The sequence below is a fragment of the Shewanella sp. WE21 genome, from assembly GCF_002966515.1.
In the GTDB taxonomy this organism is placed as follows: domain Bacteria; phylum Pseudomonadota; class Gammaproteobacteria; order Enterobacterales; family Shewanellaceae; genus Shewanella; species Shewanella oncorhynchi.
Genome location: NZ_CP023019.1, coordinates 519,043 through 576,713, shown reverse-complemented (window position 1 = coordinate 576,713; position 57,671 = coordinate 519,043). Strand labels below are relative to the sequence as shown.

Sequence of the window (57,671 nt, the reverse complement as noted above, 5' to 3'; positions counted from 1 at the left end):
TGCAGTCATAGTGTGGTTTTTTGGCTTAGAGTTTAAATGCACTCACTTGATTGCGCATGCTGTTGGCGAGTCTAGTTAAATTAACCACAGATTCACTTAATTCAGCCGCCGATGCGGTGGAATGTTCGGCAATATCGCTGATGGCAATAATACTGCGATTAATGCTTTCGGCAACGCTACTTTGTTCTTCGGCAGCGGTCGCAATATGAGTATTAAGTTCTGTGATGCTGTCTACTGAGGAGACGATTTCTTTCAATGCTTGGCCTGCTTGATTGGCTTTATCATTAGCATCATCTACTTGATTTATACCAATTTCCATAGCGTTAACTGCTTCTTTAACGCCTTGTTGTAGTGTGGCAATCATGGCCTCAATTTCTTGGGTAGACTTTTGGGTGCGCTGCGCAAGGGTCCGCACTTCATCCGCAACGACTGCAAAGCCGCGGCCTTGTTCTCCCGCACGGGCCGCTTCAATGGCGGCATTTAATGCCAATAGATTGGTTTGCTCGGCAATGCTTTTTATCACATCGAGTACACGGCCGATATTTTGGCTTTCATTAGACAGAAATCCAATGACTTGTGCCGTTTTTTGAATTTGATCAGATAATTGCGACATACTGCTAATCGATTGCATCACAATATTATTACCATTGGCTGCATAGGTATCGGCATCTTTGGCTGAATCTGCCGCCGCAGATGCGCTTTGGGCGACTTCTGCGACCGTTGCCGTCATCTCATTCATGGCCGTTGCTGTTTGCTCCGTTTCGGCTTGCTGCTGTTGCATACGTTTATTGGTTGCCTGCGTGAAGCTACTTAACTCATTTGCTGAACTATTAACGGTGTTTGCCGCTTCGGCAATCGAATGAAGAATGCCCCGCAAGTGTTCAATAACTTGGGTGAGGCTAGTGGATATTTGTCCTAGCTCATCGTGATTAAAAGTAGTGAATTTGACGGTAAGATCAGAGTCTTGATGGATCAGCTTCAGTTTACTGAGAATGTCATTAATAGGATTCATCACGCTGCGATTGACCCAGAGCCCAATCACAATACTGATAATCATGGCGGCACAGGCTAATGCTACAAAAATAGTGATTGAAGATTGGTAAATGGCATTCACACGATCTTTTTCTTCGCCTGCCACGCGAATTTGCAGTGCAATCAGTTCAGATATTTGGTTACTGATGGGGTCTATTACTTGGTAAAGCGGCAGGATATTGGCCGATAATTGGCTTGATACATCACCATTTAATCCTCTTAAGCGTGAGACCAGAGTGTCAATCTGTTGATTCGCGGGTGAGAACAGCACTTCGGCTTGTTTTACGAGTCGGGATTCTTCTGAGGTAAGTTCAGTGGCTAAGTATTTTTGCCAATGCTGGGTAATGGTAGATTTGGCACTGTCTAGCGCTTCAGCTGCTTGAGAGGCGGTGAAACCACCCGCGTTCGCCTTATTGACCGCATCGATAACATCGACCGCGTACTTATCTGCAATCACTTTTAAATCGTCTAGTGGCACAACTCTATCGCCATAGATACGTTCAACACCCGATTCAATTTTACCCATCATATTAATGGCGAGAAAACCAATCGTCATTAGCATTACAAGGGGAACCAGAATGCCGATAAACATTTTTTGTTTTATTTGTAGACCGTTCATATGGATAGCCTCAGTGAACTAAAGAGTCCTTTAGGCAGAACTCTATCTATCCCTATGATGAGTCTGTAACAATAGGTATAGCAAATCTGAGGAAAGAGGGGAGAGTTACAGAAAATTTATTTTGCTTTAGATACAAAAAAACCTCGCTTGGCGAGGTTTAAATGTTGGTACAGATGAGAGGACTTGAACCTCCACGCCCTTGCGAGCACCAGCACCTGAAGCTGGCGTGTCTACCAATTCCACCACATCTGCATGGCTATTCGATATTTCATCGAATTGACAATCTTAACACTGTGAATCTTAACTTTTGAACTGCAATTTGGTACAGGTGAGAGGACTTGAACCTCCGCGCCCTTGCGAGCACCAGCACCTGAAGCTGGCGTGTCTACCAATTCCACCACACCTGCACTGTACCTATAGCAGTTCTCTAACATAAGTCGCTATCGCAACCCATTTAAAGATGGTGCCCGAACCCGGAATCGAACCAGGGACACGAGGATTTTCAATCCTCTGCTCTACCGACTGAGCTATTCGGGCGACGGGCGCAATTTAAAGGCTTTTCGGGTTTTGAGTCAATAGATTTTTACTAAATAACGGAAAAAGTGACTCAGTTGGATAAGATTTACACGAAAGTGTCATTTGTGCTGGTATTGAGGATGTAAAAATAGCCAAACCACTATCCACACTGAGAACTTAGCGTTATCTATTTATGGCTTATCTAGGGTCACCAAGCAAAAAAATGCCCCTATTAAAGGGGCATTCTCGGTTAGTTTGATAAGATTTCATTGTTTGGGAAGTTAGCTTGCATTACCATGAGCACGTTTTGCTTCAGCTTGCTCTGACCTAATTCGCCATAAGCTTCTATCATTATCTCTAATGCCCGTTCATTTGAAGGGGTGCCAGGGTATGTTTCCATTACAGATTGTGCTCGGATTGCTGCGGCGCTCCATGCATTCATCTTGAGATAATACTCGGCAACTTGAATTGAATATTTTGCTAAGCGATTCTTCAACGCTAACATGCGTTTTTGCGCATCAGCGGCATATTTGCTGTTAGGGTAGGTTTTGATAAGACGATCAAAATCTTTGAAAGCATCTTGAGCATTTTTAGGGTCACGGTCGGTTCGGTCGATATTAAGCATGTCGTGGAACATGTAATTGTCGGCTTGCATGTTCACTAAACCGCGCATATAGAACACATAGTCTACATCTGGATGAGTTGGATTAAGACGGATAAATCTGTCTATGTTCGCAATACCAGAAGCGACATCGTCCATTTTATAGTAAGCATATATCAGGTCTAACTGGACTTGAGTTTTGTGAGGTCCGAAGGGGAAGCGTGAGTCTAACGCTTCCAAAGAACGGACAGCTTTAGAGTAATTGCCAAGCTCCATAGAGGTTCTTGCCTGAGTATAAAGTACATCAGGTGACGTTTTGGCGGCAATATCGTTATCATCAGGGCTGCTGCTACAGGCTGATAACGCTAGTGAAAATAGGACTAAGGTAACGCCTTTGGAAAATTTATACATACTTGAATTCAATTCTTTTTAAGTTGTAGTTAAGAATTTTTCCATTTCACTATAAAATAGAAAACATCCGATTGTAACAGATAGCACACATTTTTTGACCCCTAAATGGGGATACGGTTCCTATGACACAAGAGATTAATCTAAAAAGCGAGATTTCGGCAACACAAACTGGACTGAGATTAGATCAGGCCCTAGCAGAGTTGTTCCCAGATTACTCGCGCACGCGCATCAAGGAATGGATCCTATCTGATGCAGTTTATGTTGACGGCGTTGTCGTTAATAAGCCCCGAGAGAAAGTTTATGAGCTGCAACAGATACTCATAGATGCCACTCTTGAAGAAGAAGTTCACGCAGCGGCACAGGCCATTGATCTGGATATCGTCTATGAAGATGACGACATTATTGTGATCAACAAGCAAGCGGGACTCGTGGTTCACCCTGGTGCAGGCAATGCCGATGGCACTTTGATGAATGCACTATTGCACCATTGTCCCGATATTGAGCATGTACCACGTGCTGGTATTGTGCACCGTCTGGACAAGGATACTACAGGTTTAATGGTTGTAGCCAAAACCGTTGAAGCGCAAACCCATTTAGTTGCCGCCTTGCAGGCCCGTGAAATCACTCGTGAATACGAAGCGATTGTGATGGGGACTATGACAGGTGGCGGTACTGTTGATGAGCCGATTGGTCGTCATCCAACGAAACGTACTCATATGGCGGTGCATCACTCAGGTAAACCAGCTGTGACGCATTATCGTGTGGCGGAAAAATTCCGTAATCACACTCGTCTAAGATTGCGCCTTGAATCTGGTCGTACTCACCAAATTCGTGTGCACATGGAATACATAGGTCACGTATTAGTGGGCGATCCTGTGTATGGTGGTCGTCCAAAACCGCCGAAATGGGCCAGCCCAGAGTTTTTTGATATTCTGAAAAACTTCAAGCGCCAAGCTCTGCACGCTGTGCGTCTTGAATTAGCGCACCCTGTGAGTTGTGAAATCATGAGCTGGCACGCGCCAATTCCTGAAGACATGGTGATTTTGACGAAAGCACTGCGTCAAGACACCGTCGAGCATCCGATCGAGTATTTGTAAGTGTTTTATCACGATTGGCCTGTTCCCGCTAATGTTGGCATCGCTATGACAAATCGTCATGGCGGTGTGAGCGTGCATCCCTATGACAGTTTGAATCTTGGACTGCACGTCGGTGATGCGCCTGAGCTGGTGATGGCTAATCGTGAATTACTCTGCAAACAATTAGCGTTAACCGCTGAGCCTGTCTGGCTCGAGCAAGTGCATGGTACTCATGTGCTTAATTTAGACGGGCTGAGCTTAGCTCCTGCTGTGGATACACCGATTGCCGATGCCTGTTACAGCCGAACCGCGAGCCTAGTTTGCGCTATAATGACTGCCGATTGTTTACCTGTGTTGTTGTGTAATCAAGCGGGAACCGAAGTGGCTGCAGCCCATGCCGGTTGGCGTGGTTTATGTGATGGCGTGATTGAGGCCACCGCGGCGCAGTTTAGTTCACCTATGGATGAGTTGATTGCCTACCTCGGCCCGGCTATTGGTCCACAAAAATTTGAAGTCGGTGTTGAAGTACAGCAAGCCTTTTGTACTTTACATCCGCAGTCGGCAGCGTGTTTTATTCCAAGTGGTAACAAGTATCTTGCCGATATTATTGGCTTGGCTAAATTACGCTTGAGTTTACTCGGGATAAACCATATTTATAGCGCAGATATCTGCACAGTCAGCGACACGGATTACTTCTCTTATCGTCGCGATAAGGTAACGGGACGCATGGCTTCATTGATCTGGCTTAAGTCTTAAGCTAATTCCCCTACAGTTTGTATTTATTTGCGCGTTATTCGCTTGAATTTGGCTAAATAGCCCCCATCTTTTAACTAACGAAATGTAATACCAATCCTATTTAGATCTCTCCATTAGCGGTACTGATTTTAAAGCCACTAAATTGGCAAGATGTCTTGTGGATTGGCATATCTCTACTATATGAGTGTTAGGAGGCTGTATGCGACTCGATCGTATGACCAATAAATTTCAGCTTGCCATCTCTGATGCCCAGTCACTCGCACTTGGGCGTGATCATCAGTTTATTGAACCGCTGCATTTGATGATGGCATTGTTGAACCAAGATTCAGGTTCAATCCATCCCTTATTGACCCAAGCTGGCATTCGAGTGAGTGCGCTGCGATCGCTCTTGAGTCAAGAGCTGGAACGCTTACCTCAAGTTGAAGGTACTGGCGGCGATGTACAATTATCCCAAGGTTTAATCCGTTTATTAAATCTGTGCGATAAATTGGCGCAAAAGCGTAAAGATAAATATATCTCTAGCGAATTATTTGTATTAGCTGCGTTAGAAGGTGCCGATGCCCTCGCGCAAGCGTTGAAAAAAGCAGGCGCGACCAAAGAGTTGATGGAGCAAACCATTGAACAAATGCGTGGCGGCCAAAAAGTGGATGATCCGAACGCTGAAGATCAACGCCAAGCGTTGAAGAAGTTTACTATCGATCTCACCGAGCGAGCCGAACAAGGCAAGTTAGATCCTGTTATCGGCCGTGACGATGAAATTCGCCGTACGATCCAAGTGTTACAACGTCGCAGTAAAAACAACCCCGTCCTTATCGGTGAACCGGGTGTGGGTAAAACGGCGATTGTTGAAGGACTTGCCCAGCGTATCGTTAATGGTGAAGTCCCCGAAGGCATTAAAAATAAGCGTGTCTTATCCCTCGATATGGGCTCATTGATTGCGGGCGCTAAATATCGCGGTGAGTTCGAAGAACGTTTAAAAGCGGTACTTAATGAGTTGTCACAGGAAGAAGGTCAAGTGATCCTCTTCATCGACGAACTGCATACTATGGTCGGCGCCGGTAAAGGTGAAGGCGCAATGGATGCGGGGAACATGCTCAAACCTGCGTTAGCGCGTGGTGACTTGCACTGTGTGGGTGCGACCACGCTCGATGAGTATCGTCAGTATATTGAAAAAGATGCGGCGCTTGAACGACGTTTCCAAAAAGTGCTGGTGGATGAGCCAAGCGTTGAAGACACCATTGCTATTTTGCGTGGACTGAAAGAACGTTACGAGCTGCATCACCATGTGGAAATTACCGATCCGGCGATTGTGGCGGCAGCGACCATGTCGCACCGTTATGTGTCGGACCGTAAGTTACCCGATAAAGCGATCGATTTGATCGACGAAGCGGCATCGAGCATCCGTATGCAGATGGACTCAAAACCTGAGTCACTCGACAGGCTCGAACGTCGTGCTATCCAGCTCAAACTGGAGGAGCAAGCGTTAGCCAAAGAAAATGATGAGGCGAGTCGTCGCAGGCTTGACCATCTGCAAGAGGAATTACGTGACGTTGAAGCGAAAGCTTCAGAGTTGAACGAAATCTGGCGTACTGAAAAAGCCGCATTAGCGGGCACTCAGCACATAAAAGCCGATCTCGAACAGGCTCGAATGGACTTAGAAGTGGCGCGTCGTGCGGGTGATTTAACTCGGATGTCTGAGCTGCAATACGGTCGTATTCCTGAACTTGAAAAACAGCTCGATTTGGCATCGCAAGCCGAAATGCAGGACATGACGTTATTGCGTAACAAGGTTACTGAGTTCGAAATCGCCGAAGTATTGTCGAAAGCGACGGGAATACCCGTATCGAAAATGCTTGAAGGCGAGCGCGAAAAATTACTGCAAATGGAAGTGGCGCTGCATGAACGAGTGATCGGCCAAAACGAAGCCGTTGATGCGGTCGCGAATGCGATTCGTCGTAGCCGCGCGGGTCTGGCGGATCCAAATCGCCCGATTGGTTCGTTCCTGTTCTTAGGCCCAACGGGTGTAGGTAAAACTGAGCTGTGTAAATCACTGGCGAGGTTCTTATTTGATACCGAATCGGCTTTAGTGCGCATTGATATGTCTGAGTTTATGGAGAAACACTCAGTATCGCGTTTAGTGGGGGCGCCTCCAGGATACGTAGGTTATGAAGAGGGCGGTTACTTAACGGAAGCCGTTCGTCGTAAACCTTATTCGGTGATATTGCTCGACGAAGTCGAGAAAGCGCATCCCGATGTGTTTAACATTTTACTGCAAGTGCTTGATGATGGACGCTTAACCGATGGTCAAGGTCGTACTGTCGATTTTAGAAATACAGTGATCATCATGACCTCGAACTTAGGCTCCGACATTATCCAAGAAGGATTTGGTCAAGTGACCTATGCAGAGATGAAAGCGGCGGTAATGAATGTGGTCACTCACAGTTTCAGACCCGAGTTTTTAAACCGTATCGATGAATCTGTGGTGTTCCATCCATTGGATGCTGCCAATATCAAGCGTATTGCTTCGATACAAATTGCTTCCTTACGCCAACGTTTGGCTGAAAAGGACTATACATTGGAGATCACCGACGACGCATTATCACTGATTGCGGAAATTGGTTTCGATCCTGTGTATGGTGCAAGACCGTTGAAACGGGCATTGCAGCAAGAAGTCGAAAACCCGCTGGCGCAGAAATTACTGCGTGGTGACTTGTTACCGGGTAAACCGATCAAGGTCAGTTGTGCGGGTGGCGAGTTAGTGTTCGAGCAATAACCTGTGACCAGTAGCTAGTAACTTAGTGTGTTGTTTGAATGCGATACGTTAATCACAAGCTTGAAGTTGGATATGTTTAAATAGGCGAACTGAAATAAGCGTTCTTGAATGAACGAGCTTGAAATAAACTATCTTGCAATAAGAGATAGAGCTGTTTTAGTCAGTATCGCTTCCGCTTCAAGCACTAAAACGAAAGGAGCCTAGTTTTTAACTCGGCTCCTTTTTTATTGCATCAGCTTAATCGTTCTTCATTAATGTAGTGGCATAGTGAATTTGGCTACTTCTTATCACAGAAGAGTTTGATTCTTTCCTGCTGCTGGGCAATCGAGGCTTGGCGATCTTCTTCAGTCATAGCGACAGATTCACCCGAATCGGAAGTTTGGCGGATAAGCTTAGTATGCGTAGTGAGTATTTCTAAATTGTGTTTTGCACTCTCACAAATGGAGTTAGCCTGTTTGGCGTCTTTTTCTTTAATCAGCGCAGCTGACTTTTCTAATTCAGTGGCTTCAGAAGTTACTTCCGCTTTCTTTACTGGTGCGATAAAACCGACTTTCGCCTGCTCTAAATCCTCACTGTAGAGTTTTGATGTTTTGATGCTTTCTTGTTGTGGGGCTTGCTGGCTGTAATGCGTCACCCCATTTTCGTCGACCCAAGTATAGATAACGCCCGCAGAAACGGGGCCAATGAAAAGGCCGAGCCAGATCCATCGATACAGTATTGTTCTGAACATGTTCACTTTTAACATCGAAATTATCCCTAACTGGTCTCTCATCGACATGATAATAAAATATGTTATCTTGAAAGCTAACTTCTCTTCACTGAACTAGCGTAATTAGTGTATGCAAAATTCTTCGAATCAAACAGTAAAGAATAAAGGTATCTATTTACTGCCCAATCTTTTTACCACAGCAGGATTATTTTCTGGTTTCTATGCTGTGATAGCCTCCATGAACGCTAACTTCGAAGCCGCTGCGATAGCCATTTTTATTGCCATGATCTGTGATGGCCTTGATGGCCGAGTTGCAAGGCTTACCAATACACAAAGTGATTTTGGGGCCGAGTACGACAGTATGGCAGATATGGTGTCCTTTGGGATGGCGCCAGCATTACTTGCCTATAATTGGGCACTAGCCGATTTAGGTAAAATAGGCTGGCTAGCGGCATTTATTTACTGTGCTGGTGCCGCATTAAGACTCGCTCGGTTTAACACACAAGTTGGCGTTGCCGATAAGCGCTATTTTCAAGGACTCGCAAGTCCGGCCGCCGCCGCTGTTATTGCTGGCAGCATTTGGCTTGGTAATCAATACAGTCTCGATGGAAAAAATATCAGTTGGATTGCAGCCCTTGTGACTGCGGCAACCGGTTTACTGATGGTCAGCAATTTCCGCTATCACTCCTTTAAAGAAATTGACTGGCGTGGCAAGGTTAACTTTATCGTGATCTTACTGGTCGTCGGTGTATTTGTGGTGGTGTCAGTTCAACCTGCATTGATCTTATGTGTCGGTTTTTACTTATATGCGATTTCAGGCCCAATCATTACTATCAGAACGGTGAGAAAACTTAAAGTCGCTCATATTGTCGGTGATGATACGGTGACGAATGTCGAGATCAATCACTCAACCCAAGCTGCAGCACAAACACAAAGCGCTACAAATATCGAAAAAGAGAAACAAGAAGAGCATAAATCTTAGGGCTCGTGCTTTTGATCAGTGCTTATCATTAACTAGGTGCAAACAAGAGTAAGACATCACACTGGCATAACGCTTTTAGAGGTTTGCTGATAGATATTACGAAAAATAGCTATCAACTTCTGTTTATGCCCATTCAATCTATTAAAAACCCAGCAATAGGCGATTTCTTCTGCCAGACTTATCAACCCAAACAGCGATATTGCTCAGTATTGCAGTATATTTCTGCAGTTTGGTGGTTATTTATTCGCTTGGCGCAGATTGTTAAAAAAGCCCTTGCACAAACAGTTTCACTGCCTATAATGCGCATCCACTGACACGGCAGACAGCGTTTAGCAGCCTGATGTGACGGTTCATTGATGAGTTTACTGATTGATGAGCGAAAAGAAAGTTTGCAAAAACTCCTTGACGCGAAACGGGAAATGCGTAGAATACGCAGCCCTAGCCAACTGGAAGCGTTCAACGCTCAGTGTGGTACTCAAGTTCTCTTACGAATATTGAGTTGCTCTTTAACAAGATAAAACAAGAAATCTGTGTGGACACTCACAGGTGTTGAGTTAATCGAAACTGCTTAACCTTCGGGTTGGCAGTCAAAAATTTAAATCAATGTAACAATGAGTGTTCATAGTAATATGTACAGTTTGTTTCTTTTAGCGAGAAACAAAAAAATCAGAATTCATTGAGCCGCTGAAGTCGCAAGACGGAAGCAACAAAACTTTAATTGAAGAGTTTGATCATGGCTCAGATTGAACGCTGGCGGCAGGCCTAACACATGCAAGTCGAGCGGCAGCACAAGGGAGTTTACTTCTGAGGTGGCGAGCGGCGGACGGGTGAGTAATGCCTAGGGATCTGCCCAGTCGAGGGGGATAACAGTTGGAAACGACTGCTAATACCGCATACGCCCTACGGGGGAAAGGAGGGGACCTTCGGGCCTTCCGCGATTGGATGAACCTAGGTGGGATTAGCTAGTTGGTGAGGTAATGGCTCACCAAGGCGACGATCCCTAGCTGTTCTGAGAGGATGATCAGCCACACTGGGACTGAGACACGGCCCAGACTCCTACGGGAGGCAGCAGTGGGGAATATTGCACAATGGGGGAAACCCTGATGCAGCCATGCCGCGTGTGTGAAGAAGGCCTTCGGGTTGTAAAGCACTTTCAGTAGGGAGGAAAGGGTGTAACTTAATACGTTATATCTGTGACGTTACCTACAGAAGAAGGACCGGCTAACTCCGTGCCAGCAGCCGCGGTAATACGGAGGGTCCGAGCGTTAATCGGAATTACTGGGCGTAAAGCGTGCGCAGGCGGTTTGTTAAGCGAGATGTGAAAGCCCTGGGCTCAACCTAGGAATAGCATTTCGAACTGGCGAACTAGAGTCTTGTAGAGGGGGGTAGAATTCCAGGTGTAGCGGTGAAATGCGTAGAGATCTGGAGGAATACCGGTGGCGAAGGCGGCCCCCTGGACAAAGACTGACGCTCATGCACGAAAGCGTGGGGAGCAAACAGGATTAGATACCCTGGTAGTCCACGCCGTAAACGATGTCTACTCGGAGTTTGGTGTCTTGAACACTGGGCTCTCAAGCTAACGCATTAAGTAGACCGCCTGGGGAGTACGGCCGCAAGGTTAAAACTCAAATGAATTGACGGGGGCCCGCACAAGCGGTGGAGCATGTGGTTTAATTCGATGCAACGCGAAGAACCTTACCTACTCTTGACATCCACGGAATTCGCTAGAGATAGCTTAGTGCCTTCGGGAACCGTGAGACAGGTGCTGCATGGCTGTCGTCAGCTCGTGTTGTGAAATGTTGGGTTAAGTCCCGCAACGAGCGCAACCCCTATCCTTATTTGCCAGCACGTAATGGTGGGAACTCTAGGGAGACTGCCGGTGATAAACCGGAGGAAGGTGGGGACGACGTCAAGTCATCATGGCCCTTACGAGTAGGGCTACACACGTGCTACAATGGCGAGTACAGAGGGTTGCAAAGCCGCGAGGTGGAGCTAATCTCACAAAGCTCGTCGTAGTCCGGATTGGAGTCTGCAACTCGACTCCATGAAGTCGGAATCGCTAGTAATCGTGGATCAGAATGCCACGGTGAATACGTTCCCGGGCCTTGTACACACCGCCCGTCACACCATGGGAGTGGGCTGCAAAAGAAGTGGGTAGCTTAACCTTCGGGGGGGCGCTCACCACTTTGTGGTTCATGACTGGGGTGAAGTCGTAACAAGGTAGCCCTAGGGGAACCTGGGGCTGGATCACCTCCTTACCTATACGACTAACTTAATGTTTGTTGAGTGTTCACACAGATTGCTTGTTTAGCTTCTCTCAGGAGAAGTCAGAGCGAAACATCCCTCTTGCAGGTAGATGTTGTTCTTTAACAATTTGGAAAGCTGATAGTATTTAATTACATGAGTCTGTCATGTGATTAATTACAAAACGTTTAATGCGAAAGCATTGAACATGAGTTCTCAAACACTTTATTAAGTGTCTTGAATATTCAATAGTAAATTATTCTTTGCTGAATAGTTTACGTCTAAGGCGCGTCCACTTCTTTGGTCAGAAGTGAGACAAGTAAAACCAAGCTGGTCGCAATGCGGCGCAGGTGAGTGAAACTCATTTGGGTTGTATGGTTAAGCGACTAAGCGTATACGGTGGATGCCTTGGCAGTCAGAGGCGATGAAGGACGTAGTAACTTGCGAAAAGCGTTGGCGAGCTAGTAACAAGCATTTGAGCTAACGATGTCCGAATGGGGGAACCCAGCAGCATAAGCTGTTATCGCAACATGAATACATAGTGTTGCGAGGCGAACGAGGGGAACTGAAACATCTAAGTACCCTTAGGAAAAGAAATCAACCGAGATTCCCCTAGTAGCGGCGAGCGAACGGGGATTAGCCCTTAAGTCAGTGGGGTGTTAGTGGAATGCGTTGGAAAGCGCAGCGGCACAGGGTGATAGCCCCGTACATGAAAACTAACCATTGATGAAAACGAGTAAGGCGGGACACGTGACATCCTGTTTGAATATGGGGGGACCATCCTCCAAGGCTAAATACTCCTGACTGACCGATAGTGAACCAGTACCGTGAGGGAAAGGCGAAAAGAACCCCTGTGAGGGGAGTGAAATAGAACCTGAAACCGTATACGTACAAGCAGTGGGAGCGGTTCTTGAGACCGTGACTGCGTACCTTTTGTATAATGGGTCAGCGACTTACATTTTGTAGCGAGGTTAAGCGAATAGCGGAGCCGTAGGGAAACCGAGTGTTAACTGCGCGTTTAGTTGCAAGGTGTAGACCCGAAACCCGGTGATCTAGCCATGGGCAGGTTGAAGGTTGAGTAACATCAACTGGAGGACCGAACCGACTAATGTTGAAAAATTAGCGGATGACTTGTGGCTGGGGGTGAAAGGCCAATCAAACCGGGAGATATCTGGTTCTCCTCGAAAGCTATTTAGGTAGCGCCTCGAGCGAATACCATTGGGGGTAGAGCACTGTTAAGGCTAGGGGGTCATCCCGACTTACCAACCCTTTGCAAACTCCGAATACCAATGAGTACTACTCGGGAGACAGACGGCGGGTGCTAACGTCCGTCGTCAAAAGGGAAACAACCCAGACCGTCAGCTAAGGTCCCAAAGTACTAGCTAAGTGGGAAACGATGTGGGAAGGCTTAGACAGCTAGGATGTTGGCTTAGAAGCAGCCATCATTTAAAGAAAGCGTAATAGCTCACTAGTCGAGTCGGCCTGCGCGGAAGATGTAACGGGGCTAAGCTAGTCACCGAAGCTACGGGTGCACAGTTTACTGTGCGCGGTAGAGGAGCGTTCTGTAAGCCGTTGAAGGTGAAGGGGTAACCCACGCTGGAGGTATCAGAAGTGCGAATGCTGACATGAGTAACGATAAAGGGGGTGAAAAACCCCCTCGCCGAAAGACCAAGGGTTCCTGTCCAACGTTAATCGGGGCAGGGTGAGTCGACCCCTAAGGTGAGGCCGAAAGGCGTAATCGATGGGAAACAGATTAATATTTCTGTACTTCCGCTAACTGCGATGGAGAGACGGAGAAGGCTAGGCTAGCGCGGCGTTGGTAGTCCGCGTTTAAGGTGGTAGGTGGTGTTCTTAGGCAAATCCGGGGACACGTACTTTAATGTACACACTGAGAGCTGATGACGAGGTCCTAAGGGACTGAAGTAGTTGATGCCATGCTTCCAGGAAAATCTTCTAAGCTTCAGGTTAGTGGGAATCGTACCCCAAACCGACACAGGTGGTCGGGTAGAGAATACCAAGGCGCTTGAGAGAACTCGGCTGAAGGAACTAGGCAAAATGGTACCGTAACTTCGGGAGAAGGTACGCTCCTGTTGGTGATGAGACTTGCTCTCTAAGCTGACGGGAGTCGCAGATACCAGGTGGCTGCAACTGTTTATCAAAAACACAGCACTGTGCAAACTCGCAAGAGGAAGTATACGGTGTGACGCCTGCCCGGTGCCGGAAGGTTAATTGATTGGGTTATCGCAAGAGAAGCTCATGATCGAAGCCCCGGTAAACGGCGGCCGTAACTATAACGGTCCTAAGGTAGCGAAATTCCTTGTCGGGTAAGTTCCGACCTGCACGAATGGCGTAATGATGGCCACGCTGTCTCCAGCCGAGACTCAGTGAAGTTGAAATTGCGGTGAAGATGCCGTATACCCGCGGCTAGACGGAAAGACCCCGTGAACCTTTACTATAGCTTGGCACTGAACATTGAACCTACATGTGTAGGATAGGTGGGAGACTTTGAAGTTGTGACGCTAGTCATGATGGAGTCGTCCTTGAAATACCACCCTTGTAGTTTTGATGTTCTAACCTAGGTCCCTTATCGGGATTAGGGACAGTGCCTGGTGGGTAGTTTGACTGGGGCGGTCTCCTCCCAAAGAGTAACGGAGGAGCACGAAGGTTGGCTAAGTACGGTCGGACATCGTACGGTTAGTGCAATGGCATAAGCCAGCTTAACTGCGAGACATACACGTCGAGCAGGTACGAAAGTAGGTCATAGTGATCCGGTGGTTCTGAATGGAAGGGCCATCGCTCAACGGATAAAAGGTACTCCGGGGATAACAGGCTGATACCGCCCAAGAGTTCATATCGACGGCGGTGTTTGGCACCTCGATGTCGGCTCATCACATCCTGGGGCTGAAGTCGGTCCCAAGGGTATGGCTGTTCGCCATTTAAAGTGGTACGCGAGCTGGGTTCAGAACGTCGTGAGACAGTTCGGTCCCTATCTGCCGTGGGCGTTGGATGATTGAAGGGAGCTGCTCCTAGTACGAGAGGACCGGAGTGGACGAACCGCTGGTGTTCGGGTTGTCATGCCAATGGCATTGCCCGGTAGCTACGTTCGGAATCGATAACCGCTGAAAGCATCTAAGCGGGAAGCGAGCCCTAAGATGAGTCATCCCTAGGAATTTAATTCCTCTAAAGAGCCGTTCGAGACTAGGACGTTGATAGGCATGGTGTGTAAGCGTTGTGAGGCGTTGAGCTAACATGTACTAATGACTCGAGAGGCTTAACCATACAACCCAGATGGGTTTTACAAAGAAGCCTTAGACAGAATACAGATACTTGATAAAGTTTGAACTCAAACAAAGAAAATCAGCTTTCCGAATTATTATTAACGTGAGCCAGAGATGGACACGGTAATAAACAGAATTTGCTTGGTGACAATAGCCTTGTGGAACCACCTGATCCCATCCCGAACTCAGAAGTGAAACGCAAACGCGCCGATGGTAGTGTGGGGTCTCCCCATGTGAGAGTAGGTCATCGCCAAGCGCCTAATTATCTCATTGAGATGCAACGAAGCCAGCTGAATAAGCTGGCTTTTTTGCGTCTGCAATTTGTAGAAATTAGTCCGTTTTTCTTTCAGCTTGCATGTTTCTCCGCTATTTTTACTCACCAACTCACCAACTCACCAACTCACCAACTCACCAACTCACTAGCCATTTCAATTACTGAATTCTTTGTCGATCCTAGGATTTCTCATTTTGTTCTCGTCCTATTGCTTAATCCTGCGCATAACTAGACGCCTGAGGTCTACCTCAGGTAGCACTGTTACTTATCTTTTAAGATAGCTGTTCCATACACCAATCGTATTGTTAGGCACTTCTCTGTGTTGGTATCTAGGGGGCATTTAAGTTGTCAAAACCGATGATTTAATTTGCTGAATTGAACCCATTCCTCTTCTTCAAACAATGTCTTTAGAACAATATTCCTTTTTATTTTGCCACTTAGTCAGATGGTAGTAGCTTGGGTTGTTAAATTTGCATATTTTTTCACTTGGTTTATTCCTATGCTCGTTGTTTTCAATTTAGGAATCATTTTTTAGCCTAAGACATCACTTCAGCTTAAATCCAACATTATGCTTGTTTCATTATGGAATATTTAATTAATCGCTCGATTTATGAGGATTAATAACTTGTCGCCTGTAGATTTACTTAATATTGGTAAGACCAATTTACACTGATATGGTTTTTTTGTTATCAATTGGTTATGTTCGTAGCAGGTTGAGTTCAGCTGGTTTTCTTGTTGTGTGATTAGTTAGCTTTAAAATGTGATTTTTTATTCGATTTTTTCTGATTGGTGATTGCTATGTGTCTGTTTACGGAAGAACCATAGTTTGTGAGCAGTTCATTTGATGAATTTTGAACTTGTAATGCGATAGCGATGATTTTGGGGCAATCGCGCTGTTGATAGGGATCTAGAGCGTAAGGGGGAGGGGAGCTATGGAGTATGTAACGCAATCTTTATTGGATGCCGTTGGCATTATGTTTTTGGGGATGGGCTTAGTTTATTTATTTTTAAGTGTACTAATCCTTGGGATTCATTTGGTTGCGCGTTGGTGTGCAGTCGATGCTGCATCTGCACGTTTTGCTAAAAATCATGCTAAGAGTCAGCAGAGGGTAGCGCAATCTGATGCTAAACCTTTAGAGCCAAGTTTGGTCGCTGCGATTTCACTAGCGGTAAAGCAGTATCGTTCACAGATTAAGTAATGGGGAGCAGTATGACTTTTGTATCTAATTCTACGACAGCAGTGGCTAAGCCATTATTTTTAACTGATGTCGTATTGCGGGACGCACATCAATCCATTTTAGCGACGCGCTTACGCATTGATGACATGTTACCTATAGCGCCGTTACTCGATAAGATTGGTTTCTGGTCGTTGGAATCTTGGGGCGGGGCGACTTTTGATGCCTGTATTCGTTATCTTGGTGAAGATCCCTGGGACAGAATTCGTGAGTTGAAAAAGGCAATGCCTGATACGCCGCAGCAAATGTTGCTGCGTGGCCAAAACTTATTAGGTTATCGCCATTATGCCGATGATTTAGTCACGCGTTTTGTTGAGCGTGCTCATACTAATGGCGTCGATGTATTTCGTATTTTCGATGCAATGAATGATGTTCGTAATCTCGAAACTGCGGTGAAAGCGGTGCGCCAAGTTGGCGGCCATGCGCAGGGGACGATTTCGTATACCACGAGTCCAGTGCATACCATAGAGACTTGGGTGGATATGGCTAAACGTCTCGAAGATATGGGATGCGATTCTTTGTGCATCAAAGATATGGCGGGTTTACTTAAACCGATGGAAGCGTTTGAGCTCATTAGCAGACTCAAATCTCAGACGCAACTCGTGTTATCTATGCACTGCCATGCGACGACAGGGTTGAGCACTGCCACTTACCAGAAAGCCATTGAAGCGGGTATCGATGTGCTCGATACGGCAATTTCGTCGATGAGCCAAACCTATGGACATACTGCTACTGAAACCGTTATCGCTATGGTGGAAGATACTGAGCGTGCGACTGGTTACGATATGGTATTGCTTGAGGAGATTGCCGCTTATTTCCGTGAAGTACGCAAGAAGTACGCTAAGTTTGAAGGCGCGCTGAAAGGCATTGATTCGCGGATCTTACGTGCACAAGTGCCTGGTGGCATGCTGACCAATATGGAGAGCCAACTTAAGGAACAAGGCGCGGCCGATAAGATGGACTTGGTCTTGGAAGAAATTCCCCGCGTGCGTGCTGACTTAGGTTTTTTGCCCTTAGTGACACCTACATCGCAGATTGTCGGCTCGCAGGCGGTCATTAATGTGTTGATGGGTGAGCGTTATAAGTCACTGACTAAAGAGACTGAAGGCGTGCTTAAGGGCGAATATGGCACGACACCTGCGCCAGTCAATGCCGCATTGCAAGCGAGAGTCTTACAAGGAGCCGAAGCCATTACATGTCGCCCTGCTGATTTATTAACGCCAGAGCTGGCTAAATTACGGCTTGAGTTAGCTGATAAAGCACAGGAACAAGGCATTCGCCTATCTTCAGAGCATGACGATGATGTGCTGACCTATGCACTCTTCCCACAAATAGGATTGCAGTTCTTAAAGAATCGTGACGATCCGAGCGCCTTTGAGCCTAAGCCTGAGCTGACTTCGGTACTTGCTGCTTCTAATGCTGCGGATCGTGGTCCTGAAACTTACACGGTAACTGTCGAAGGGCAAGAGTACATAGTTGAAGTCGCCGTAGGCGGTGAGATCTCGCAAATCCAGCCACAGGGACAAAGTGTTCATGCTATGCAAGCTGTGACTGATAGTACAACGCCAGCAACAAGCCATGGTGAAATCAGGCTTGAAATGAGCGCGCCTTTGTCGGGCAACATCTTCAAAGTGCATGTTTCTCCAGGCGATAGAGTGTGTGAAGGCGATGTCGTGATCATCCTTGAGGCGATGAAGATGGAAACCGAAATTCGTGCACAGGGCGATGGCATTATCGCTAAGATTTGGGTGAAAGAAGGTGACTCAGTGTCTGTGGGTTCTCAATTACTGGCCTTGGCGTAGGAGTCATAATGGAAGGTTTAATGGCTTTTTGGGCCGAGACAGGTATCGCTCACTTTACTGGCGGGCAAGTGTTAATGATGGCAGTGGGCGCTTTGCTCTTGTATCTCGCCATCGTACGTGGATTTGAGCCTTTGCTATTGTTGCCCATTGGTTTTGGTGCTGTGCTGGCTAACATTCCCCATGCGGGATTTACCGAAGAAGGTGGCATGCTGTATTACGCCTATCATGTGGGGATTGAGACTGGGGTGTTCCCACTGTTGATCTTTATGGGCGTCGGCGCGCTGACCGACTTTAGTGCCTTGATCGCGAATCCTAAAACTCTGTTATTAGGGGCGGCTGCGCAGTTTGGGATTTTTGCGACACTGATTGGCGCAATCGCGCTGAACTTAGTGCCGGGCTTTGAGTTCACCATGAAGGATGCGGCGGCCATTGCGATTATTGGCGGTGCTGATGGACCGACGGCGATTTTCCTCGCCTCCAAACTGGCGCCTGAGTTATTGGGGGCGATTGCGGTCGCGGCCTATTCCTACATGGCGTTAGTCCCTATTATTCAACCGCCGATCATGCGTTTACTGACAACTCAAGCCGAGCGCGAAATTAAAATGGAGCAGCTGCGCGAAGTCAGTAAGAAGGAAAAGATCGTTTTCCCTTTGATGGTACTGGGATTAACGATTCTCTTCCTACCTGCAGCCACGCCGTTAGTGGGTATGTTTTGTCTTGGTAACTTGATGCGCGAATCGGGCGTGGTGGATAGATTATCGAAAACGGCGCAGAACGAGCTTATCAATATCGTTACGATTTTCTTAGGTCTAGCTGTCGGTTCTAAGTTATCTGCCGATCAATTCCTGCGACTGGAAACCTTAGGAATTTTGGTATTGGGAGCTTTAGCATTTGGCATTGGTACTGCTGCAGGTGTATTGATGGCAAAACTGATGTGTAAGTTGTCGGGTGGTAAGATTAATCCGTTGATTGGTGCCGCAGGGGTGTCGGCTGTACCTATGGCAGCACGAGTCGTGAACAAAGTTGGATTAGAGGCCAACCAACACAACTTCTTGTTAATGCACGCCATGGGTCCCAATGTGGCGGGAGTGCTAGGTTCTGCTGTGGCTGCGGGGATTTTACTTGCCGTGCTGGGTTGATGACAGAGTGGGTTAACTGATTGGGCTTGACTGAGTGGGTAAATTTAGCGGGTTTATCTTCGAATTTATTCTAGTCGTTAACGCTGTTTTATCACTAAGGCCAACTCAGTATTGAGTTGGCTTTTTGTTAAGTCACTAATTTAGGAAATGAATCCTTGGTATTAACCTAAGCCGTTAACCAGAGTAATGCCATAAGGATTAAAATCAGCCCGCCACCTATACCGATAATGTAGATAAAACCTCGCCGGCCTTGTTTTAGCGTGAGTTTGTTGGCTTTTAAAAATAACGCCCAAAACAAACATAGGATCAGCGGGATAAGGAAGAGTCTCGTCATTGTCTGTCCTGCTAAAGTGTGAGTTAGAGTAGTTTTAGAGTCTAACAGCTTGATCTTAGTTGAGTAACCTATTTTGCAGTTAATAGAGACTGTCGAAGTCGATTGTGGTCTCTAAAGCCAATAGATCAAAGACTGTTTGCAGGATAATAAAAGAGACCGCCGAAGCGGTCTCTTCATTTACATCATCTGCGTAATTTACCTAATGTTACTAATGGCTTAGCGCAGTAGCTTCGACCAAGTATTGTTATTGCTACGAACTCACAGGTGTAACGTCTTGATTGTCGTTCGAATAGAACTGTACTTCATCGAGTTCATTTTCGGATTTACCAATCACAACAGCAGTCATCATATCGCCAGTCACGTTAGTTGCTGTGCGGATCATATCGATAATACGGTCAATCGCGGCGATAAAGGCAATGCCTTCAAGTGGCAGACCAATCACACCTAAGGTGACAGTTAACATCACCATCGCACTTCCTGGTACGCCAGCGGTACCAACAGAAGCCACTGTCGCAGTCACGGCGATCATCACATAGTCCAGTGTGTCGAGCGGAATATTGTAAATTTGAGCGATGAAGATAGCGGCTATCGCAGGGTAAATACCCCCACAGCCGTCCATGTTCATGGTCGCACCTAATGGCATCACAAAGGCACTATAACGCTTTGATACGCCCATGGTTTCGACTGCGCGAGTACTCGCAGGTAAAGTACCAAAACTTGAGGAAGTACTAAATGCGACTAACTGCGCTGGCATAGCTTTACGGAAAAATTGCAGTGGGCTTAAACCACCAACAAACTTCACTAACCCGCCATAAACGAAGATGATGTGGATAAAGGCGGCAATGTAGATAGCCCCGATAAACTTACCTAAAGGCAGTAAGGTTGATAAACCATATTCACCTACAACCCATGCCATTAAACCAAACACACCGATAGGGGTTAGTTTTAAGACCATGCGAGTCAGTTGGAACATGACTTCTGCGCCTGCTTCTATGGTGCGTTTTAGCGGATCAGCCTTCTCGCCAACTTTGTTGATAGCGATACCCACTAACGCGGCAAACACGATAATTTGCAGTACCTTGCCTTCAGCCAGTGAGGCGAAAGGATTGACTGGGATCATGTCGAGCAGCACTTGTGCAAAACCGGGAATATTACGCTCGCGCACTTCAGTCGTTGTGAGTTGCATGGTGCCACCCATGTCGATCATTGAGCCCACAGCTAAGCCTATCAGAGAGGCGATTGTGCCTGTCAGCATGAACATACCCAAAGTTTTCAAGCTCAGGCGTTTCAGACTGGTTTGCGAGTTGAGCGATGTGATACTCACGACAATGGCACAAAATACCAAAGGCGCGACCAACATCTTAATGGCCCCAATGAACAGATCACCTAATGGTTTTAGCACTGTGGCGCTTTCACCTAAAATAACGCCAACGATCGCACCTAAGATAAAGCCTGCTAAGACTTTTTGCCAAAACGGAATGCGGCTAATGGTTTGAAGGATCATGCATATTCCAGAAAAATAAATTAAGAGTGAGCCAATAGGCCTGCGATGATAGGATTCGTATTTAACGAGTTGAGCGTGATGTTAACGCGCTCTCAGTCATGCGCATGGTTATTGCCTGCCATAGTTAACCATTGTATCGACAGAGCTAGGGTTATAACAAACCGTTTTTCTTATAACTTATTGTGATAAGTGAGTTTGTTGTAAAAAGATTAAGTGAAACATTCAATTAACCCATGGCAAACCTTATCGCATTGAATACAAAAAGAGAGATTTATCATTGAGTAAGCCATTATGACTGAGTTAGGCATTATGTTCTCCGGCGCTTTTTTAGCGGCGACTTTGTTACCGGGGGGATCTGAAGTCTTACTCGTGGCGTTATTAAACAAAACTCCAGAGGCTTGGGTTGCGCTGGTCGTGGTGGCTAGCATTGGCAACACGTTGGGCGCGATGACCAGTTTCTATTTAGGCTGCTTAGGTCGCCTCGCAAAATCACCAGAAGCGTTAGCGACAGGTAAACACGCAAAGGGGCTCGCCTTGATTGAACGCTACGGCGTGTGGGCGTTGTTACTCTCATGGGCACCGATTATCGGCGATATTCTTTGTTTATTGGCGGGTTGGTTGAGGCTACCGCTAATACCTTCTTTGGTGATGATTTTAATCGGTAAAACAATTCGTTACTTAATTGTTGCCGCTGCCGTGCTGCAATGGATGGCATGATGGCGCTAGGATGCATTTAATGGTCAAGGGCGGGGAGTGTTTTTCCGTTTAGACTGAATTTACTGTATAGATAGGAACTTAGTGTCAATTTTGCGAGTCATAAATCCCAATGCTTAATCATTTAAGCGCACTATGACTAAACGCAGCACTATGATTATGAAGCTGTATTTTTGGCCCATTGATGTATGAGGGGAATGTTTTGAAGAAATGGATATTAGCGGTTGCAATTTCTGCCGCACTTGCGGGTTGTGCATCTGAAACGACTACGGTGAACTTGCCCGCAGGCGTTAAACTTATCGAAAATGTGCAATTGGCCGATTCGCAAGTAGGGATCCCCTACAAAAAGTACCAATTAGCCAATGGGTTAACGGTTATTTTACATCAAGATGATTCCGATCCCTTAGTGCATGTCGACGTCACTTATCATGTGGGCTCTGCCCGTGAATTAGCTGGGCGTTCGGGATTTGCGCATTTATTTGAACACATGATGTTCCAAGGCTCGCAGCATGTTGCCGATGAACAGCATTTTGAAGTGGTTACTGAAGCCGGTGGTACCCTAAATGGCACGACCAATACCGACAGAACCAATTACTTTGAGACAGTACCCAACAATCAATTAGAAAAAATGTTGTGGCTTGAGTCGGACCGTATGGGCTTTTTGTTGCCCGCACTCACTAGTGAAAAATTCGAAGTGCAGCGCGAAACCGTCAAAAACGAGCGTGCACAACGTATCGATAATCAGCCCTATGGCCGCATGAGTGAGCGTTTTAGCCAAGCTATGTATCCTGTCGGTCATCCTTATTTTTGGCCTGTAATTGGCTGGCCGGACGATCTTAATCGCGCCACGGTTGACGATGTTAAACACTTTTTCCAACGTTGGTATGGCCCTAACAATGCGACCTTGACCATAGGTGGCGATTTCGATGAAATGCAAACCTTAGCCTGGGTCAATAAATATTTTGGTGAAATCCCCCGCGGCCCTGAAGTCTCGTTAGAGCAAAAGGCGCTGGTTAACTTAGACAAGACGCGTTACATCTCCATGGAAGATCAAGTGCACTTGCCTTTGATCCGTATTGGTTTTCCAACCGTATACGCTAGACATTCAGATGAGGCCGCGCTCGATCTGTTAGCCAATATTTTAGGTGGTGGTAAAACATCCTTATTATATAAAAACTTGGTTAAGGACGGTTATGCCGTGCAGGCTAATGTGAGTCATCCTTGTCAAGAGCTTGCGTGTCAGATGTCGATTTATGCTTTAGCCAATCCTGAAAAGGGCGGCAAACTGGCGGATCTGGAGCAACGTGTCCTCGACTCGATTAAGGAGTTTGAGCAACGTGGCGTTACTGATGACGATCTGCAAAAAGTCAAAGTGCAGTTTGAGGCTGATACCATTTATAGCCTGCAGAGTGTTTCTGGCAAAGTGTCGACCTTAGCGATGAACCAAACGCTGTCGGGCAATCCGAACATGATTGCCTCAGATCTGAATCGTTATGCCAATGTGACCAAAGACGATGTGATGCGTGTGTTTAAGCAATACATTAAAGATAAACCTATGGTGGTTATGAGTGTGGTGCCGCAGGGAATGACGTCACTTATTGCCCATGCGGATAACTTCACGCCTGCAACGTTGCCGATTGCACACTCTGCGGTAGAGGGGGATTTGCCCAAGCCTGAACTTGTTTCAAGTTTTGATCGGACTAAGATGCCTGCATCTGGCGTTGCACCTATGCTCAAAGTACCTAAAATTTGGACAAAAACCTTAGCCAATGGCATCGAAGTCATGGGCACTCAAAGTACTGAAACACCAACAGTTGAGTTAATTGTTTATCTCAATGGTGGCCACAGACTCATACCCGTCGAAAAAGCAGGCTTAGCAACGCTGACTGCGGAAATGCTTAATGAATCGAGCCAGAAGCGCAGCAGTGAAGCACTATCACAAGCCTTAGAAATGCTAGGTAGTAGTGTCGACTTTAGTGCGTCTGAATATCAAAGTTCGATCAAAGTATCGGCTCTGACAGCACATTTAGATGAGACGCTGGCGATTATGGAAGAAAAGCTGTTTCAGCCAGCGTTTAGCGAAGCTGACTTTGCGCGAGTGAAACAGCAGCAATTACAACAGATCCAGCATATGCAGTCCGATCCTAGCTATCTGGCTGATACGGCGTTGTCGTCTTTGTTATACGGTAAAGACAATGCGTTAGGTGTGAATGATCTCGGCACGCTCGATTCTGTCGCGGCGCTTACGTTAGCCGATGTAAAAGCATTTTATGCCCAGCAGTATCAAGGCGGCAACGCTAAAATTGTCACTGTTGCTAATTTATCTGAATCTGCATTGCTGCCTAAATTAGCGGGATTAAACCAGTGGAAAGGAGAAGCTGCTGTGGTACCGCCACTTAAGCCACTCCCTGCATTAAAAGGCGGCACAATTTATGTGATTGATAAACCTGGCGCGGCGCAATCGGTAATCAATATTGCCAAGCGCGCATTACCCTACGATGCCACAGGCGATTATTTTAAATCTTATCTGATGAATTATCCGTTAGGCGGCGCATTCAATAGCCGTATCAACCTAAATTTACGTGAGGATAAAGGTTATACCTATGGTGCTCGCACTCGTTTTACTGGCGGTGCTGAAGTGGGCGATTTTGTCGCATCAAGTAACGTTCGCAGTGACGTGACGGCGAAAGCACTCATTGAGTTTGTAAAAGAAATCAGTGCTTATCAGCAGCAGGGCATGACAGATGCTGAACTTGCCTTTATGCGTAATTCAGTCTCTCAAGGGCAAGCTCTTGATTATGAAACACCGTATCAAAAAGCGGGCTTTATGCGGATGATCCAACGTTACCAATTGAGTCAAGATTTTACGACTCAACAGGACAAGATCATTAATACTGTAACAAAAGATGAACTCAATGCCCTCGCGGCTTCCGAGCTAGATATCAATAAAATGGTGATTCTGGTGGTGGGAGATAAAGCGACAATTGAAGCGGATTTAGCGGTATTGGGCTATCCAATTGAAACTTTAGTATTGTAAATTAGTATTTCGCCCTTATATAGGTAGATAGACAGGCGTATTAGTTAACGACTATTTGCCCTATATTTACCGGATTTACATCGAAAGACGGTGACAGCATTAGCTGTCACCGTCTGCTTTTAATCATACAAGGTGTGAATTTGGCTTGCCCCACAGACAGGTTTAGATTTATTTTGAGGCATATTTTGCAAGATAAGCCTCAAAATAAAGGTCTGACTGTTAACCTTGTCGCGATAGCGAATCACCAATTAGAGAAGCGCAAATTGAAGTCATTCAATGAATTAGTACAACATCTCTCGGACGCCAATGGGCGCACAGCACTCTTGGGTATGTTACGTGGCATAGAACGTGAGGCGTTGCGGATTGATGAGTTTGGTTATCTCGCTACAGACTCGCATCCCGAAGCCTTAGGCTCGGCGTTAATGCATTCACGTATTACGACGGATTACAGTGAAGCCTTGCTCGAGTTTATTACGCCAGTAAATCACAATGTTGAGCAACTTCTCACAGGGTTAACTGAGACTCATGCCTTCAGCGTGCGCCACTTAAATGGTCAGCGTTTGTGGCCCGTGAGCATGCCTTGCTATGTGAAAGATGAGCAACAGATCCCCGTTGCCCGCTATGGCTCATCGAATACTGGCATGATGAAAACCTTGTATCGTAAGGGGTTAACCTATCGTTATGGCGCCCTGATGCAGATCATCTCTGGGGTGCACTTTAACTTTTCGGTATCGCAAGAATTATGGCAAAGTCTGTATGAGTTAAGTGATAAAGAGTTAACTTACGATGATTTTATTTCAGAATCTTATTTCGGCTTGATCCGTAACTATCGCCGTTTAGTGTGGGTACTACCTTATTTATTTGGTGCCTCGCCAGCGTTATGTAGCTCCTTTATTAAAGATCAAAAAACCGACCTCAAGTTTGAAAAAACGGGCCACGGAACTCTGTATCTGCCCTATGCCACTTCGTTGCGTATGAGTGATTTAGGCTACACCAACAAAGAGCAAGAAGATCTAAATATCAGCTATAACTCTTTGCCTGAGTATCTGGCTGGCGTGAATGCTGCCACTAAAATGCCTTCAGCAAACTTTGCTAATATCGGCGTTAAAGTCGATGGTGAGTATCGTCAACTTAATGCCAATGTATTGCAGATTGAAAACGAGTTCTACTCGCCAATCCGTGCGAAACGGGTCACACGTAGTGGCGAGAAACCGTCTGAAGCTTTGGCCCGTGCGGGGGTGGAATACATTGAAGTGAGAGCGTTGGATGTTAATCCATTTAGCCCAGTTGGCATTGAGTCGACACAAGTACGTTTCCTCGATTTATTCCTACTCTATTGTTTATTAACGCAGTCGCCTAAGTCTGAGGCGAGCGAAGAGGCGAGATTAAGCGCGAATCTTAAAGCTGTGGTGCTTGAAGGCCGTAAACCTGGGCTTGAGTTATTAACTGCAGACGGTTCACGTTCGCTTAAATCTTGGTTAGAAGAGTTGTTTGATGGCTTGCAACCTTTGGCAGTATTGCTCGATGGTGAGGGGACGGATTATCAAGTGGCTTTGGCCCATTGGCGTAAAGCGGCTGAAGATCCGAATTTAACCCTGTCGGGACAAGTACTACAAAACGTGATCAACAAGGGCCAAGATCATGGTCAGTGGGTGATGACGTTAGCGCAGCAATACTACCAATACTTTATCGATTATCCCTTGTCGAGTGAGACCATAGCGCAGTATCAAGCTGAAGCATCCAGTTCGCTTAACAAGCAAGCTGAACTAGAGGCAGCGCAGAGTGCAGTTTCATTCGATGATTATCTGGAAGATTACTTTGGAGTGAAGCTGTGAAAGAGGGGTTATTCTCTTTCACTGGCCTACGTGCCCGCGCAGCTTTGATTGTGTTCAGTGCCTTGTTATCTGGCTGCGCCGCGTCACCTGAAGATCCTCTGGGCTGTGGTACTGTGTCTGGTTATTTGCAGCCCGATGCCAGTACTCACTGGTATCGAGTGGTGGTGACCCATTTAAACGGGCAGGCAGTCGTTTCTAAGCCTAATTATCAGTTAGCGCCTGGCGAATATGAATTTACCGTTGCGGAGCTGATCGATGATCCAAGTTTGTCAGTCACGCTTGCCGCGCGGACACCCAAAGTATTCAAGCTCAATGTCGAAAGTCATCAGCGTTATCATATCGGTGCGTTATTTCACACCGATAAGCGCTATATGGGTAAAGACACTGCGTATTGGGAACCCGGCGTGTGGCAGCAAGAAGAGCATGAGTGTCAGTTTGAGCTGAGTCCCGAAACGAAATAGCCAAATTGTTAAGTTCAAGTGGTAAGCCAGCAACATACGATTAAGTCATATTGATTTAGCCTCTAGCGCTGAGATCTTCTAAGCGCAAAAAAGGCTTTTTATGCTTGCCTCAGCCTGAGTCTATGACATTATGGCGCGAGCTAACTCTCCAAAGAACATGATATTAATGAATAAATCCTTCGCTATCTTACTCTGCGCCAGTCTCGGCATCTTGTCAGGTTGCGCGACATCTCCGCCTAAGTCTCCCGAAAATTTGTGTGAGATATTTCAAGAACACCGAGATTGGTACGATGCCGCTAAAGATGTCCGTGATAAATGGGGTGTGCCAGTGCATGTGCCGTTAGCTATGATGTATCAAGAGAGTTCATTCAAGCACAACGCCGCGCCACCGATGGAATACTTTTTAGGTTTTATTCCAATTGGCCGTGCCAGCGATGCCTATGGTTACGCGCAGGCTAAGACTATGACGTGGGATGATTATGTGCGTGAGACGGGAAACAGTTGGTCGAGCCGCAGTGATTTCGATGATGCCTTGGATTTTATGGGCTGGTTTATTAGCAAAACCCATAAGATAAATGGCGTATCTAAATGGGATGCGTGGGCGCAGTATCTTAATTATCACGAGGGCTGGGGCGGTTATCGCCGTGGTAGTTACAAATCTAAGGCGTGGTTAGTGAAAGTGGCGAACAAGGTGGATGCGAGGTCGAAACGCTACGCGGCTCAATATAAAACCTGCCAAGAAGATTTAGATTCATCTTGGCTGTGGCGTTTATTTTTTGGTTAGGGTTACGTTTTTATATCATTGTCAGCCACTTAAGTGATAATGGCTGACTGTCGGTGTTCAATTTAGATATTTAATCGAGCTAGCTAATTGAGATAGCTAATCGAGATAGTAAACTCAAATCTTAAACTCAGATATTCAACTCCGACGCTTACTGATTGTTGATATTAGCCTTTTGACATCGGCTGCAGCACCATACTTCAACTGATTTATTGCGCTTTCACTGCGAAGGTTTCTAATGCCTGAATGGCTTTTTTCTTCGCACGTTTTTGCTCATACATAGCATGATCTGCAGTCTTAAAGGATTGATACCAATCGGCTTCGAAGGGGGCAATACCAAAACTAAAACCTAGGCTAAGCTCTGAACCTTGATTCAAGGTTTTGCGCATATCATCTAAGTCCTGTTCAATTTGAGCTAACGGCCCATGGCATAAAGCGACAAACTCATCGCCACCAAAACGGGAAATAATGCCTTTATTTTGCCAATAGGTGAGCATGGCGGTGGCTGTTCGCTTGATGGCAACATCACCCATCTGGTGCCCATAGGCATCATTAATGGACTTGAGATTGTCCATATCGATAATAATTAAAAAACTGCCTAAGTGAGGTTTGTGCTGCCAGTGGTGCAGTTCATCTTCAAAATTCTTTCGATTATAAAGTCCTGTTAATGGATCAAAATTGGCGAGTTTAGTGATCTGCAGTGACTTCTGATAGAGCGCAATGGCATTGCTAGCTTCGTGAGTTAGGATAGAGACAAGATTGCGGTCGTAATCGCTAAAGGCGCCAATGCTACTGCTATCGAGATTGAGCATGGCATACAGTTTGCCATCAATACGAATAGGGCTAGACAGGGTTGAGCGTATCGGCTGCTTCGACACTGAGAGTAACACTTTTTGATCATCTTCCGTTAAGGTGCTAGCCGCATTGATATTCTTCATATCATTGATGACCACCACTTGGTCGCATCTCCCTTCAGTGAGTCGATATTCAAAAGTTTGCTCTAAGGTAAAATCCAGTTGTCTGAGTTTTGCTAAATCGAGCCCCACGACAGATTCAAAATACAGTTTATTATTCACCTCGTTGATTTTAATGATGCTGCCCATTTCGGCACCATTAATCACGTACACGGCTTTATTGAGTAAGGCGTCCAGAAAGGCATGCTCATTTTTATAATGGCTCGAGAGATGGGCGAGTTCATAGATGGCATCGTTGATGGTGACGACTTGCTCTAAATGCTGCCATAGTCGAGTTAAACGACCCTGATGCAAATAGTAAATTAGGCTGTAGGCAAAAATATAAATGATGCAAACAAACAGTAAGGGCAGGATAGTCCAATTTTCTGTGGGTGCATTAAAGATAAACAGCAGGATGAATAGACATATCGGCACTATAAGCAGTAGCAGATGATAGCGATAATCTAAGCGATCTATGGTCTTACGTTTGAAATTATCCCTTAATTTCACTCGACTATTCCTTTATCTGTGTCATTGCTAGTAATCATTGAATGCTATACATCACTAACGTATTCACACTGAGTTCAGTTAAGTATATAACGAAAATTGAAATATAAACTGATATGAAACTGTGAACAATTTCATATCAGTGATTTTGGTACTAAATACTGAATTAACGCGAATTTTCTGCGTATTCGGCCAATATCCAAGCTAATGGTGCTTGGTATTGGATTGGCATCCAAGTTTGCAGTGCGGCTATGCTCTGGTTGAGCACAGTTTGATTTGGCACTGATAGGTTTAAATGTCCGACTTTACGACCCGGGCGAACTTCTTTGTTGTACCAGTACAACTCAGCATTGGGCAAACTTAACCAGCGAGGGTCATTATCGATACCGATAAGGTTGACCATAACACACTGAAAATTCACTTGTGGCTGTGGGATCGCAATTCCGCAAAGTGCTCTAAGATGCAGCTGGAATTGATCCATATGGGTTCCGGCTTGGGTCCAATGGCCAGAGTTGTGCACTCGCGGTGCCAGCTCATTCACCAGTAACTCATTGCCAACACGGAAGCATTCCATCGCCATTACGCCAACGTATTCAAGCTCGTGCATAATGGCGCTGAGCATAGCTTCGGCTTGGGCTTGTAAGGGGGTTAAGCGTGCCAGTGGCGAAATCGACGCCATTAAAATGCCGTCCTGATGCAAGTTCAGCGTCAGCGGATAAAACACACATTCGCCTTTGCGAGTACGCACGCCAACCAATGATACTTCTTCATCAAAATTAATCGCTTGCTCAGCAATCGCAAGGTTACGCCAATCGTTTGGAATATCACCCGCTTCGGCTTCTTTTAGCCAATGTTGACCTTTACCGTCATAACCCCCAGTACGGCGTTTCATCAAGACTCTAGGACCATAGTGCTGATACAGGGTATCGACTTGGGTGTTATCGTCAACTAAGGTCCAGGGCGCCGTGGGAACACTGAGCTGGTCGAGTAGACTTTTTTGGCTAAAACGGTCGGCTAAACGGCTAAATACCGGACCATTAACAAAATGGGGGTGTGAGCTGAGTTGTAAACTCAGCGTGGACTCTGGCCACTGTTCGCGCTCGGCGGTAATAATGTCGTGGGGCGCGAGTGGCAGAATATCATCCGTAGGCGTCATGATATCGACGGCGTTAACTTCAATCGCTAATGGCTCACCAGCGTGGGTCAACATGGCGCCCAGCTGACCATTACCTAATACCCAAACCTTAGGTTTAGTGTTTGTCTGGGTCATTAGACTTCCCTCGGGTCTGGATTGTCCAGTACCGCACGGGTCTGTTCTTCTCTGAAAGCGTCAACACGAGCCGCTAATTCTGCATCGTTATTCGCAAGGATTTGGCAGGCCAATAATCCCGCATTGAATGCGCCCGCTGTACCTATGGCTAAGGTGCCGACGGCGATGCCTTTTGGCATTTGAACGATGGACAATAAGCTATCCATGCCGGATAGGGCTTTACTTTGGACTGGTACACCTAATACGGGTAAGCGAGTTTTAGAGGCTATCATACCGGGTAAGTGCGCTGCACCACCAGCGCCACCAATGATGATTTTAAAACCACGTTCGGCGGCAGAGGCTGCAAACTCCATGAGTTTATCTGGCGTTCTATGGGCGGAAACCACTTCAACATGATAAGGCACTTGCAGTTTATCCATTATCTCAGCGGCGGCTTCCATCGTGGGCCAATCACTTTTAGAACCCATAACAACAGCAACAAGGGCTTGCATGATAACTCCTTAACTCACTAATTTTAATTATATTTTGACCTTGTTTCAGGTCTAGGTACAGTTGATGCTTGTCTAGCCGTCATCGGTAGCTAGCATCATGGCGCTGAATAATACCATGATCCTAGCGATTTCTGCCCGTTTTTGCGTGTGAAAAAACGTCTTTCGCGGCGATGAATAGGTGAGGTGATGGAGCAATAAAAAGACCAACACTGAGGTTGGCCTTTGGCATTAGTTTGCAGTCATAAGCTGCTGATATTGGGTTGCAAGGTTTACAGTATTTGCTTATCCGTAGTGATTTCTGTTTGCTGAGTGATGACTGGCGCTTCTGTCATTGCTTCACGTAGGGTCGAGTAAAACTTCAACACACCTTCAATTGGCTGGATCTTCGCTCTCGCCAGCGTTCGGATGGGCTGGAACTGCAGATCGGCGATAATGAGCTTAGTTTTATTCGCTTTGCATTTTTCAATCAGTTTCGTCAGTGCGGCTAATCCTCCCGCATCCAGAATAGATACTCCATCGAGATAAAGCACTATCACTTGTTTATCTTCGGTGAGACTCGCGATTTCGGAGAAAATGCGGTCAGCAGCAGCGAAGAATAGCGGCCCGTTAATTTTGAGGACAGCCCAATCGGCAGGTAGCTCTTGATCCACATAACGCTTGTTGGTGCTGATATCGTAAAGCTTTGTCATCTCGGCAATTTCTTTCATAAACAGTAAGGCAGCAAGGATAATTCCCACACTGATGGCTATCACCATGTCGAAAATAACCGTTAATGAAAAACAACTGACAAAAACCATGATATCGCTGGTGGGCGCAGTTTTAATTAAATGCAGCGCTTTGTGGGCTTCACTCATGTTCCAAGCCACAACAAGTAGCAGGGCTGCCATGGCTGACATGGGCAAATAAGCTAATACGCCCGCTAAGGCGACTAAACCAATTAAGACTACTATGGCGTGGATCATCGCCGCTATCGGGCTCTGAGCGCCTGCTTTGACGTTTGCCGCGCTACGGGCAATTGCTGCAGTGGCCGGAATACCACCAAAAAACGGCGTGATGATATTACCTATACCTTGGCCTAGTAATTCACTGTTGGCACTGTGACGTTTACCTGTCATGCCATCGAGCACCACTGCACAAAGTAGCGATTCAATTGCGCCTAACATGGCAATGGCAAAGGCGGCAGGTAATAAGGCTTGAAAGGTCGCGAGATTAAACTGAAACGCTTGGCCATTCGCGCCAGCTTGCAGCCAAGGCCATTCGAAACTGGGTAATACGGCAGGAATTCCCATGCCTGTGGTGCCATCACTCAGTTGATAGTGAAAACGGGTTCCTATGGTTTCTATATCTGCACCCATGGCATTGAGAACCAAGGCGAACATAGTGCCGAGTATGATTGCCGGAAGGTGTGCTGGCACGGGTGTTTTGAGCTTTGGCCAAAGTAGCATAGTCGCTAAGGTCGCGGATGCTACCAGTAGGCTAGGTAAATGCACCGAGGGTAGCGCTTGAGCTAATGTCATCAACTTAGCCAGATATTGCTCTGGCATCTGGGCTATCTCGAGTCCGAAAAAATCTTTGAGCTGCAAGGTAGCGATGACGACACCTATCCCCGCGGTAAAGCCTAAGGTAACTGATTCAGGGATATACAAAATTAATCGGCCAAGTCGCAGTATTGCCATGCCGACGAGTATCATTCCGGACATCACAGTCGCGATTAATAATCCTGCTAAACCAAACTGTTGGGCTATCGGATAGAGCAATACTACGAATGCCGCTGTCGGGCCTGACACGCTATAACGTGAGCCGCCAGATATGGCGATAATAAAACCGCCGACAATCGCAGTGTATAAACCGTATTGAGGTGCAACTCCACTGGCAATGGCTAATGCCATTGCTAACGGTATGGCAATAATGCCGACAGTGAGACCTGCAAGAAGATCTTGCCCAAAACGTTTAAACGAATACTTATCCTTCACGCAAGCTTCTGTGAGTGCGTGGGCGATTCTTAGGGAAAACAAATGAGCTGAGTGTGACACGAGTGGGTCCCATAGCGAGGCGAGTAACAAGCTTCTATTTTAGTGACCTGATACAAGACGCAGTGTGAGCTTGATTGCAAAAACGATTGAAAATACTTTGTTTTGTATAAATAGTGTGCTTGGGGGCTGTTTGATTCTCATTTAGGAGTGGTTTGTAAAATATTTTGATACTTTAACCCTTTTAGTCATTTGCGCCGTTTACAGCCTTAGGTCAACATCAAAGGCATTCAACATGAAAACAATATACTCCCAGAAAACCATTGCACATTCCTTATTATCTTGGGGAAGCGTCAGCATATCGGCGAGCAATAGCGCAGCTTTATTCTTAGTCATGCTGAGTTTAACGGCCTGTGGCGGTAAAGGCTCTGAGGCTCAACAACGACAAGCGGAGCTGCAAGCCGAACAGAGTCATAAAGAAGTGTCACTGCGCCGTGCTGAAATGCGTGATGTTACTAAGATGGCCAGAGTCGCGGCGCCGATGCAAATGTCTACCCATGGTGCAGTGATGGGAATGAACATAGCTCCAATGCCGTCAGACTATGCCGCGATTCCGTTAGCACAAAATAAATTCGAGCCGCTGGTACAAAATGGCATCATGGTGGCAGGAGAAATCCCAGTATCGACGTTTTCCATCGATGTTGATACTGGCAGTTATGCCACCTTAAGGCGGATGCTGAGGGAAGGGCGCTTGCCTAAGAAAGGCACTGTCAGAGTTGAGGAAATGCTCAATTATTTTTCCTACGATTATCCCTTACCTGCTAAAAATGCCGCGCCGTTTAGTGTTACGACAGAGCTTGCTCCATCCCCTTATAACGATGACATGATGCTGTTACGGATTGGTCTTAAAGGATATGACTTACCTAAATCTCAGTTAGGCGCGAGTAACTTAGTCTTTTTGCTCGATGTGTCAGGTTCTATGGCATCTGCCGATAAATTGCCTTTACTGCAAACTGCACTCAAGTTGCTGACGGCGCAATTAAGCGCTCAGGATAAAGTTTCTATTGTGGTTTATGCTGGGGCTGCTGGTGTGGTGCTCGATGGCGCGTCGGGGAATGACACTCAAACTTTAACCTATGCGTTAGAGCAATTGAGCGCAGGTGGTTCAACCAATGGTGGGCAAGGAATCACACAAGCCTATCAATTGGCGAAAAAGCATTTTATCCCCCATGGTATTAATCGAGTCATCCTCGCGACGGATGGTGATTTCAACGTTGGTATGACAGATTTTGATGATTTGATTGCCTTGATTGAGAAGGAAAAAGATCATGGTATTGGCCTGACAACCTTAGGGTTCGGTTTGGGAAATTACAACGATCAACTCATGGAGCAATTAGCGGATAAGGGCAATGGCAACTATGCCTATATCGATACTCTGAATGAAGCTCGAAAAGTGCTGGTGGACGAGTTAAGTTCAAGCTTGTTCACTATTGCTAAAGACGTCAAAGTGCAAGTGGAGTTTAATCCGGCCTTAGTCTCGGAATACCGTTTGATTGGTTATGAGAATCGTGCTTTAGCACGGGAGGATTTCAACAACGATAAGGTGGATGCGGGCGAAATTGGCGCGGGTCATACAGTGACTGCCTTATATGAATTAAGATATGTTGAAGCAGGGCAGATGGCGAATGATAAACTCAGATATGGCGTTGATGCTCAAACGGGGCAAGAAAAATACAGCCGTGAAGAAATCGCTTTCCTTAAACTGAGATACAAGTTGCCAGAGCAAACACAGAGTCAGTTACTGAGTTATCCCATCAGGTTAGACCAAAATGTTAAGCTGTTAGAACAAGCGAGTGATGATTTTAGATTTGCAGCAGCGGTTGCAGGATTAGGGCAATTACTGAATGGCAGCCATTATCTACATCAATTTGATTATACTAAGTTAAGCCAGTTAGCACGTTCGGCATTAGGGGACGATCCTTTTGGATATCGCCATGAGTTTGTGCAATTAATGGAAACCGCCGCGGCCATAGAGCAATCTAATTATGTGCCGATTAAGAAGGTATTCGATGGTACGGATAAACCTTTTCCTCCCCAAGATAAGCTTCATGGCGAGCCAGTGAGAGACAAGAGCAATACGCGCAATGAGAGATTACAATAGTAAAAGTAAATTCGTGGGGCTAACCCCAATGATGAGGAATTTCCCGTGGCATTAGCAATAGCGCAATTATCAAACCATGAGCACTCAGATGAGCAATTGATGTTGTGCTATGCCAAGGGCGATTCAAAAGCATTTGAACAGTTATACCTGAAGCACAAAGGTGCACTCTATCGCTACTTTGTACGCCAGTTAGGTGATAAGCAGTTAGCTGAAGATTTGTATCAAGAAACCTGGGGGCGAGTGATCCGCGCTGCGGCTAACTACGAAGCCAGTGCTAAGTTTACTACCTGGTTGTATCGTATCGCTCATAACTTATTGATTGATCATGTACGGGCGGTTAAGCCCGTGGATTTAGTCGCTACTGATGAAGATGATGCAGGACTCGATACTTTTGTGGCGGGTGAGCAAGATAAACCCGATGTGCAGTGGCAAGAAGCGCAAAAGAGCTTATTGCTAAAGACCTGTATCGCACTGTTACCCCAAGTTCAGAAAGAGGCATTTATCCTGAATATTGAAATGGGTTTTACGGCTGCCATCATTAGCGACATTGCGGGCGTGACCTTAGAAGCGACTAAAAGCCGTATTCGTTATGCTTACCAAAGCCTAAAAGATTGTGTCAGCGCGAAATGGCAGGAGGCGGGTCATGAGTAATTCTTCAAGTGCAGATGAGCGCGCATTACAACAGGAAGTGCTGGCTTGGTATCGTCAACAGGCCTTAGAGGTTCCACCGCAGCAACTCGATCAAGATATCTTACAGCTGGCGCAAACTCACTTAGCTGAAATGCATCAAAGCAAAATAACCGCCGTTGAAGCGCCAAGTTCCGTTTGGCGACGCCATCCTTGGGCGTTATCGAGCGCGGCATCGTTAGTGCTTGTTGTTGGTCTGCTGGTGCTGAATCGACCTCAAGTCGAAGATGCACTTGCTCCAAGTCCTATGGTGATGAGTGCCTCTGCGCCACAAACGATGGCAAGAATGGCTGATACTGAAGCGATGCAATCTTTAAACATGCAAACAGAAGCCGTGGCTGAACATAAAAGACAGACGGAAATGCAGCAAGCTAAAGCCGCATTGGGAGCAACTGAGCAGCAGGATGCAATTAGCCCCGCTATCGCTGCAAGGTCTATGAATGCACCAAAATTATCTGAGCCTGCTGAAATCAACCAAGTGTCATTGACTGAGTATTTACATCGGTTACAAGTCCTCATCGAAGCGAAGGAGACTGAGCAAGCATTCGTGCTTGAACAAAAACTGCTCAAGGATTACCCGTATCTTGCAGTTAAGGATGTCGATGAAGCGCAGCAAATCGAATCGCAGCAAGTATTAAGACTTGAGTTTAAAAAGCTACAACAGCAATTACATCAGCTTGCCAAATGACTATGTGGTTGTGGTATTTACTAATAAAAAGTGATTAGAAATCGCAAAGTGGTGAGATAAACAGCTAAATTTCCCTGAAATATGCAGAGACGTGCTAATGTTTGTGGTCTGTTTACTGTTTGGTATGTGATTTACTTGATCAACGTCATAAAGTGAACAGGTTTTAGCCTGTTATATTGGTGTTAGTTCACGACTTGGCTAGTATCAATAGTCAGACCCATATTCAGGAGGCATTATGCTTAAAAGACTCATGCATGATCATAAACATATAGCTGTATTGCTAAATGTTTTAAAAAACAAGCAGATGAAACTATCCGAAGGTGAGTCAATCAACTTCAGCGTCGTGCGCGATATTGTTGAATATATGCAAGGATATGCTGAACGTTGCCATCATCCCATTGAAGACATTATTTATGCCTACTACCTAGCCCATAAAACGAACGATACTATCGATAAATTGAGTGCCGAACATGAGTCGGTGATCCAATCCTCGGCGACCTTGATGGCGACTTTAAACTTGATCCTCAGTGATATTGTGGTTGCCCGCGAGAAACTGATTGTTGACTTTGCAGAGTATGTCGCATTGCAAGAGCGACATATGCAGATGGAGGAACGGGAAATATTTCCTTTGTTAGCCAAAAGCTTAACTGAGCAAGATTGGCAAGTTATTGAGTTAGAGTGTCAGAAATCGCTGATCGATGATCCTTTGTTTCTGGATCGAGAGCAGAAAGAATTTGAAGATTTACGGGTTTATCTCACAGCGTCTGACTAATACTCTTTAGTTTATTGGGCCCATGTTGTGGGCTTGATCTGGTGTTTTTATACAGCTAATGAGCACATCTTTTATTCAGACAGCTATGTCTCGTGAGCCAAAGTTGGTTGGGATTTGTAAAGCATTATCGGTGTCGATGACGTTGGTTTTTATCGTAACTTACTGTTTTTTGATGTGTTTTTTAAAGCTCCGGCTCGTAATGTCATACCCCGCTTATATTCTGTTTGCTTCAATAGTTGTAAATAAAAAAAGCGCCGAAGGGCGCTTTTCTATTCATGTTTGAAATGATAACTAGCTCATATAAACATGTAATTACAACTGGATAGCATCAATGTCGTAGTTAAAGTTATTATCGATTTCTTGGAGTTCTTTGAGCAAACGATGCTTATCTTTTAACGCTTCGATCTCACGCCATTTACGCTTTTTATTGGAGCCTCGCGAACGATCGGGTCTTTCAACGACTTCATCTAGCGCACAACCATAATCTAAACGATCCATGGCAACCTCCTGTTGTTGTATGTTTTGTCAGCGATTAAATAACATATTTTTAAAACAGGGTGCAAGAATTATGTTTCATTTGTGTTAAGTTGAAATGAACTTTGAGTGATATGTCATTGATGTTATATGCAGAAGTAGAGCGGAGTTAAGCAGGAAAATTTAATAAAAAGAACGGGGTAGAATTAAAAAGCCAGCAATTGCTGGCTTTTTGTTCGATTAGATTTTGCCTTGTCGATAAAGGTTAATCAATGCGTTGCTTGAGGCATCTAAAGCATCGGAATCTTGCTCTGCGCCAATGCGTGCTAACACATCGTTACCGAGATTCTTACCGAGTTCTACACCCCATTGATCGAAGGAGTTGATATCCCAAATAGCACCTTGAACGAAGGTTCTATGTTCATACAAGGCAATTAAAGCGCCTAGGGTACTTGGAGTGAGCTTATCCATAAGTAAGGTATTGCTCGGCTTGTTACCAGGCATGACTTTATGTTGAGCGATCAGCTGCTTCTCTGTGGCGGATAATGCGCTATTAGCAAGTTCGGCTAAAGCTTCATCAAAAGTACGACCTTGCATTAAGGCCTGGGTTTGACCGAAGCAGTTTGACGCTAATTGGTCATGGTGCTCACCGATAGGATTATGGCTTTGCAGCGGCATAATGAAATCGGCAGGGATTAGTGCGGTACCTTGATGTAATAGCTGGTGGTAGGCATGTTGGCCATTAGTGCCTTCGCCCCCCCAAATGACGGGACCTGTGCTGTAGTCAACATCAGTACCATTTAAGGTGACTGACTTACCGTTACTTTCCATATCGAGCTGCTGGAAATAAGCGGGTAAACCACGTAGGTAATGATCGTAGGTTAATACGACATGGGACTGAGCATTAAAGAAGTTTCCGTACCATAGGGAGAGTAACCCCATGATAACCGGCATATTCTCAGTCAGTGGCGCTGTGGCGAAGTGCTCATCCATCTGATGCGCACCCGTGAGTAGAGCCCTGAAGTTATCCATACCGATCAAAAGTGTAATCGGCAAGCCAATCGCTGACCAGAGAGAGTAACGGCCACCAACCCAATCCCACATAGGGAAAATATTGTTTGCATCGATACCAAAATCTGTCGCTTTTGCTACGTTTGAAGTGACTGCGACAAAGTGTTTTGCTACATCAGACTGCAAACCGCCTTTCGCCAGGAACCAGTCTCTTGCGGTGAGGGTATTAGTTAAGGTTTCCTGTGTCCCGAAAGATTTGGATGACATGATGAACAAGGTCGTTTCAGGATCCAATAACTTCAGCTTCTCACTAATAGAAGTCCCGTCGACGTTTGCCACAAAGTGACAATTTAATTCGGGGTTCCAATAAGGGCGCAACGCTTGAGAGACGATTTTGGGGCCAAGGAAAGAGCCGCCAATACCAATACTTACAATATCGGTTATCGCTTTACCTGTGTAACCTTTCCATTGACCTGACGTCACTGAGTTCACAAACCCTTGCATCTTATCTAGAGTTTGTTGAACTTCAGGAACTATGTCTTGACCCTCGGCAATAATCGATTGTTCTGCAGTACTACGAAGCGCTGTGTGCAGTACGGCGCGCTTCTCTGTGGTGTTAATGATTTCACCTGCAAACATCGCTTTGATTTTTGCTTCAAGTTGGCTATTGCTTGCCAACGCAAATAACAGATCCAGTGTTTCCGCTGTTGCTCTGTTTTTAGAGTAATCCAGTAATAAACCACAGGCTGATAGCGACATTTTATTGAAACGTGCTGTGTCAGTTGCAAACAATTCACGCATATGCGGAATATTTTTACTGTGTGCTGATAAAGCTTGCCATGTTGAGCTTTGGGTCAAGAGTGTCATTTCACCGTCTCCAGAGTGCTTAGTTCGCGAGCTTAGCCGTGAGCATGACTTCGAGCTTACCTTGGTCTATCGCAAAGTTTCGAATGCCTTCGGCAAGCTTATCAACCGCCATTGGATCTTGGTTAAAGTCCCAACGGAATTGCGCTTCAGTCAATGGGGGTTCTGCAGCGACAGTGGTCGTTGCTGCAACCAGTTTAGGTGTGATGTCAACTTGCGCATTAGCCAGTTCTTCTAATAGAGAAGGGCCAATGGTCAGACGATCGCAACCTGCTAGCTCAATAATTTCACCGATATTACGGAAACTTGCACCCATAACAACAGTGTCAAAACCGTGTTGTTTGTAGTAGTTATAAATTTCAGTCACTGAAATGACACCAGGGTCATTTACGGCATTGTAATCTTTACCCGTATCTTTTTTGTACCAATCAAGTATGCGGCCTACAAAAGGAGAAATGAGATAAGCACCCGCTTCGGCACACGCACGCGCTTGAGCAAAGCTAAATAGTAGGGTTAAGTTGCAGTTGATGCCTTCTTGCTCTAGTTCTTTAGCGGCACAAATGCCTTCCCAAGTTGAAGCGAGTTTGATCAGAATGCGTGATTTATCTACACCCGCTTCTTTATATAGGCGAACCAATTTATGGGCTTTAGCGATTGATTTTTCTTTATCGAATGATAAACGGGCATCAACTTCAGTTGAAATACGGCCAGGAACGAGTTTCAGTATTTCTACGCCGATATTGACCGCTAGTTTGTCGCTGGCATCATCAAGTTGCTGCACGAGATCGGTACTTTGTGATTTTGCCCAGTCGATAGCGTTATCTATAAGGGATTCATATTCAGGAATTTGAGCCGCTTTCAAGATGAGTGATGGATTAGTGGTCGCATCTTCAGGTTGGTAGCGTTTAATCGCTTCGATGTCGCCTGTGTCAGCGACGATAGTGGTATATAACTTGAGTTGCTCTAATGTATTGGCCATGAAAAACATCCTTCTCAGGTAGCAGTTTTAACTCGGAATTCACTGATGACTATTAGAAGCGATTTTGCCAACTTTTCCAACCTTGAATGTAAAAAAATTACAAAAATGACAATTTTATGTCTATTAAGGTATGGCTCGAGCTACGGGCTATCATCTTGGCTGCAGTAGAGGGCGTCGCTTGTCCTAGTGTATACCCCACAAAAACAAAAAGTCGCTGCAAGCAGCGACTTTTTACTTCAGTAAGTACTATTACTTCAGAACAGGTTGTTTTGTTGTGGTAGTCACGATAGCTTCGATGCGACGGTTCGCAGCGTGAGCTTCTTTTGAATCACCAGCAACCAATGGCTGAGTAACACCGTAACCGTTAGAAGTTACGCGGCTTCCGCTGATACCATATTTCTCTACAAGAATCTTGGCAACGGCGTCAGCACGTTTGTCAGACAATTCCATGTTGTATTCTGGTTTACCTACATTTGAGGCGTGACCAGCGATTTCAACAGTGAAAGCTGGGTTTTTGTTCAAATAGTTAGCTAATCTTTCGATGTCTTTGTAGTAAACATTTTTAACTACAGCAGAATCGTTAGCAAACTGGATTGAACCTACGTCTTCTTTGTTCTTCACGTTTTCATAGATAGTACAGCCAACAGAGTCAACTTTGTGAGTTGCTGGTGTTGCTGGACATTGATCTTTGTCGTCGTAAACGCCATCGTTGTCAGAATCAACAGGTGCTGCTGCAACGATTGCTGCGGCAACTGGAGCTACAACAGCAGCAGAACCGAAGCGGTAGCTTAATTCTAAGCCCCAATAGTTGCTATCTGCATTGACTGGAACTACGGCACTGGCACCAGCGTTGTCATCTAAGCCTTCATAACGGCGATATTTAGCTTGTAACTTCAAGTTGTCAGTGAAGTTGTAGCCAACACCTGCACCCAAGTATGGAGCAAAGTCGGAATCACTGTAAGAAGTGGATTGGTTATTGAAGTTTTGGCTGTTTTCAAGGCTATAGTACATCACACCGGCTTCAGCTGATAAGCTCCAACGGTTAGCCAAAGGCCAAATACCCACTAAGCCTAATGTTGAACCTTTAACGCTGACATCATTACTGATACCTGCTTCAGTCCAATCTGCATTACCTAAATCACGGAAGCCGATTTCAGCACCGAAGTAATCGTTGAACATGTAGCCAGCGAAAACATCCCAAGCGTATGGACTGTCTTCACCGTTCTGAGTGGCAACGTGCTCATAGTTATTAACGCCTAAACCTGCACCAACATACCAAGGTGTAAGTTCCTGAGATGCGCTGGCTGCGAGTGGAAGCAGAGATGTCAGTAATACTACTTTTAATGTGTTCTTCATCATTTTATTTACGTCCATTGATTATGATTCTCCACCAATATGCTTTGCTGGTTTTGTGCAAAACATTGCTAGCACTTAGTGTGGGGATCCTTTGATATTTTAGCCAGCGGTTAATTATCACTTGGTTTGTTAACTTTTTCCAGTATTAAGATCAACCTTTTAAAGGTTGTCATTCTGTAACTGGTATTTTTAATGCAAAAAAGGCACTCCGAAGAATGCCTTTAAATTACAATCTAATGTTAATTAGATGTTTATATTAGCGTGTCCATACCCAATTTTCGATTTCTACTGGGTCTACACCATTCGCTTTAATATAGTTGCGGTGGTCAACTAATCTTTGCAGCATATCAGTGGTAATAGAGACGTGCATAGTTTCATCAATAACGCCCTGTTGGAACAGCTTGTAAGCCATATCAATTACAAGGTGATAGCGAGATGTACCGTTACGAACACCCATATCAAATGGCGTTGTTGTTGAACCTTCTTCTTCGTAGCCTTTAATTCTGAAGCGACGGCTGCCTTTGTAATCAAAAATTAACTTTTTGATTGTATTTGGGTAACCATGGTAGTTGAATACCACGCCTTTATCTTGAGTAAAGATTTCGTCCATTAACCAAGGTTTTTCTTTAAATTTACGGCTACCTAAGCCATCACTGCTTAATTCAGTGACACTAACGAAGCGGATTTTCACTCTTGGAAGGAGTTCTCTGATTAATACTAGAGAAGCCATACATTCTTGAGTGACATAATCACCACAACCTGCCAGCACAATATCGGGATTCTCATCTGAGGCAAAATCCCACACCATTACTCCGTCTTTTGTTTGTTTACGCGCTTCTTCCAAGCTTAGCCATTGTGGTAACTCTTTTTTACCTGCAACCAGAATATTGAGTTTGTCACGGTCAGCGAAGGCTCGCTCTGTATAAACCAATGTGCTGTTGGCATCTGCGGGTAAGTAAGCCGAGATTATTTTTGGATGTTTCTCCAGCATAGCCCCAAGGAAAGATGGGTTTTGATGTGAATAGCCATTATGATCTTGGCGCTCAAGTAATGAAGATAATACGACATTACAGGCTGGCAGTGGCTTACGGAAATGTACGCCTTGGCTGGCGTAGACATATTTACAGTACTGATCGGCCATCGATGAGATAACTTGTGAGAATGCTTCGTAGGTGGGTAGCATGCCGTGGCGGCCTGTTACTGTGTAACCATGTAGCATGCCAAAAAGTAAGTTTTCAGAAAGCAGTTCAATGACTCGACCTTCACGGGACATATCTTCATCCCAACTCTCAATTGGCCACTGCCATGCACGATCGGTTTCTTCAAATACAGCTTGTAGTTGATTTGAATAGGTTTCGTCAGGGCTAAAGATACGTAGATTACGTTGGTCGCGGTTTAACTTGAATGCATCACGCATCCATTCGCCCATTTTTAACATTGAATAGCCACGTTGACCACGCGGTACTTCTGGGCCATAGCTGAGTTTTTCAAGATCTGGATTGGTTAATGCTCTAACAACTTCTCCGCCATAGGTTAAATGTTGACGGCCACAGGCAAGTTGCTTGGGTGGGATTAGTGAACAAATGTCGGCATCAAAAATCAGTTCGCCTTTTTCATTCATTTGATAGAGTTCTTGGAAGTCGTAACTGGCAAGCCAATTATCCAGTGCATCTAAATGGCCCTTATCAGTAGCACATTTATTGACGATTACTTGATGCGATTCGCAGTTACCTTCTAATTTCTTACCTTTATATTCACTGACACCAGTCCAACCTTTGGCTGTACGCATTAAAATGACTGGCCATTTTGGTTTAACTACATCTTCGCCACTGCGTGCTCGACGTTGAATGTCATTGATCATGGTATAAGCAGTATCCATGGCATTTGTCATCTGCACATAGATATCTTCTTCTAATTCGTTATCAACTATGATGGGGAAATAGCCAAGACCACGGAATTCAAGATCCAGTTCTTCATGGCTCATACGTCCCATGCGGGTAGGACCGGAAATCTTATAGCCGTTAATATGCACAATTGGCAATACTGCACCGCTGGTCGCTGGTGAAACTAAGCGGTTTGCATACCAAGATGCGGCTAATGGTCCCGTTTCTGCTTCGCCGTCACCAATTAAGACGGTTGCGATCAGATCTGGATTATCTAATACTGCCCCCCAGCCTACTGAGAGTGAGTAGCCTAATTCGCCACCTTCAAGAATTTGTCCAGGTGCTTCAGGGTTTGCATGTGAAGGATAACCATAAGCGGCAGAAAACTTCTTACAAATATCTTCGATGCCAGTTTCATTGTAGGGAATAGTTTCTGGATAGAAATGACTTAAAGAGCCTTCAATGAATAAGTTTGCTTGTACAGCGGGAAAACCATGGCCTGGACCGACTAAATAGATAAAAGAGCGGTTATGCTTCACTATCAAACGGTTAATGTTGGCATAGACAAAGTTAATACCTGGGCAGGTACCCCAATGGCCAAGTAAACGTGGCTTGATATCAGTATGGGCAAGTGGACGTTTATGTAAGACGTTTTGTTTGAGGTAAATTTGCGAGGTCGCAAGAAAGTTTGTCGCTCTGACGTACTTTTTCAGAGCATTGATTTCATGTATTTGTGTCATGTTAAGCCTCACTAAAACAAACAAGAGATGATTGAAGTTTCTATGGGGTTACTATATTTGTAGTTTTATTACAAAAATGTGCCCTACATCCAAATTTTAAAAGTTGTTTTTGCTGTTAAAAATAATAGCGTAACTTCGCCCTTTTGTTAATCTAGCTTTAACAGTAGCTTAGCTAGTGTTATAAGACGTGATATCGATGACGTTTAACTGTGCAAACGCGAGCTTGATCACATGAGCAATTTCGAATACTGTGCTATTTTGCTGCGTTGAATTCGGTAGCCGTGATGTTGTAAATTCACGGAAGGATAATTTGAAAAAATAAATCTACCGAAATTCTTACCTTTAACTTGGAAGGATTCATTCACCACAGATGTTGTACCTTTAATTGCAATTAGAGGAGCATTTGCTACGGGAAGAAGTAAAATAATATGTTAGAAACCATAGTTAATTTTTTGAATGCGCTACTTTGGGGTAAGTTGTTAGTATATGGACTAGTAGGAGCTGGTCTCTATTTCACCATTAGACTTGCCTTTATTCAGTTAACCCACTTTAAACATTCCATCAAAGTTATGACCATGAGTCGGCAAGGTTGCGATAGCGGTCTTTCTTCATTTCAAGTCTTTTGTACGAGTATGGCAGCCCGTGTCGGTGCTGGTAATATGGCCGGTGTTGCTGTTGCTATTGGTGCAGCGGGTCCAGGTGCAGTATTTTGGATGTGGCTTATCGCTATTTTAGGTATGGCGACTGCTATGGTTGAATCAACCTTAGCGCAGGTTTATAAAGTCCGAGATCATAATGGCCAGTTCCGCGGTGGTCCTTCCTACTATATGGAAAAAGGATTGGGTCAGAAATGGATGGGCATTTTATTTGCTGTCTTTTTGATTATTGCTTTTGGTTTAGTATTCAATGCAGTACAAGCTAACACTATTACCGGTGCAATGGAGCGAGTATTTGGTTTTAATCCAACCTATGTAGGGATTGGGCTAGTGATTGCCAGTGGATTTGTGATTGTCGGTGGTCTACGTAAAGTCGCGCGAGTATCTGAATTTCTTGTCCCCATTATGGCCTTAGCCTACATTCTTGTAGCCTTCATTATCGTTATTTTCAACTTAGAACAATTACCTGCGATTATTAGCTTAATTGTGAAAAGTGCTTTTGGTTGGCAAGAGGCTGCCGCTGGCGGCGTGGCTTATACTGTCGCGCAGGCAATGCAAGCGGGTATTGCTCGCGGACTTTTCTCGAACGAAGCGGGCATGGGCAGTGCGGCGAATGTCGCGGCAAGTGCATCGCCTAACCCTAATCATCCAGCATCCCAAGGTTTTGTGCAGATGATGGGTGTGTTTGCGGATACTATCGTTATCTGTACTGCAACGGCTGCGATAATCCTGCTATCAGGGGATATTGGCTCGAGTGATGATGGGATTCGATTAACCATTAATGCCATGTCTGCCCATGTTGGCGACTGGGGTGGTGCATTTATTGCGGTGGCTATTTTCTTATTCTGCTTTACATCCATCATAGCCAATTACTCATACGCTGAAACAAATGTGATGTACTTAATGGGAAATAGTACCAAAGCACTGCCTTTATTCCGTTTGTGCGTGCTTGGCATGGTCATGTTTGGTGCCGTCGCTAAGATAAGTTTAGTGTGGAACTTGGCTGACGTTTCGATGGGGTTGATGGCGACGGTAAACATTGTTGCTCTATTACTATTATCGGGTCTGGCAATTCGGGTTATCAATGATTATCGCGAACAGATCAAAGCGGGTAAGACTCCAGAATTCGATCGTAGTAAATTTCCTGAGTTGATGGATCAGCTTGATGATGATATTTGGCAAGATACCAGTCTTGTGCCGGCTAAAAAGCTTTAATTAGCCTAGCGTATCGACAATAGGCATTACTGATTGTTGTAATCGAAAAGACCACGCTGTTAAAGCGTGGTTTTTTTATGCTCGTTCAGTATCATAGGTATGTATTTTTGTTTCTGTTGGGAGTTTTTGATGTTGATATTGGTTTCGCCGGCGAAGACCTTAGATTTTGAACTGCCGCCACTGACGCAGGTGTATTCACAACCTGATTTTTTAACTTATAGTCAGGAGTTGATCCAAGTGTGTCGGCAATTGACCCCTACAGACATCGCCACTTTAATGAAGGTGAGCGATAAGATTGCGGGTTTAAATGCGGCACGTTTTGGGGAGTGGCGGCCAGATTTTAGTTTAGATAATGCAAAACAGGCCATTTTTGCTTTTAGAGGCGATGTGTATACTGGCTTTGATGCTGATACATTGTCTGAAGATGAAATTGCTCGAACTCAGTCACAACTACGTATTTTATCTGGACTTTACGGTTTGCTCAGACCGCTGGATTTAATTATGCCTTATCGTTTAGAAATGGGCACGGCGCTTTCTAATCCTAAAGGTAAAAACCTATATGAGTTTTGGGGAGAGACATTAACACAAGCTGTAAATGAAACGCTCGCTGAAACGAGTAGTGATATTATTGTCAATCTTGCATCTAATGAATATTTCAAAGCAATAAAGCCTAAAAAACTTCAAGGGCAATTAATTTCACCCATATTTAAAGATTGTAAAAATGGTCAATATAAAGTGATCAGTTTTTTTGCTAAGCGTGCTAGAGGCATGATGGCGAGATATCTCATTACGCATCAAATTAACACTTTAGATGAATTAAAAGCATTTAATGTTGCTGGTTATTATTATAGTGAAGAGCAGAGTTCCCCAACAAATCCAACGTTTTTACGTGAAGAGCAATAGCGAAATATCGATAAGATGTTAATTGATAGAGAACAGCTAATGCTGTTCTCTATATCATTGATGGCCTATTTTTCAGATTGGGTGACTAAAGGCGTTAATGTCATCGTTGAATTTGCCATGATATAAGCAAATTGTGCGTAGGCGGCGACGTTTTGAGCCAATGCGGCAGGGTCGATTTTATCTAAGGTATCATTCGGTGTGTGATGGTAATCGAAATAATCGTGGCCATTTTGCCTCAAAGATGCAACTGGAATACCTAAGGCAGGGAGCATAGACACGTCTGGCCCGCCAGAAGCTTGGTTATTGCCCAGTGCAACGCCATTGAATAACATAGGGCTGAGCGCTTGCTGTACTTCTGTGAATATGTTCTCATTCACTTTAGTATCGATTTGATAAATTCTACCGGCCCCAAAATCAGACTCTGCAGCTATGTAGTGCAGCGGTAATTCAGCTTTATGAGCCTCTGCATACGCTTCACCGCCAACGAGCCCAACCTCTTCAGCGGCATATAGCACGACTCTAACAGTGCGAGCGGGTTTTATGGGGAGATCTTGAATGTGCTTGGCTGCAGCCGTCACAATGGCGACACCAGCGCCATCATCAATCGCGCCAGTACCTTCATCCCAGGAATCTAAATGAGCACCAATGAGCACTATTTCATTGGGCTTACTACTGCCCGTTACTTCGGCAATGACATTGTAAGAAGTATTAAAACCTAAGTTTTTTGGCGACATATGCAATTCGAGCAGGGCATTAGGATCGCGTTTTAGCAATGCACCAACCAAATCAGCATCGGGATTTGACATGGCAGCCGCGGGGATCTTAGGCACGCCATCTTGGTAGCGCATGATGCCAGTATGGGCCATGCGGTCATGATCTGTGCCAATAGAGCGGATCACGATAGCAACTGCGCCTTTTTGTGCTGCAGCGACTGCCCCTTTCGAGCGGCCACCAACGCTTTTACCATAACCTTCACCAGTGATATGGCGCTCTGTTTTTTGGTCAATAAAAACAATCTTACCTTGCACCTCTTCAGGCTTGGCTTGTTGTAATGCCTCTAGGCTATCAAAACGCGCGATTTTAGCTTGTATACCTCCAGCAGGAGTCGCAATACTGCCACCAAGCGCAGTAATGACCAACGGCTGTTCTACAGGGACGGTGATTTTGGCTTTGGCTTCACCGCGCTCCCAAATTGGCACTTGTACGGCTTCTTTATAAACACGGTCAAAACCAAGGCTGGTCAGTTTATTTATCGCCCAGTTAACGGCGAGGATATCCTTTGGGCTACCTGCAAGTCTTGGACCCACTTCAACCGTGAGTGATTCGACTAAGTCATAGCTTAATTGCGAAGATAATGCTGCCTGTTGTAATTGAATGACTTCACTAGGGGCGGTTTCTACTTGAGTTTGGCACGCACTTAACCCCCCGATTAAAAGACTCGAGAGAAGTGTAGTTTGATAGGGCTTCATTAGATTTCCTTTATTTTTATTAAGCATGTCCCATTTTTAAAAACAATCTAGCAAAAAGTGTGCTTTATGTCCCGACTATATCCGTAAGGCGACGCTATATTAGCGCAGGGGTTAGTTTTAGGAGAGAAAGTGCGTAATGAATATTGAATTAATGCAGGAGCGAGCTGATCATGCCGTAGTGCTATTAAAGGCACTCGCGAACGAACGCCGTTTATTTATTCTTTGTTATTTATTGAATGAAGGAGAAATGTGCGTTGGCGAAATGAATAAAAAATTAGGCTTAAGTCAATCGGCACTATCACAACACCTTGCTTGGTTACGCAAAGATAATTTAGTAACCACACGCAAAGAAGCGCAAACGGTATTTTATTCACTCAAGAGTGATGAAGTACGGGAGATGATTCACTTATTGAACAACATTTATTGTCATTAATAGTGTTTTTCAGATATAAAAAAACCGGCAATTGCCGGTTTTTTTCATTTGCTATTTTATAGATTAAGCAGCGATTGCTTTGATCTTAGCGTTCAAACGTGCCTTTTGACGAGCGGCTTTATTCTTGTGAATAAGACCTTTAGTCGCCATACGGTCAACGATTGGTTGTGCAACAGCAAAAGCTTCTGTTGCTGTTTTGTGATCGCCTGCTTTAATTGCAGCGATTACTTTTTTAACGTATGTACGTAACATTGAGCGACGGCTGGCGTTATGCTGACGACGCTTTTCAGATTGAAGCGCGCGCTTCTTTGCAGACTTGCTATTAGCCAAGGTGCAACTCCTAAAAACTGGATTTGATACTTTTAAAGGCCGAGGAATATGCCTGCATTTAGTCACTTTGTCAATGACTATGATTGAATATTCATCATAAAGATAAATTAATCCAACCTGCCTTGGCTATCTTCGACCCAACTCGTGTAATATGTGGCGCAATTCTAGCAGCTATTACCGCAGTGTGACAGAGCCTGAATCGATTTTTTGAGATGTATCACCTAATCAATTCGATATGGGTCTGGGGGACGTTTGAGTAGAAAATTATTAAAATCTGGCCTGATTGTTAGTGCTATGACATTGATATCCCGAGTTTTAGGTCTAGTTAGGGATGTGGTTGTTGCTAATTTGATGGGCGCAGGGACAAGTGCTGATGTGTTTTTCTTTGCAAATAAAATTCCTAATTTTTTACGCCGTTTGTTTGCTGAAGGGGCTTTTGCACAGGCGTTTGTACCTGTTTTAACTGAGTACCAAGAGAAACATACCGCAGAAGAGACTCGTGATTTATTGAGTAAAGTTGCGGGCACATTAGGTTTACTAGTGACAATAGTGACCCTTTTGGGGGTGGTTGCATCACCTGTGTTGTCAGCTTTATTCGGTGGTGGTTGGTTCATCGCTTGGCTTAACAACGAGCCAGATGGTGCTAAATTTGAACTCGCTACCGTTGTGCTTAAAATTACTTTTCCTTATCTGTGGTTTATCACATTTACGGCATTAGCGGGCTCAATATTAAATACCCGAGGTCGTTTTGCGGTATCGGCTTTTACACCCGTATTTCTCAATGTGGCAATTATTGCGGCGGCTATTTTCTATGCGCCTACATCGACCCAGCCTGAGATTACCTTGGCTTGGGGCGTTTTTTGTGGTGGTTTGATTCAGTTCCTATTTCAAATTCCCTTTTTATTGCGTGAAAATGCGCTCGTCAAGCCTTCTTGGGGCTGGCATCACCCGGGCGTGGTGAAAATCAGAACTTTGATGATCCCAGCATTGTTTGGCGTGTCTGTCTCACAGATTAACCTGCTATTTGATACATTTATCGCCAGTTTTTTGATGACGGGTTCAATAAGTTGGCTCTATTATGCCGACCGTTTACTCGAATTTCCCTTAGGATTGTTTGGGATCGCGATTGCTACTGTGATTTTACCTGCGCTGTCACGAAACCATGTGAATGACGAAGGTGCGGGCTTTGGCAAGACGATGGATTGGGGGATTAAAGCGATTCTACTGCTAGGTCTACCGGCTATGATGGGATTGATCGTGCTCGCAAAGCCTATGTTGATGGTATTATTTATGCGCGGTGCTTTTTCATTGCATGATGTTGAAATGGCTTCCTATAGTTTGATGGCTTATGGCAGTGGTTTGCTTAGCTTTATGCTGATTAAGGTGCTTGCTCCTGGCTATTACTCTCGTCAAGATACCAAAACACCTGTGCGTTATGGCATTATTGCCATGATCACAAACATGGGCTTTAACTTACTGTTTGCTATTCCTTTTGGGTATGTTGGACTGGCGATTGCGACTTCGATGTCAGCATTACTTAACGCCACATTACTATACCGAGGCTTACATTTAGCTGGCGTTTATCGTGTTTCTAGGCCGACTATGGTGTTTTTTGCTAAAGCCGTGGTCTCTACAGCCTTGATGGTGGTAGTCTTGTATTACTTTTTGCCTTCACAACAAATTTGGTTAGATTGGCATTTGTTCGATCGTGCGAAAGCCTTGATAGGCTTAATTTTAGTTGGGGCAGTCAGTTACTTATTGTGTCTGCTTTTGCTCGGAATTCGTCCTTGGTCAATTAAACGGGGAGCTTGATTGCTGATTCTCATCGCTAGCTGTTATATAATCAGCCGATTTGCGCTTGGCAGTTGTCTAACGTTATGGAATTAATCCGCGGTATACATAACATTTTGTCATCCCACCACGGGTGTGTATTGACTATAGGTAATTTTGACGGCGTCCATCGTGGTCATGCACAGGTGATTGCGAACTTAGTGCAGAAGGCGAAGCAGTTATCGCTGCCATCGACATTAATGACGTTTGAACCTCAGCCGCAAGAATTGTTTAGCGGCGACAACGCGCCGGCTCGTTTAAGTTTATTACGTGATAAAGTCATTTTACTCGATGAACTCGGGGTTGAGCGGTTAGTGTGTGTTAACTTTAATCGCACTTTTGCTAATCAACCTGCAGAGCATTTTATTGAAGAATTGTTGGTCCGCAAACTGGGTGTCAAATACCTCGTCGTCGGTGATGATTTTTGTTTTGGTCAAGGCCGTAAAGGCAATTTTGAAATGCTAGTGCAGGCGGGTATCCAATATGGATTTACTGTGGTCAGCACTCAAAGTTTTATGCTGGGCTCGCAAAGAGTGAGCTCGACTGCTGTGCGTGAACAATTGGCAAAGGGCAATCTTGAACAGGCGAGACGCCTATTAGGACATCCTTTTACCTTGAGTGGTCGTGTAGCGCATGGGCAAAAAATTGGCCGCACAATTGGTTTCCCCACCGCTAATATCGCCTTAAAGCGCAATGTTGTGCCGGTACGCGGTGTGTTTGCGGTTAAATGTTATTGGGATAACAGCGATATTTATGAGGGCGTAGCCAATATTGGGTTTCGCCCGACAGTGAACGGTCAAGTGTGTCAGCTTGAGGTGCATCTTTTTGATTTTGAAGGTGACATTTACGGCAAACATGTTGAAGTCGAGTTGGTGGCTAAACTCCGAGATGAGCAACCTTTTGACTCATTGGATGCGCTAAAAAAACAGATTTTAAATGATGCAAATGAAGCCAGAGCTTTATTTGGTAATGATGCAGGCTGAAATTTATCAGTTTAATTAACGGTATAGGATCAATGAGCGACTATAAATTTACTTTGAATTTGCCGGAAACAGAGTTTCCGATGCGTGGTAATTTGGCAAATCGCGAGCCAGAGATGTTAGAGCGCTGGACAAAAGACGGTTTGTATCAACAGATCCGTGATAGCCGAATTGGCCGTACTCCCTTCATTTTGCATGACGGCCCACCGTATGCGAATGGCAGTATTCATATTGGTCACTCAGTTAATAAAATCCTCAAGGACATTATTGTTAAGTCAAAAACCATGTCTGGTTTTGACGCGCCTTATGTACCAGGTTGGGATTGCCATGGTTTGCCTATTGAGCTGAAAGTTGAGCAAAAAGTGGGTAAGCCAGGTCAAAAAATCTCTGCGGCAGAATTCCGTGAAGAATGCCGTAAATACGCTGCAGAGCAAGTTAACGGTCAACGTGAAGACTTTATCCGTCTAGGTGTGCTGGGTGATTGGCAAAATCCGTACTTAACGATGGATTTTTCAACGGAAGCTAATATCGTTCGTTCTTTATCGAAAGTGATTGAGAGTGGTCACTTACATAAAGGCGTTAAGCCAGTGCATTGGTGTACTGATTGCGGTTCTGCCTTAGCTGAAGCTGAAGTGGAATACGAAGATAAAACATCACCTGCTATTGATGTGGCGTTTGTGGCTGCCGATAGCAAAGCCGTTGCGGCTAAGTTTGGGGTAAGCGATTACTCGCATTCTGTCTCTATGGTCATTTGGACGACCACGCCATGGACGCTACCAGCGAACCGCGCCTTGTCTTTGAGTCCTGAACTGGATTACAGCTTAGTCGAATTCGAACAAGACGGTGTGACGCAAGCGCTTATTTTAGCTGAAGTCTTGGTTGAATCTTGCCTGACTCGCTATAACATCGAAAGCCATACAGTGCTTGGTACAACCAAAGGTGCCGCGCTTGAGCTTGTCCGCTTTAATCACCCGTTCTTGGATTTTGATGTGCCTGCAATTTTAGGCGATCACGTCACTACTGATGCGGGTACCGGTATCGTTCATACTGCACCAGGTCATGGTCAAGACGACTTTGTTGTCGGTCAAAAGTACGGTTTAGAAGTCGCAAACCCTGTTGGCGACAACGGTGTATACAAGCCTGACACTGAGTTTTTTGCTGGACAACATGTCTTTAAAGCCAACGATAACGTTGTAGCTTTGCTGAGAGAAAAAGGCGCCTTGCTGAATCACGTGGCTTACCGTCACAGCTACCCACATTGCTGGCGCCACAAAACACCAATAATATTCCGCGCGACACCGCAGTGGTTCATCTCTATGGATAACCACGGCTTACGTACGCAAGCATTGAAAGAAATCGAACAAACCCAATGGATCCCTGATTGGGGCCAAAGTCGTATCGAAAAAATGGTTGAAAACCGCCCTGACTGGTGTATCTCACGCCAACGTACTTGGGGTGTGCCTATCACGCTGTTTGTGAACCGAGAAACCGAAGAGTTACACCCTGATAGCGTGTCGCTGATGGAACGCGTGGCGAATCGTATCGAACAGCAGGGTATCCAAGCTTGGTGGGATCTTGATGCCGCAGAATTGCTGGGTGATGAAGCGGAACAATACCGTAAAGTCACTGATACTTTGGACGTTTGGTATGACTCTGGCTCAACCTTCTCATCAGTAGTAGCGGCGCGTCCTGAATTCCACGGACACGGTGTTGACTTGTATCTTGAAGGCAGCGATCAACATCGCGGTTGGTTTATGTCATCTTTGATGATTTCAACCGCAATGAATGGCAAAGCACCGTATAAGCAAGTGCTTACCCACGGTTTTACCGTCGATGGTAAAGGCCGTAAGATGTCAAAATCTATTGGTAACGTCATTGCACCACAAACGGTAACCAACAAATTAGGCGCCGATATTCTGCGTTTATGGGTTGCGGCAACTGATTACAGCGGTGAGATGACGGTTTCAGACGAAATCTTAAATCGCAGTGCCGATGCCTATCGTCGTATTCGTAACACTGCGCGTTTCTTATTAGCCAACTTAAACGGTTTCGAGCCAGCTAAGGATTTAGTGGCCGTTGAAGATATGGTGGCGTTAGATCGTTGGGTTGTTCGCCGTGCCGCTGCGCTACAACAGGAAATCATCGAAGCCTATGATCAATATAACTTCCATATAGTGACTCAAAAACTGATGCAGTTCTGCTCGGTTGAGTTAGGCAGTTTCTATCTGGACATCATTAAAGATCGCCAATATACGGCTAAGCAAGAAGGCCATGCACGCCGTAGTTGTCAATCGGCGCTGTATCTGATCTCTGAGGCCATGGTGCGTTGGATTGCGCCAATTCTAAGCTTCACTGCTGACGAAGTATGGCAATTACTGCCTGGCGAGCGTGATGCTTATGTCTTTACCCAAGAATGGTATCAAGGCTTGAAATCAGTCACCTTAGCGACTGATTTGAGCGATGACTATTGGCAGCAGTTGCTAACCGTGCGTAATGAAGTCAACAAAGTGATTGAACAAGCTCGCCGCGACAAACGTATCGGTGGCTCATTAGAAGCTGAAGTGACCTTGTTTGCGGATGCTACCTTGACTGAGCAATTAACCCATATCGGCGATGAGCTGAGATTTGTGTTGTTGACCTCTGAAGCCAAAGTATTGCCTTTAGCCGATGCGACATTGGAAGCGGTTGAGACTGAGTTGGCATCACTGAAATTAGTGGTTGCTTCAAGCACTGCCGAGAAGTGTGAGCGTTGTTGGCACCACAGAGAAGAGGTTGGCACTATTGAGGCTCACCCAACACTTTGTACTCGCTGCGTAACCAATATTGAAGGTGACGGCGAAGTTCGTCAGTTTGCGTAAAGGATCTGTATGCCATTAACTTGGAAAGACAGTGGCTTACGTTGGTATTGGGTAGCTGTATTGGTGTTTTTAGCCGATCAGCTATCTAAGCAATGGGTCTTAGCCAATTTTGATTTGTATGAATCAGTGAAATTATTGCCCTTCTTTAATTTCACTTATGTACGTAACTATGGTGCAGCTTTTAGTTTTTTAAGTGAAGCTGGAGGTTGGCAGCGCTGGCTGTTTACGATTGTTGCGATTGGATTCAGTACGTTATTGACTGTGTGGTTGCGTAAGCAATCGTCTTCTTTGTGGAAACTGAATCTAGCTTACACCTTAGTGATTGGTGGTGCTTTAGGTAATTTAGTCGATCGATTGATGCATGGTTTCGTGGTTGATTTTATCGATTTCTTCTGGAATAAGAGCCATTATCCAGCATTCAATATTGCCGACGCTGCTATTTGTGTCGGTGCAGTGCTGATTATTTGGGATGCATTTGTAAGCGATAAGTCTGAAGCTGATAGCGCTGAAGGGGTTAAAAAGTGACTGTGACACGTTCATTATTATGCCACATGAACATTGTGCTTGCTGATGGCTCAACTGCCGATAGCACTAAAGCCTCGGGTAAACCGGCTCGATTAAATGTGGGTGATGGTACTTTAAGTCCTGCATTTGAGGCGCAGCTGGTGACGCTTGCTGAAGGTGATAAGCACAGTTTCACGCTTGAAGCGATTGATGCCTTTGGCGAATCCAATCCTGATGCTATCCATTATCTAGATCGAAGCCGTTTTCCGGCTGACATGAGTTTAGAGGCTGGCGTGATTGTGAGTTTTGCAGGCCCTGGTGGTAGTGAGATCCCAGGTATTGTCCGTGATGTTGCGGGTGATTCCATCACAGTCGATCTTAATCATCCTCTGGCAGGACACAAGATCACTTTTGAACTGGACGTAGTAAAGGTATTTTAAGATGAAACTCGATCCTACTAGCCCAAGTTTAAACATTATGCTCGCTAACCCGCGAGGTTTCTGTGCGGGTGTTGATCGTGCTATCAGTATTGTTGAACGGGCGTTGGAATTATTTTCGCCGCCTATTTATGTTCGCCATGAAGTCGTGCATAACCGCTATGTCGTGCAGAATCTGAAGGATCGCGGTGCGGTTTTTGTCGAAGAGTTAGATCAAGTGCCGGATAACAACATTGTTATCTTCAGTGCCCATGGTGTATCTCAAGCGGTGAGACAAGAGGCTAAGGCGCGAGGGCTGAGAGTCTTTGATGCGACGTGTCCCTTAGTTACTAAAGTACATCTTCAGGTGACGCGTGCCAGCCGCAAAGGTATTGAGTGCATCCTGATTGGCCATGAAGGGCACCCTGAAGTCGAGGGTACTATGGGACAATACGATAATCCTAATGGTGGAGTTTATCTGATTGAATCGCCTGCGGATGTTGAAGCTTTGGAAGTGCGCGATCCCAATAATCTCTGCTTCGTGACACAAACTACTTTGTCTGTAGATGATACTTTGGACATTATTGTTGCGTTACAGAAAAGGTTTCCCTCTATAGAAGGTCCGCGAAAAGACGATATTTGTTATGCAACGCAGAATCGTCAAGATGCGGTACGCAATTTATCTGCAGACGTTGATTTATTGATTGTTGTTGGCTCAAAGAACAGCTCTAACTCTAATCGTTTACGCGAGCTAGCATTGAAAACAGGAACTCAGTCTTATCTAGTGGATACTGCAGATGATGTTGAGTCTAGTTGGTTTGATAATGTTACACGTGTAGCCGTCACCGCAGGAGCTTCAGCCCCCGAGGTTTTAGTCCAACAAGTGGTTCAAGCAATCGCTAAACTTGCCCCTAGTGTTGTGACTGAAGTTGAAGGGCGTAAAGAAGACACTGTTTTTGCTGTGCCAGCCGAATTACGTTAAATCTGTGTACTGTTTAATCGTCAATAAAAAAGAGGCTATAAGCCTCTTTTTTATTGTCTCAAATTCATTCAAAGCATAATGATGTCAATGCTTATGTGCTAATGTTACTGGCTACTTACATTTTACTCATCTATTATTAACTGTTGGTAGTTTTTATCGTAATACTAAGATTTTTA

41 protein-coding genes, 3 tRNA genes, 3 rRNA genes and 1 pseudogene are annotated in these 57,671 nt (G+C 45.2%); 28 read left to right on the top strand and 20 right to left on the bottom strand.

Annotated features, from left to right (window positions below; all coding sequences use genetic code 11):
• Positions 1-25 precede the first annotated feature (25 nt).
• From CKQ84_RS02380 to CKQ84_RS02360, 5 genes are all read right to left on the bottom strand, one after another.
• Positions 26-1,651 (bottom strand): methyl-accepting chemotaxis protein, encoded by a 1,626-nt coding sequence (locus tag CKQ84_RS02380; protein WP_105249968.1) that lies wholly within the window; start codon positions 1,649-1,651, stop codon positions 26-28.
• 165 nt (positions 1,652-1,816) lie between these two features.
• Positions 1,817-1,903 (bottom strand) — tRNA-Leu (locus tag CKQ84_RS02375).
• Positions 1,904-1,971: 68 nt separating this feature from the next.
• Positions 1,972-2,058: transfer RNA gene (locus CKQ84_RS02370), tRNA-Leu, on the bottom strand.
• A 54-nt stretch (positions 2,059-2,112) separates the two neighbouring features.
• A tRNA-Phe gene (locus tag CKQ84_RS02365) sits at positions 2,113-2,188 on the bottom strand.
• 229 nt (positions 2,189-2,417) lie between these two features.
• Positions 2,418-3,179: an outer membrane protein assembly factor BamD gene (locus CKQ84_RS02360; RefSeq protein WP_105249967.1), complete on the bottom strand. Its 762-nt coding sequence runs from the start codon at positions 3,177-3,179 to the stop codon at positions 2,418-2,420.
• Between the two features lie 122 nt (positions 3,180-3,301).
• Between CKQ84_RS02360 and rluD the strand changes: the two genes are divergently transcribed.
• The 3 genes from rluD to clpB all read left to right on the top strand — a co-directional run bounded on the left by rluD (position 3,302) and on the right by clpB (position 7,784).
• Positions 3,302-4,276 carry a 23S rRNA pseudouridine(1911/1915/1917) synthase RluD gene (gene rluD, locus CKQ84_RS02355; protein WP_105249966.1) on the top strand — a complete coding sequence of 325 codons (975 nt, stop codon included), beginning with the start codon at positions 3,302-3,304 and terminating at the stop codon, positions 4,274-4,276.
• The gene (gene pgeF, locus CKQ84_RS02350; RefSeq protein ID WP_105249965.1) at positions 4,277-5,011 is read left to right on the top strand and encodes a peptidoglycan editing factor PgeF; all 735 of its coding nucleotides are present in this window, start codon (positions 4,277-4,279) and stop codon (positions 5,009-5,011) included.
• A 199-nt stretch (positions 5,012-5,210) separates the two neighbouring features.
• Positions 5,211-7,784 carry an ATP-dependent chaperone ClpB gene (clpB, locus tag CKQ84_RS02345; protein ID WP_105249964.1) on the top strand — a complete coding sequence of 858 codons (2,574 nt, stop codon included), beginning with the start codon at positions 5,211-5,213 and terminating at the stop codon, positions 7,782-7,784.
• Between the two features lie 277 nt (positions 7,785-8,061).
• Here the strand turns inward: clpB and CKQ84_RS02340 are convergent, their stop codons facing one another.
• Positions 8,062-8,529, bottom strand: a complete 468-nt coding sequence (locus tag CKQ84_RS02340; RefSeq protein WP_105249963.1) for a DUF4124 domain-containing protein — start codon at positions 8,527-8,529, stop codon at positions 8,062-8,064.
• A 94-nt stretch (positions 8,530-8,623) separates the two neighbouring features.
• On the opposite strand from CKQ84_RS02340, the gene pssA reads away from it, so the two are divergent.
• The 7 genes from pssA to CKQ84_RS02305 all read left to right on the top strand — a co-directional run bounded on the left by pssA (position 8,624) and on the right by CKQ84_RS02305 (position 19,447).
• Entirely contained in the window at positions 8,624-9,475 is an 852-nt protein-coding gene (gene pssA, locus CKQ84_RS02335; protein WP_105249962.1) for a CDP-diacylglycerol--serine O-phosphatidyltransferase, read from the top strand.
• Positions 9,476-10,190: 715 nt separating this feature from the next.
• Positions 10,191-11,733, top strand: a 16S ribosomal RNA gene (locus tag CKQ84_RS02330).
• 362 nt (positions 11,734-12,095) lie between these two features.
• A 23S ribosomal RNA gene (locus tag CKQ84_RS02325) occupies positions 12,096-14,998 on the top strand.
• Between the two features lie 139 nt (positions 14,999-15,137).
• Positions 15,138-15,253, top strand: a 5S ribosomal RNA gene (gene rrf, locus CKQ84_RS02320).
• The 16S, 23S and 5S rRNA genes sit together here, the layout of an rRNA operon.
• Positions 15,254-16,203: 950 nt before the next feature.
• Complete coding sequence (locus tag CKQ84_RS02315; RefSeq protein WP_105249961.1) at positions 16,204-16,470, top strand: OadG family protein; 267 nt, start codon at positions 16,204-16,206, stop codon at positions 16,468-16,470.
• 11 nt (positions 16,471-16,481) lie between these two features.
• On the top strand, positions 16,482-18,308 hold the full coding sequence (oadA, locus tag CKQ84_RS02310) for a sodium-extruding oxaloacetate decarboxylase subunit alpha (RefSeq protein WP_105252979.1): 1,827 nt from the start codon (positions 16,482-16,484) through the stop codon (positions 18,306-18,308).
• A gap of 8 nt (positions 18,309-18,316) precedes the next feature.
• Positions 18,317-19,447: a sodium ion-translocating decarboxylase subunit beta gene (locus CKQ84_RS02305; protein WP_105249960.1), complete on the top strand. Its 1,131-nt coding sequence runs from the start codon at positions 18,317-18,319 to the stop codon at positions 19,445-19,447.
• Between the two features lie 166 nt (positions 19,448-19,613).
• Here the strand turns inward: CKQ84_RS02305 and CKQ84_RS23835 are convergent, their stop codons facing one another.
• Both CKQ84_RS23835 and CKQ84_RS02300 read right to left on the bottom strand, forming a co-directional pair.
• Positions 19,614-19,781: a hypothetical protein gene (locus tag CKQ84_RS23835; protein WP_168823570.1), complete on the bottom strand. Its 168-nt coding sequence runs from the start codon at positions 19,779-19,781 to the stop codon at positions 19,614-19,616.
• 250 nt (positions 19,782-20,031) lie between these two features.
• Positions 20,032-21,285, bottom strand: coding sequence for a dicarboxylate/amino acid:cation symporter (locus CKQ84_RS02300; protein WP_105249959.1), 1,254 nt, complete (start codon positions 21,283-21,285; stop codon positions 20,032-20,034).
• A gap of 291 nt (positions 21,286-21,576) precedes the next feature.
• On the opposite strand from CKQ84_RS02300, the gene CKQ84_RS02295 reads away from it, so the two are divergent.
• The 5 genes from CKQ84_RS02295 to CKQ84_RS02275 all read left to right on the top strand — a co-directional run bounded on the left by CKQ84_RS02295 (position 21,577) and on the right by CKQ84_RS02275 (position 28,116).
• On the top strand, positions 21,577-22,002 hold the full coding sequence (locus CKQ84_RS02295; protein WP_105249958.1) for a YqaA family protein: 426 nt from the start codon (positions 21,577-21,579) through the stop codon (positions 22,000-22,002).
• A 181-nt stretch (positions 22,003-22,183) separates the two neighbouring features.
• Complete coding sequence (locus CKQ84_RS02290) at positions 22,184-25,036, top strand: pitrilysin family protein (RefSeq protein WP_105249957.1); 2,853 nt, start codon at positions 22,184-22,186, stop codon at positions 25,034-25,036.
• Between the two features lie 185 nt (positions 25,037-25,221).
• Positions 25,222-26,871: a glutamate--cysteine ligase gene (gene gshA / locus CKQ84_RS02285; RefSeq protein ID WP_105249956.1), complete on the top strand. Its 1,650-nt coding sequence runs from the start codon at positions 25,222-25,224 to the stop codon at positions 26,869-26,871.
• Entirely contained in the window at positions 26,868-27,332 is a 465-nt protein-coding gene (locus tag CKQ84_RS02280; RefSeq protein ID WP_105249955.1) for a hypothetical protein, read from the top strand. The genes gshA and CKQ84_RS02280 overlap by 4 nt, the downstream gene beginning before the upstream one ends.
• Before the next feature lie 166 nt (positions 27,333-27,498).
• Entirely contained in the window at positions 27,499-28,116 is a 618-nt protein-coding gene (locus CKQ84_RS02275) for a hypothetical protein (RefSeq protein ID WP_301553933.1), read from the top strand.
• Positions 28,117-28,322: 206 nt separating this feature from the next.
• Here CKQ84_RS02275 and CKQ84_RS02270 read toward each other — a convergent pair whose 3' ends face one another.
• The 4 genes from CKQ84_RS02270 to dauA all read right to left on the bottom strand — a co-directional run bounded on the left by CKQ84_RS02270 (position 28,323) and on the right by dauA (position 33,367).
• Positions 28,323-29,576, bottom strand: a complete 1,254-nt coding sequence (locus tag CKQ84_RS02270) for a diguanylate cyclase (protein ID WP_105249953.1) — start codon at positions 29,574-29,576, stop codon at positions 28,323-28,325.
• Positions 29,577-29,739: 163 nt separating this feature from the next.
• The gene (gene purK, locus CKQ84_RS02265) at positions 29,740-30,843 is read right to left on the bottom strand and encodes a 5-(carboxyamino)imidazole ribonucleotide synthase (protein ID WP_105249952.1); all 1,104 of its coding nucleotides are present in this window, start codon (positions 30,841-30,843) and stop codon (positions 29,740-29,742) included.
• Positions 30,843-31,334 carry a 5-(carboxyamino)imidazole ribonucleotide mutase gene (purE, locus tag CKQ84_RS02260; protein ID WP_028760937.1) on the bottom strand — a complete coding sequence of 164 codons (492 nt, stop codon included), beginning with the start codon at positions 31,332-31,334 and terminating at the stop codon, positions 30,843-30,845. The genes purK and purE overlap by 1 nt, the downstream gene beginning before the upstream one ends.
• Positions 31,335-31,603: 269 nt before the next feature.
• The gene (gene dauA / locus CKQ84_RS02255; RefSeq protein ID WP_105249951.1) at positions 31,604-33,367 is read right to left on the bottom strand and encodes a C4-dicarboxylic acid transporter DauA; all 1,764 of its coding nucleotides are present in this window, start codon (positions 33,365-33,367) and stop codon (positions 31,604-31,606) included.
• A 232-nt stretch (positions 33,368-33,599) separates the two neighbouring features.
• Between dauA and CKQ84_RS02250 the strand changes: the two genes are divergently transcribed.
• The 4 genes from CKQ84_RS02250 (at position 33,600) to CKQ84_RS02235 (ending at position 37,612) form a co-directional block, all read left to right on the top strand.
• The gene (locus CKQ84_RS02250; RefSeq protein WP_105249950.1) at positions 33,600-35,465 is read left to right on the top strand and encodes a VWA domain-containing protein; all 1,866 of its coding nucleotides are present in this window, start codon (positions 33,600-33,602) and stop codon (positions 35,463-35,465) included.
• 45 nt (positions 35,466-35,510) lie between these two features.
• Positions 35,511-36,116, top strand: a complete 606-nt coding sequence (locus tag CKQ84_RS02245) for a sigma-70 family RNA polymerase sigma factor (RefSeq protein ID WP_105249949.1) — start codon at positions 35,511-35,513, stop codon at positions 36,114-36,116.
• Positions 36,109-36,840: a hypothetical protein gene (locus CKQ84_RS02240; protein WP_105249948.1), complete on the top strand. Its 732-nt coding sequence runs from the start codon at positions 36,109-36,111 to the stop codon at positions 36,838-36,840. Before CKQ84_RS02245 ends, CKQ84_RS02240 begins: the two co-directional genes overlap by 8 nt.
• A 235-nt stretch (positions 36,841-37,075) precedes the next feature.
• Positions 37,076-37,612 (top strand): hemerythrin domain-containing protein, encoded by a 537-nt coding sequence (locus CKQ84_RS02235; protein WP_105249947.1) that lies wholly within the window; start codon positions 37,076-37,078, stop codon positions 37,610-37,612.
• Positions 37,613-37,908: 296 nt separating this feature from the next.
• Here the strand turns inward: CKQ84_RS02235 and CKQ84_RS24165 are convergent, their stop codons facing one another.
• The 6 genes and pseudogenes from CKQ84_RS24165 to CKQ84_RS02210 all read right to left on the bottom strand — a co-directional run bounded on the left by CKQ84_RS24165 (position 37,909) and on the right by CKQ84_RS02210 (position 44,919).
• Positions 37,909-37,962 (bottom strand): hypothetical protein, encoded by a 54-nt coding sequence (locus CKQ84_RS24165; protein WP_367870067.1) that lies wholly within the window; start codon positions 37,960-37,962, stop codon positions 37,909-37,911.
• Between the two features lie 31 nt (positions 37,963-37,993).
• A pseudogene (locus CKQ84_RS24160) lies at positions 37,994-38,110 on the bottom strand (DUF3545 family protein); the annotation flags it as partial.
• 216 nt (positions 38,111-38,326) lie between these two features.
• A complete protein-coding gene (gene pgi, locus CKQ84_RS02225) occupies positions 38,327-39,964 on the bottom strand; it encodes a glucose-6-phosphate isomerase (RefSeq protein ID WP_105249946.1) in 1,638 nt (545 codons plus the stop codon).
• Positions 39,965-39,983: 19 nt separating this feature from the next.
• Positions 39,984-40,940, bottom strand: a complete 957-nt coding sequence (gene tal / locus CKQ84_RS02220) for a transaldolase (protein WP_105249945.1) — start codon at positions 40,938-40,940, stop codon at positions 39,984-39,986.
• Between the two features lie 249 nt (positions 40,941-41,189).
• Entirely contained in the window at positions 41,190-42,314 is a 1,125-nt protein-coding gene (locus CKQ84_RS02215; RefSeq protein WP_173913136.1) for an OmpA family protein, read from the bottom strand.
• 238 nt (positions 42,315-42,552) lie between these two features.
• Positions 42,553-44,919: a phosphoketolase family protein gene (locus tag CKQ84_RS02210; RefSeq protein WP_105249944.1), complete on the bottom strand. Its 2,367-nt coding sequence runs from the start codon at positions 44,917-44,919 to the stop codon at positions 42,553-42,555.
• Positions 44,920-45,347: 428 nt separating this feature from the next.
• Between CKQ84_RS02210 and CKQ84_RS02205 the strand changes: the two genes are divergently transcribed.
• Positions 45,348-46,790, top strand: coding sequence for a sodium:alanine symporter family protein (locus CKQ84_RS02205; protein WP_028760928.1), 1,443 nt, complete (start codon positions 45,348-45,350; stop codon positions 46,788-46,790).
• A 129-nt stretch (positions 46,791-46,919) separates the two neighbouring features.
• Complete coding sequence (gene yaaA / locus CKQ84_RS02200) at positions 46,920-47,693, top strand: peroxide stress protein YaaA (protein WP_105249943.1); 774 nt, start codon at positions 46,920-46,922, stop codon at positions 47,691-47,693.
• 65 nt (positions 47,694-47,758) lie between these two features.
• Here yaaA and CKQ84_RS02195 read toward each other — a convergent pair whose 3' ends face one another.
• Positions 47,759-49,162, bottom strand: a complete 1,404-nt coding sequence (locus CKQ84_RS02195; RefSeq protein WP_105249942.1) for a M28 family metallopeptidase — start codon at positions 49,160-49,162, stop codon at positions 47,759-47,761.
• A gap of 136 nt (positions 49,163-49,298) precedes the next feature.
• Between CKQ84_RS02195 and CKQ84_RS02190 the strand changes: the two genes are divergently transcribed.
• Positions 49,299-49,595, top strand: coding sequence for a metalloregulator ArsR/SmtB family transcription factor (locus tag CKQ84_RS02190; protein WP_006084975.1), 297 nt, complete (start codon positions 49,299-49,301; stop codon positions 49,593-49,595).
• Between the two features lie 63 nt (positions 49,596-49,658).
• Here the strand turns inward: CKQ84_RS02190 and rpsT are convergent, their stop codons facing one another.
• Entirely contained in the window at positions 49,659-49,925 is a 267-nt protein-coding gene (rpsT, locus tag CKQ84_RS02185) for a 30S ribosomal protein S20 (RefSeq protein WP_011790375.1), read from the bottom strand.
• A gap of 252 nt (positions 49,926-50,177) precedes the next feature.
• On the opposite strand from rpsT, the gene murJ reads away from it, so the two are divergent.
• From murJ to ispH, 6 genes are all read left to right on the top strand, one after another.
• Complete coding sequence (murJ, locus tag CKQ84_RS02180; RefSeq protein WP_105249941.1) at positions 50,178-51,737, top strand: murein biosynthesis integral membrane protein MurJ; 1,560 nt, start codon at positions 50,178-50,180, stop codon at positions 51,735-51,737.
• A gap of 65 nt (positions 51,738-51,802) precedes the next feature.
• Entirely contained in the window at positions 51,803-52,738 is a 936-nt protein-coding gene (ribF, locus tag CKQ84_RS02175; protein WP_105249940.1) for a bifunctional riboflavin kinase/FAD synthetase, read from the top strand.
• A gap of 32 nt (positions 52,739-52,770) precedes the next feature.
• Positions 52,771-55,593: an isoleucine--tRNA ligase gene (gene ileS, locus CKQ84_RS02170; RefSeq protein ID WP_105249939.1), complete on the top strand. Its 2,823-nt coding sequence runs from the start codon at positions 52,771-52,773 to the stop codon at positions 55,591-55,593.
• Between the two features lie 9 nt (positions 55,594-55,602).
• A complete protein-coding gene (gene lspA / locus CKQ84_RS02165; protein ID WP_028760922.1) occupies positions 55,603-56,118 on the top strand; it encodes a signal peptidase II in 516 nt (171 codons plus the stop codon).
• Complete coding sequence (gene fkpB, locus CKQ84_RS02160) at positions 56,115-56,537, top strand: FKBP-type peptidyl-prolyl cis-trans isomerase (protein ID WP_028760921.1); 423 nt, start codon at positions 56,115-56,117, stop codon at positions 56,535-56,537. The genes lspA and fkpB overlap by 4 nt, the downstream gene beginning before the upstream one ends.
• Before the next feature lies 1 nt (position 56,538).
• Positions 56,539-57,495: a 4-hydroxy-3-methylbut-2-enyl diphosphate reductase gene (ispH, locus tag CKQ84_RS02155; protein ID WP_028760920.1), complete on the top strand. Its 957-nt coding sequence runs from the start codon at positions 56,539-56,541 to the stop codon at positions 57,493-57,495.
• Positions 57,496-57,671 lie beyond the last annotated feature (176 nt).

Excerpts from the sequence above, each read along its gene's own strand:
- CKQ84_RS02380 (WP_105249968.1), bottom strand. The coding sequence starts at position 1,651 with ATGAACGGTCTACAAATAAAACAAAAAATGTTTATCGGCATTCTGGTT.
- CKQ84_RS02360 (WP_105249967.1), bottom strand. The coding sequence starts at position 3,179 with ATGTATAAATTTTCCAAAGGCGTTACCTTAGTCCTATTTTCACTAGCG.
- rluD (WP_105249966.1), top strand. The coding sequence starts at position 3,302 with ATGACACAAGAGATTAATCTAAAAAGCGAGATTTCGGCAACACAAACT.
- clpB (WP_105249964.1), top strand. The coding sequence starts at position 5,211 with ATGCGACTCGATCGTATGACCAATAAATTTCAGCTTGCCATCTCTGAT.
- CKQ84_RS02340 (WP_105249963.1), bottom strand. The coding sequence starts at position 8,529 with ATGTTAAAAGTGAACATGTTCAGAACAATACTGTATCGATGGATCTGG.
- pssA (WP_105249962.1), top strand. The coding sequence starts at position 8,624 with ATGCAAAATTCTTCGAATCAAACAGTAAAGAATAAAGGTATCTATTTA.
- CKQ84_RS02315 (WP_105249961.1), top strand. The coding sequence starts at position 16,204 with ATGGAGTATGTAACGCAATCTTTATTGGATGCCGTTGGCATTATGTTT.
- oadA (WP_105252979.1), top strand. The coding sequence starts at position 16,482 with ATGACTTTTGTATCTAATTCTACGACAGCAGTGGCTAAGCCATTATTT.
- CKQ84_RS02305 (WP_105249960.1), top strand. The coding sequence starts at position 18,317 with ATGGAAGGTTTAATGGCTTTTTGGGCCGAGACAGGTATCGCTCACTTT.
- CKQ84_RS23835 (WP_168823570.1), bottom strand. The coding sequence starts at position 19,781 with ATGACGAGACTCTTCCTTATCCCGCTGATCCTATGTTTGTTTTGGGCG.
- CKQ84_RS02300 (WP_105249959.1), bottom strand. The coding sequence starts at position 21,285 with ATGATCCTTCAAACCATTAGCCGCATTCCGTTTTGGCAAAAAGTCTTA.
- CKQ84_RS02295 (WP_105249958.1), top strand. The coding sequence starts at position 21,577 with ATGACTGAGTTAGGCATTATGTTCTCCGGCGCTTTTTTAGCGGCGACT.
- CKQ84_RS02290 (WP_105249957.1), top strand. The coding sequence starts at position 22,184 with ATGTATGAGGGGAATGTTTTGAAGAAATGGATATTAGCGGTTGCAATT.
- CKQ84_RS02275 (WP_301553933.1), top strand. The coding sequence starts at position 27,499 with ATGAATAAATCCTTCGCTATCTTACTCTGCGCCAGTCTCGGCATCTTG.
- purK (WP_105249952.1), bottom strand. The coding sequence starts at position 30,843 with ATGACCCAGACAAACACTAAACCTAAGGTTTGGGTATTAGGTAATGGT.
- purE (WP_028760937.1), bottom strand. The coding sequence starts at position 31,334 with ATGCAAGCCCTTGTTGCTGTTGTTATGGGTTCTAAAAGTGATTGGCCC.
- CKQ84_RS02250 (WP_105249950.1), top strand. The coding sequence starts at position 33,600 with ATGAAAACAATATACTCCCAGAAAACCATTGCACATTCCTTATTATCT.
- CKQ84_RS02240 (WP_105249948.1), top strand. The coding sequence starts at position 36,109 with ATGAGTAATTCTTCAAGTGCAGATGAGCGCGCATTACAACAGGAAGTG.
- CKQ84_RS02235 (WP_105249947.1), top strand. The coding sequence starts at position 37,076 with ATGCTTAAAAGACTCATGCATGATCATAAACATATAGCTGTATTGCTA.
- pgi (WP_105249946.1), bottom strand. The coding sequence starts at position 39,964 with ATGACACTCTTGACCCAAAGCTCAACATGGCAAGCTTTATCAGCACAC.
- tal (WP_105249945.1), bottom strand. The coding sequence starts at position 40,940 with ATGGCCAATACATTAGAGCAACTCAAGTTATATACCACTATCGTCGCT.
- CKQ84_RS02215 (WP_173913136.1), bottom strand. The coding sequence starts at position 42,314 with ATGGACGTAAATAAAATGATGAAGAACACATTAAAAGTAGTATTACTG.
- CKQ84_RS02210 (WP_105249944.1), bottom strand. The coding sequence starts at position 44,919 with ATGACACAAATACATGAAATCAATGCTCTGAAAAAGTACGTCAGAGCG.
- CKQ84_RS02205 (WP_028760928.1), top strand. The coding sequence starts at position 45,348 with ATGTTAGAAACCATAGTTAATTTTTTGAATGCGCTACTTTGGGGTAAG.
- yaaA (WP_105249943.1), top strand. The coding sequence starts at position 46,920 with ATGTTGATATTGGTTTCGCCGGCGAAGACCTTAGATTTTGAACTGCCG.
- CKQ84_RS02195 (WP_105249942.1), bottom strand. The coding sequence starts at position 49,162 with ATGAAGCCCTATCAAACTACACTTCTCTCGAGTCTTTTAATCGGGGGG.
- CKQ84_RS02190 (WP_006084975.1), top strand. The coding sequence starts at position 49,299 with ATGAATATTGAATTAATGCAGGAGCGAGCTGATCATGCCGTAGTGCTA.
- ribF (WP_105249940.1), top strand. The coding sequence starts at position 51,803 with ATGGAATTAATCCGCGGTATACATAACATTTTGTCATCCCACCACGGG.
- ileS (WP_105249939.1), top strand. The coding sequence starts at position 52,771 with ATGAGCGACTATAAATTTACTTTGAATTTGCCGGAAACAGAGTTTCCG.
- lspA (WP_028760922.1), top strand. The coding sequence starts at position 55,603 with ATGCCATTAACTTGGAAAGACAGTGGCTTACGTTGGTATTGGGTAGCT.
- ispH (WP_028760920.1), top strand. The coding sequence starts at position 56,539 with ATGAAACTCGATCCTACTAGCCCAAGTTTAAACATTATGCTCGCTAAC.